Origin of the sequence: Mucilaginibacter sp. (assembly GCF_041088075.1) — a bacterium.
In the GTDB taxonomy this organism is placed as follows: domain Bacteria; phylum Bacteroidota; class Bacteroidia; order Sphingobacteriales; family Sphingobacteriaceae; genus Mucilaginibacter_A.
On record NZ_JBGCVY010000058.1, the window covers coordinates 1 to 57,671 of the forward strand.

The window sequence follows — 57,671 nt, forward strand, 5'->3', positions numbered from 1 at the left end:
ATTGGTTTGGTAATTTGTTATATAAACCAAGCCAATCTTCCATTTTCTTTGTATCAGAATACATTAAGGCTTCATATTCATGTAACTGGATATATGGAATGAATTTGTAAAAATTCAAATCATCTTTTAATTGATTCTCCATTTCAATAATCCTGTTATAAGGTTGAAGCGTTTTTGTAGCGATGTAACCAGGGAAATCATTTTTCAGACCATATAAATCTATTAAGGTAGTATGATAAACGTCAGGACATTCATGAAACCATTGGATTATATCATTGAAGTTGTTTAAACTTTTTTTCTGGCCCTCTTTTTTGGGCCATGCTTCTTTTACCCTATAAAAATTGGTGTCTGTACCAGCCTGGACAAATCAAAAACCAGGCAATGCCAATTTTTAGGCGGTAAAAGAAGCATGGTGCAAAGCATAAAAGAATAAGTTTAAACAAGTTCATTTTTAAACTTAGCATATCCAACAATTCCACCTCTTTTTTTCAGCTTTCGGTTGGTTAAAACTTTTCTTGTTTCAACATACACATTAAAATTAAGCAAGTGTGGGCGCAATATATCTGTAACAAATCTTTCTTCAGAAAAACCTTCCGAAGTTATGTTTAATCGTATCAAGGCTTTCCTCCAATTATGTTTTTGTCCCATAGTTCGCCTAAAGAATATTCATCCAGCCATTGTTCAAGTTTTTCTGGTTCTAATCTTCTAAATACTGTCTCGGCTTCTTTTTTTTCTACGATGATAATATCTTCAGCATCAAACTCATTTACTAAACTTACCGATTGTGTGGAAACAATAATTTGAGATCTTTTGGAAGCTTTCTTTAAAAGCCCGGCCAAAATTGTTATAGCCGAAGGATGCAGCCCTAATTCAGGTTCATCCAGTAAAATAACTTTTGGTAAATCTTTTTGAAGTAACAGCGTAGCCATACAAATAAACCTAACCGATCCATCAGATAATTCATTAGCCGTAAAGGTTTTATCCGAATAATTATCAACCCATTCTAAACGAATTGTTTCCTTATTTAAAGGATTTACTTCTAAAACAAAATCGTTAAAAAAAGGAATGACTAATTGGATCGTTTTAACGATTCTTTCATGATATTTTTCTTGTGTTTTTTTTAATATATATAGAAAAGGTGCCAGGTTAGAAGCATCTTCAAATAAAAACTTACTGTCAGAAATCGAACTGTATTTCTTAACCCCGGCTGATTCACTTGTATCGTGAAAATGGTAAACTCTCCATTCTTTTAAAACATCATAAACATGATCGGCTATTTTGTCTTTTTTTGCTTCTATTGATAAATTACTTTCTTTTTCGTCAATTGTAATGGAAGTTGTATAGGGAGTGCTATAGCCATAACCCATAAAGCCACAATGTTCGAGCGCAATAAACAAACTATCGTCGTTTGTAGGTTGCAGCTTTATATCATAAAAGTTTGGGTCAAAGTTTAAATCTATAATAATTTCTTTTGTTGATTTACTTCCATAATAAAGTAAGTTTTCTGCACCTGTTTTTAAAGAAGCAATTCTTACTCTTCTTTCAATAACATTTCTTAAAAATCTATAAAGAGAAATAAAATTAGTTTTTCCTGCCCCATTCTGGCCAATTAGTACATTCATACTTGTAAGATGTACAGCTTGATCTAAAATTGATTTATAGCCTTTTATATGTATATTTTTTAACTGATGGCTCATGCTTCAAATTAACTCTAAAATTTTCTATCTGTATTCAACAAAAGCATTTTTATGATCATATTGAATAAAGTTAATGATTATTATGGTTTATGGTTTTCATTAAGCACTTGTATTTTTACTTAAACAATAGAACAAAAAAACCCTAATACTTCGTATCAAGTTTTTTCGTTCTGTCAGGAGATAAAAATTTATTATTGTTGAGCAGTCGAACAAAATACTACCAATAGCTTCAAAAAACCACCATGCTTCTTTTAGCACTAAAAAATTTGTGTTTGCAACTCACCAACTTTTAGGTGGTAAAAGAAGCATCAAAAACAAAGAAAACAAACTTTAAAAAAGTACCTATCAACCTGTAATTTTTTTTCGCCGTAAACCCTAATCTCACAATTATACCAACTAATCCTTGTATTCCAATTGCTTTTTTAACAGGATATGATCAGCATAGCGGGCAATCATTACATCGAAAGTTCCCGGTTCGGTTACTAATTTCATACTGGCATTCCAAATGGCTATATCAGATGGATTAATGCTGAAATTAACCGTTTTTACTTCGCCGGGCTTTAAGGTGATTTTGCTGAACCCTTTTAAAGCCATCACCGGCGTGCTTACCGAATTTACTTTATTTCCTAAGTATAACTGAACTACTTCTTTACCTTCAACAGGTCCGGTATTTCTCACGTTAACGGATATATTGACCTGGTCGTTTTTTCCAAATTCAGTTTTAGAAACTTTCAGCCCGTTGTATTCAAATGTGGTATAACTCAGCCCGTAACCGAAAGAAAACAACGGATCGGTAGATGAAAAAACATAATCCAAGCCTGGTTTTTCAATTGTTCCGTGGCGGCGGTTGATGCCTTTTGCCGAATTTACATAATTATAAAAAACCGGGATATGGCCGGTTGATTGCGGAACAGACATATTCAACCGGCCGGAAGGATTGACCTTTCCAAATAAAACATTGGCAATTGCCGTACCGCCTTTTTCTCCGGGATACCAGGCTTCCAAAATAGCAGGAACGTTTTCCTTTTCCCAACTAATGCTCCATGGACGCCCGTGTACCAGGACTAAAATTACAGGTTTCCCGGTTTTATAAATGGCCTGCAACAATTCCCGCTGTACGCCTTGCGGGCTAATATCGGTAACGTCATAACCTTCGCCGCAGGTAAAAGGGTCTTTAGGTTCGTTTTCCGGCGCATGGCCATTCCAGCCCACGCCCGAAAATACCACGCTGCTGGTTCCAAGCACCACCACAACCGCATCGCTGTTTTGCGCAGTTTTTACGGCCTGTTCAAACCCGCTTTGGTTTAAACCGGTCAGTTCGCATCCTTTTGCATAATTGATTTTAATGCGGTTGCCTGCAAATTGCCTGATGCCGTCTAAAACGGTAACACCAGAACGGTTGTCGCGCGTAAAACTGTAATCGCCATACTGAACCTGGTCTGCATTCGGGCCAATCACTGCCAAAGATTTAATTTGGTTGATGTTTAAAGGCAACAGGTTTTTATCGTTCTTTAATAAAATAATAGATTCTTCTGCTATTTGCTGTGAAAGTTGAACATGTGCGGGTGTGTGCAAGCGCTTTTGGAGTTGGGTTGTATCCGGCAGAGGCTTTTCAAACAAACCAGCTTTAAATTTAGCCGTCAAAATCCGGGCTACCGAACTGTCTATCTGCGCTTCTTTTACTTTGCCGGACTTTACCAGTTCAATCAAATGCGAGTACACATCCGGGCGTGAAGCTTCCAAATCAACACCCGAATTTATGCCGATAAAAGCAGCATCAGTTGCCGTTTTTGCCACTTTATGAAAATTGTACAATTGGCTCAAACCGCCGTAATCAGAAAAAACGTAGCCTTTAAAACCCCATTCTTTTCTTAAAATCTGGTTGAGCAAAAACTGGTTTCCGTGGGCGGGGATTCCGTCAATTTCATTATAAGAAGGCATAACAGCATAAATATTTGCCTTTTGAACAGCTTCTTTAAAAGGCGCCAAAAACATCGAACGCAACTCCCTTTCGCCAATTTCGGCAGGTGCCAGGTTGATACCGGCCAAAGGTTTGCTGTAAGCGGCAAAATGTTTTGCGGTGCACATCACTTTATTGGCGGCAATACCAGTGCGGCTTTGTGCTGGACTGCCTTGCATCCCTCTTACAAAAGCCGATCCCATTTGGCCTACGAGGTACGGGTCTTCGGCAAAACACTCTTCCACACGGCCGTAGCGCGCGTCTCGTATCAGGTCAAACAACGGCGACAAGGCTTGGTCAACACCGGAAGAAGTTGCTTCATAAGCGATAACCGATCCCATTTGTTCGATTAAAGCCGGGTTCCAGGTACTGCCTTGGGCAATAGATTGCGGAAATACAGTTGCCCCTGCGGCTAATTGTCCGTGCAAACATTCGCCGATTTGGATTGGGGGAATGCCTAATCTTGTTTTTTCACGCGCATATTTTTTTGCGTTGATGGCTTGTTTGGCCACTTCTTTAACGCTTACAAACGGGCTTTCTAAAACGCCGTAAGCAATTGGGCTGTTTACAGATTCTGCCAATGAAGACATTGTCATCTGGCCTACTTTTTCTTCAAGCGTCATCCTTTTCAGCAAATCTGCAACCCTTTTTGGCACCGGTGCATTTGCATTTTTATACAATTGTGCATTGGCCGAGGCAATAAACAGTAACGCTAAAAATGCAGACAGGGCTTTTTTACTGAACATGGTTTGGGTTGAGGTTGATGACGGTTAATGAAAAAGGCCGCTCTTTTTTGGGCAGCCCTCGTTGTATTTGTTTTTCAAAGCTTCATAACACTTCCGAAGTTACAGGTTTCCAACTTCTTTTTAAAACCGATTGAAACTTCAGCAGGTTTGATTACCTAAACTCAGGGCTTGTTTAAAATCTGCTCACTTATTTCCGATGCTTCTTTTACCACATAAAAATCATTGGCCTGATGTGTTTTTTCTAAACAGAATTTATAGGCATAAAAGAAGCATCACCGGTTTTTACTGTAGAAATTTAAACAAGAGATTTAATTTGTAAGATATAAAACTTAACTAAAAGTAGGATGTTGAATACTTAAAGTTTATAACAAACAAAGTAAACTATTAACAACAAACCAAATTAAGACATCAAAAAAAATTAGAACATGGAAAAGCAGAATTTGAAAGAGCTGATTAAACAAGGCTTTGCGGCAATGAAAGCAGGAAGTAAAGTAGCAGCAGAAGCTACAAGCGAAATACAAAACGATGTAAAAAACGAGCAGTTAAAAAGTGCACTTCAGCAAGGCAACGAACAGTCAAAAGTTTGGGCCCAACGGATAGACCGCGGTTTGGAGGAAGCAGGTGGCAACGCAGACCAGGACAACGAAATATTGAAAGCCCATTATCAGGTGAGCAAAAAAATCAGGCAGCAGGCAGCGGATGACAATACCCGTGATTTGGGTATCATCGCCAGCGGCCAAATGTCATTGCATTACTGGATAGCAGCGTTTGGCACACAGGCAAGCTATGCTGCCGCAGCCGGCCTAAACCAGGCACAGCAGGAAATGCAGGCATGTTTGGATGAGGCAAAGCAAGCCGATGAAAAGCATACCCAAATTGCGAAAAGCATTTTATCAGCATAAGATAACTGCTAAAATAAAGCCCGGCTTTTCAATAAATTGAGGGCTGGGCTTTATTATTGTATTCTCCTTTGTAGAATATAACCTAATTGGTTTAGCTTTTGAGGTTAAAACAATACTGAAAAAAGTATTTATAAATAATATGGATCCAACAAAAAAGCGACTAAGAGTTTAATCTTCTAACCACTTCGCTTACAAGTACTCGGGGCGGGAATCGAACCCGCACTCCTTTAACAGGAATCCCGACCTAAATCGGGACGTGCCTACCAGTTCACCGCCTAAATATTTTTGACTTCAATAAAAAAGCCTCCTATAAAAGAGGCTTTTGTACTCGGGGCGGGAATCGAACCCGCACTCCTTTAACGGGAACCCCGATCTAAATCGGGGCGTGTCCACCAGTTCACATTTTCGCAATCAACCTTTCGATAAAAATCCTGCTTTTCATTGATTTGATATAAAGTTCCCTTGAATTTGCTGCTGCTTTAGTTTCATAAGTTTCAAAAAACACCACTTTCCAAGGGCCTTTATTTTTTGTTGTGGTTACCTTGCCTCCATTGTGTCGTCCTAACCTTTCTTCCAAGTTTGAGGCATGGCCAATGTAATAACGTCCGCTTTTTTCAGATTGTAAAATGTAAGTGTAAAACATACGGGTAAAACAACAAAGCCCGACACTTTAAGTATCAGGCTTTGTACTCGGGGCGGGAATCGAACCCGCACTCCTTTAACGGGAACAGGATTTTAAGTCCTGCGTGTCTACCAGTTCCACCACCCGAGCAGGTGATTAATTTCAATCGGAGCGTATTCAGTCCCGCACTCCTTCAACGGAAATCCCAACCTTAATCGGGACGTATCTACCAATTCCACCACCCAGGCAGGCGGTTAACCTTTTAAAATTAAATCCCCGCCCGATAAGGGAAGGGATTTAGAGCGAAAGACGAGGTTCGAACTCGCGACCTCAACCTTGGCAAGGTTGCGCTCTACCAACTGAGCTACTTTCGCATTGTGGTTGCAAATATATACAGATTCAAAAAAAACACAAGCCTTTGGCCAGCTTTTTTTTAATTTTTTTATAAGTCGTTGGCTTTCAAAACTTCAGCTACCAAATCACCTTCGTAGCCTTTGCCATACGCGTACTGTTTTAACTGATAGCTTCTTTTATAGGCATCTTTTTCTTTGGACAAACCGGCTTTTTTCTCCAAAATACCTTTTAATTTCAACAGATAATCGTCCAGGTCAATTTGCTGCAATGCTTTTTTGATCAACCCGTCCGGCACCCTTTTCAGTTTTAAAGCTTGTTTGATTTTGATTTTGCCCCAGCCTTTTTGTCTGAATTTGCCCAAAGCATAAGCATTGGCAAAGCGTTCTTCATTCAAAAAATTTTGGCTGATGAGTTCCGAAACGATATTTTCCACATCGCGCTGGTGCAAACCAAAAGTGTACAGCTTGTCGCGCACTTCCTGTTGGGCGCGTTCCTGGTACACACAATATTTCTCGGCTTTCAGCAAAGCTGTTTTCGGGTCGAGAATTTTCGGTTTGCTTTCTTCAAAATCCATCCACCCAAAAATCGTTAAAATTCTTCTATTGGCAGAAATATCTTCAACTTCGCGCTATGCCCGGCCAATATTCCATTCAAAAAATAAGTGAAATTTTAGGTGCTAAAAACAGCATCAGCCAAGATGTTGAAATTGAACATTTGTTAACCGACAGCCGCCGCATCAATAACCCCGCAAGCTCTTTGTTTTTTGCGTTGGATGGAAAGCGCGACGGCCATTCGTTCATTCCCGAATTGTATGCTGCCGGCGTTTTTAGTTTTGTGGTGAAAGAAAATTATCAAATCCCTCAGGAACTAAGCAACGCCAATTTTATAGTGGTAAAAGAAGTATTGCCCGCCTTACAGCAATTAGCGGCTTTTCATCGCAATCAGTTTGATTTGGAAGTGATTGCGATAACCGGCAGCAACGGCAAAACCGTGGTTAAAGAATGGCTGTACCAATTGCTTTCTCCGGATAAAAATGTAGTGCGAAGCCCGAAAAGTTACAACTCGCAAACCGGCGTTCCGCTTTCGCTTTGGCAAATTGATGCGCAAAATGAATTGGGGATCTTCGAAGCCGGAATTTCTCTGTCGGGAGAAATGGATCGGTTGGAAGTGATGATTAAACCAACGATTGGAATTTTAACGCATTTTGCTGCGGCGCACGATGAAGGTTTTGCCAGCCGAAACGAGAAGCTGAAAGAGAAATTAAAACTGTTTAAAAACGTGCAATTGCTGGTTTACAATCAAGACCAGGTGCCAGAAGAAATTACGCAGGAATTGAACGGTCTGAAAACTTTTACCATCAGCAAAAAATCAAAACAAGCCGATTTGTTTGTTTCAAAACAGGAAACCCTTTCCGGCAAAACCAAAATCAATGCTGTTTTTACTGGCATAAAATTGGTGTGCAGCATTCCTTTTACCGATGAAGCTTCCATAGAAAACGCTTTGCTTTGCTGGGCAACCGCGCTTGCTTTAGGCACAAATCCCGAAGTTTTAAGCCGAAGGATGGAAACACTGAATGCCGTAAGTATGCGGCTGGAACTGAAAAACGGCGCGCACAATTGTTCGGTGATTGATGATTCTTATAACTCGGATATTAACTCGCTGGAGATTGCTTTGAACTTTTTAGAGCGGCAAAAACAGCATCCCAAGAAAACGTTAATTCTGTCGGATATTTACCAGTCGGGTTTAAAAAGCGATGAATTGTACAAACAGGTTTCTACTTTAATCCAACAGAAAAAAATTGACCGGTTAATTGGCGTAGGGAAGGAGATTTCCGAAAATCAACAGGCATTTCAAATCGAGGAAAAATACTTTTTCCAGAATACAGAATCGTTGCTGAAAGAATTGCCTTCGTTACAATTTTGCGATGAAACCATTTTGTTAAAAGGTTCCAGGAGTTTTGAGTTTGAACGGATCAGCCGGATTTTATCTCAAAAAACACACGAAACAGTTTTAGAAATCAACCTCAACGCGCTTCAAAATAACCTCAACCATTACAAATCCATTTTAAAACCAGGCGTAAAACTGATGGCGATGGTAAAAGCATTTTCGTACGGCAGCGGAAGTTTTGAAATTGCGGGAATTTTGCAGTTTAACAAAGTGGATTACTTGGCCGTTGCTTATGTTGACGAAGGCGTTGCGCTGCGAAATGCAGGAATTACATTGCCAATCATGGTTTTAAATCCTGAAGTTACGGCTTTTGAAGAATTGGTTCAGTATCAGTTAGAACCAGAGATTTACAGTTTTAATTTGCTGGAACGATATGCTTCTTTTATCGGCCCAAAATCAGTGGTTTCTTCTCCCGTCCATCTAAAAATTGATACCGGAATGCACCGTTTGGGTTTTGAAACCTACGAAGCGGAACAGTTGTGCCAGGTGCTTCAAGACAATCCGCAATTACAGGTCAAATCCGTTTTTTCACATTTGGCGGCCAGTGGTTCTGCAAAACACGATGTGTTTACAAAGCAACAATTTGCTGCTTTTCAACAAGTTTGCCGGCAGATAGAAACAGCGTTGGGTTATCCTTTTATCAAACACATCGCCAATACTTCGGCCATTTCCCGTTTCCCGGAAATGCAGTTGGATATGGTTCGTTTGGGCATCGGTTTGTATGGAATTGATGCTTCGGATGATTTGCAAAGTAATCTGTTGCAACCTGTTGCTGCTTTAAAAACCAGTATTTCCCAGTTAAAGAAAGTAAAAGCCGGGGAAACAGTTGGTTACAGCAGAAACGATGCAATGGAAAAAGACGGCCAAATTGCAACCGTTCGCATTGGTTATGCCGATGGTTATTTGCGCGTTTTTGGAAATGGAAACGGCAAAATGCTCATCAACGGAAAACTGGCGCCAACCATCGGCCACGTTTCGATGGATATGTGTATGTTGGATGTAAGCGAAATTGAGGTGGAAGAAGACGACGAAGTGGTTGTTTTTAACGAAGAACTTCGGATAGAAACGCTGGCCGAACAAGCCGGAACTATTCCATACGAAATTCTGACCAACATTTCCCAACGGGTAAAACGAATTTATTTTTACGAGTAAAAACAGCAACATGAACCGTATTTTCCGAGCGTTAATCAATTATTTTATCAAAGGTGTTTTGGTGGTTGTGCCAATTGGCGCGGCTATCTTTTTAATCGTTTGGATTTTTTCTTCTATTGATAAATCATTAAACCTCAGTGATTTAATTATTACCGATCCAAAAACCGGAAAACCTATTTACATTCCGGGCCTGGGCATTTTAACCATAATTGTGGTGATTATGATTGCCGGTGTTGTTGTAACTTATTTGATTACCGAGCCGATCTACAATTGGTTTTCACGCCTGTTCCACCGTTTGCCTTTGTTCAACTTTGTGTATTCTTCGGTAAAAGATTTGACGGAAGCTTTTGTGGGCGATGAAAAAAAGTTTAACGAACCTGTTTTGGTAACGATGGACGAGTTTGGTTTAAAACGCATTGGTTTTGTAACGCACAAAGATTTGAACGTTTTGGGCTTGCCAAACGATGTGGCCGTTTACTTTCCGTTTTCCTATTCGTTCACCGGGCAATTGGTGATTTTGCCGGCCACAAGGGTAAAACCGATTAATAAAAGCGCTTCGGAGATGATGAAGTTTGTGGTTTCGGGCGGGGTGAGCCATCTGGTATAAATTTTTATCGGTAAAAGAAGCATTATTTTCTTTTTTAAATTCTAAAATGCTTATATTTCCTAAAAAATTAGTTGTTATGAAAAAACTGAAACTTATGCTTGCATTTTCAGGAATCCTGGCCATGCAAAACCTGTTTGCACAAACCGGTGCACACTTAAACCTTTCGGATGCTTATCCAAAAGCCGGGGAAAAGATAACGGTAACTTACAATCCTGTCGGTACGCCGCTGGATGGGAAAACGAATTTAAACGCTGCCGTCTATTTTCTCGATAACAAAGATAACCCGGCGACAGATCTCAACTTAAAACCTGTAGGAAAGTTGTTGAAAGGCGATTTTGCAGTCCCTGCTTCGGCAAAAGCTTTTTTTGTAAAAGTAAGTAAGGACGAAACGATAGACGATAATGCCGAAAAAGGCTATTTGTACATGGTTTATCAGGATAAAAAACCGGTCTCAGGTGCTTATGCTTCAAAAGCATATGTATTATCAACCATTATAGGACCTGCATTGGCTAAAATAAAAATGAACCCAAAAGAAGCATTGAGTCTGTATAAACAAGAGTTTGCTGTTTATCCTCAGAATGAAAAAGAATTTCAAGCTAAATATTATACGTTATTAGCTTCGATTAAAGATCCTGAAGTTAAACCTGTTTTCAATCAAAAGCTTAGTTCCTTAATCAAAAGTAATGACGAAAAAGATTTATTGCTAGCCGTCAACTTAATGAGAAATGCAAAGAAGCCGACACAGGCAGACTCTTTAATGACCGTTATAAAATCCAAATTTCCTAATGGAGAACTTGTCAAAGACGAGTTGGTAGGAACATTTAGTAAAGAAAAGGACTTGACAAAAAAGGAAGCTTTGTATAACGAATTTATCAAGAAATACCCTGAGAGCACAACCGAAAAGAAAACGACTCAGGACTTCCTAAGATTTCACTTGGCAGGCACTTATTTGCGGGAAGGCAAAATGGATGATTATTACCGATGGGAAAAACAGGTAAAGGATAAATCAAACTTAGCCTACTGGTTAAACAATGTCGCATTTGACTGGGCAAAGAAAGGGGAACACCTGGACGAAGCCGCAAACATCTCAAAACAATCTTTAGACTTGACAAAAGAGAAGGTCAACAATCCCGGCTCTCAGCCTTATGCCTCTCTAAAAATGCTGAAAGAAAGGTATGAATCAGCGTATGATATGTACGCTGATACTTATGCTTTTATCCTGCTCAAGCAAAACAAACCTAAAGAAGCATTGAGTTATGAAATGCCTGTTTACGAAAGGTCAAAAGGGGTTAGTGTAGAAATTAACGAGAATTATGCTTCAATTTTAAAAGCTGTCGGCGATACACAAAAAGCCAGACAGGTGATAGAAACAGCTATCAAAAGCGGCAAAAGTTCGGAAAGTATGAATGCCGATTTAAAAGCCATGTATTTAAAAGCAAAAGGTTCTGATACTGGTTACGATCTCTATTTTGCTTCGTTAAAAAATGCTGCCGCAATTGCTGCAAGAACTGCTTTGGCCAAAGAAATGATCAATAAACCTGCGCCACTTTTCACCTTAAAAGATACCAGCGGAAAAGCAGTTTCGCTGGCCGATTTAAAAGGCAAAGTTGTGGTAATAGATTTTTGGGCAACCTGGTGCGGCCCTTGCAAAGCTTCTTTTCCGGGGATGCAACTGGCTGTGAACAAATACAAAGACAACCCAAACGTAAAGTTTTTATTTATTGATACTTGGGAAAACGGCGATGATTACTTGCCAGGCGTTAAAAAGTTTATTGCCGATAACCATTATACTTTCCAGGTTTTGATGGACGAAAAAGGAAGCGATAACCGGCAATCCAAAGTCATCAGCACGTTTGGGGTAGAAGGCATCCCAACTAAATTTATTTTGGATAAGGACGGTAACATCCGCTTTAAAAAAGTAGGTTTTGATGGAAATGCAGAAAGTATCCGCGATGAAGTTTCTGCGATGATTGAAATGGCAACAAACCCGGAAACGGCAAAAGGCGAAAAAGTAACAATGCTGAAATAGGACACTGATTTTTAGGTGATAAAAGAAGCATTGCAGTTTTAATTGCCATGCTTCTTTTATAGGGCAAATTTTATTTACTGATAAAAACCAATCCGGCAATGCCCAAAAAATAAACGATTAGAACGAGCAGAGAATCAATCCCCATGCGTAAGATTTGTTTTTTAGGCCGAAAAATTAAACCATAAATATAAATGGTGGTCAACAGCATTCCCAACCCGGTTAAATAAATATCTGATTTTTGTGCCAATGGCAACACTGCTTTTCCGGAAATTAAACTTGCTAACAGAAAAAGTACCGGTAGAAAAGCATTTCCTCCAAAAATATCACTAATGGCCAGGTCGTAATCCTTCATTTTAACAGAAGTTAAGCCAGTTGCAACTTCCGGCAAAGAAGTTGCCGCAGCCAAAACCGTAGCACCAAAAAGTAGGCCCTGCATCCCAATTTGTTTGGCCATGGCATCACTGCTGATTTCCAGGGCCACACCGGCAATCAAAGTAATAACAGCACTTATTAAAAAAACGGTGATGGTTTTGCCAATTGCCGGAGGGTTTTTTTGTTGATCTTTATCCTGGCTTGCCTTGTCCGAGGCTTCTTGCTGGTCGTCTGCGTCTGCTTTTTTTACAACCCAGGGCAAGTTGTTTTTGGCCTTGCTGATTATCTTGACACCGGCAATCCAAACGATAAAAATAAGCAAGTCAACCGGTGTAATATGAAAAAATATGACTTCCGTAGGCAATTGATGGCCCATGACCACCAAAGACAGTATGGCCAAAACCAATACGGCCTCCAGTACCAGCACCAGCGAGATAGCGCGGTAAGTAAGTGGGCCTTTTTTCCCCAGCCCAAACACATCCAGCACAACCAGCACAACGGTTTGCAGGGCAATGCCACCGAGGATATTGCCTATGGCCAGGCCAAGATTGTTTTTTAAAGCAGCGGTAATTACAATCACCAATTCCGGCAAATTCGTTACAATAGCCAGGATAATCAATCCGCCTAAAGCTTCCCCTAACCCAAAATGTTTCGAAAGAACATCAGTAGTATCGGATATTTTGATCCCTGAAAACCAAATTGCAACTGCAGCAATGATAAAAATACCTGCCAAAAGCGGAAAAGAAAGGGAAGAAATATCCATGAAAACGGAAAGTTTATTGATTGGAAACTGCTGTTGAATTAGAAATTCGGCTTAAGCACGTATTTGTTATAGAAACGGAAAATATGTTCTACAGCTTCTTCCGGTGTATCTACCAATCGGTATAAATTCAAATCATCCGGACTGATATTTTTTTCTTGGCCAAGCATTTTTTCTTCGATCCAGTCGAACAAACCTTTCCAATAATCAACGCCAACAAAAACGATTGGAAAGCGGGCAATTTTACCGGTTTGGATTAAAGTGATCGCTTCAAAAGATTCGTCCATCGTGCCAAAACCGCCGGGCAAAATGATAAAGCCCTGTGAATATTTCATAAACATCACTTTGCGGATGAAGAAGTAATCAAACTCCAGCAGTTTGTCCCGGTCGATGTATTTGTTGTGGAATTGTTCAAAAGGCAGTTCGATATTTAACCCTACGGATTTCCCCCCGGCTTCGTAAGCGCCTTTGTTAGCGGCTTCCATTACGCCTGGCCCGCCGCCCGAAATTACACCGTAACCGGCCTCACTCAGTAAGCGCGCACATTCTTCTGCCAATAAATAATACGGGTTTTCGTGGTGCGTTCGGGCCGAGCCAAAAATGGAAACACAAGGGCCGATCTTGGCCAGTTTTTCAAAGCCATCTACAAACTCGGCCATAATTTTAAAGATCTGCCACGAATCGGTAACCTTGATCTCGTGCCAGTTGCGGTTTTCAAAAGCGTGTCTTATTTTCTCGTCGCTTGTCATAATTTCACTCAAAATACAAAAATTAAATTAAACGGTGGTTTGCAAACTTTTACGGTGCGAAGTCAATAACAGCCCAAAAAAAGTAATTAACCCATTCACAATAATCAGTTCATTATCAAAAACGTAGCCACCAAGGAGTTTTTTAGAAGAAGTGCTTAAAAAATAACAAACCAGCGGACTGACCAAACAAATAAACGGAACCAACTTATCCTGAACTTGCCGGTTTTTTACGAACAAGCCGAAACTGTACAAACCCAAAAGCGGCCCGTAAGTATAACTGGCTACTTTGAAAATGGCGCTTACCACGGCCTCATTGTTAATGCTGTTGAAAATAATAATGGTTAAAAACAGCAATACCGAAAAACCGATATGCACCCAATGCCGCAAACCTACCATTGCGGCGCTGTTGGTGTTTTCCTTTTTGTTGAAGTTTAGAAAATCAATGCAAAACGATGTGGTTAAGGCAGTTAAGGCCGAATCCGTGGTTGCAAAAGTGGCGGCCGTTAAGCCCAGCATAAACACAATGGCCGGCAAAACGCCGAGGTAATTTAAGGCGATGGTTGGATATAAATAATCGGTTTTAGCTACGCTGATACTGTTTTTAGCGGCATAAATATAGAGTAGTGCGCCAACGCTGAGGAAGAAAATATTGATCAGCACGAAAACAGCCGTAAAGCTAAACATGTTTTTTTGCGCTTCGCCAATGTTTTTGCAGCTTAGGTTTTTCTGCATCAAATCCTGGTCCAAGCCGACCATGGCAATGGTAATAAATAAGCCGCCCAAAAACTGTTTGGTGAAGTGGAGTTTGTTGGACAGGAAATCGTTCCAGAAAAATATCTTGGAATAACTGCTGTTTTTGATCGTTTCTGCAGCTTCAAACACATTCAAATGCAAACTTCGGCAGATGAAAAAGATGGACAGAAAAACTGAACTTACCAGAAAAAGTGTTTGCAAGCTATCGGTAATGATGATGGTTTTAAGCCCGCCTTTAAACGTGTAGCTCCAAATCAAAACCAAACAAATCAAAACCGTTACGGCAAACGGAATATGGTAATTGTCGAAAATGAATTTCTGCAACACAATCACCACCAAATACAAACGAAAGGCAGAACCGATGGTACGGCTAATCAGGAAAATGCCAGCAGCCGTTTTGTAGCTCCAGGTGCCCAAAGCAGTTTCGATATAACTGTAAATGGAAGTGAGTTTAAGCCGGTAATAAAGCGGCAGCAAAACGGTGGCAATCAAAATAAAACCAACGGCATTGCCCAAAACAAACTGAAAATAAGCAAACTGATCGCCGGAAGGAGAGCCAACCCTCCCCGGAACAGAAATAAATGTAACGCCGCTCAACGCCGTGCCAATCATCCCGAAAGCGACCAGATACCATTTGGAATTTCGGTTGGCCACAAAAAAGGTATCGTTATCGGAGGAATTTCTGGAAGTGAGCCAGGAAATCAAAATCAGCACCAAAAAATAACCGATGATAAAAGCGAGCAGGATTGCGGGACTCATGGGTTTAGTTGATGGTTAATAGTTGATGGTTCATAGTAAGAAGTTGATGGTTAATAGTTGAAAGTCAATAGTTAATAGTTCATTGTTGATAGAAAAAGCATAACAATTAATCTAAAGATTTTTTCATATTCGTTATCATTTTGACTAAAACTTCGTGTTCATCGTAAAGTGTTTTAAACTGGATTTCATTGATGTAACTTCTTCTTTTTGCAATAAATAAACAGCTCACCACTTCAATGGCAGAACGCAAGGCATAATTTAGAAATAGTTTGAAGGAAGCCTTTGTCTGGCCGGTTGATCCTTCTGCAATATTTAAAACAACAGAATCTGATGCTCTTTTCATTTGCGAAGAAAGCACAAAGAGTTCATCTTTTGGCAAGGTTTTACTAAACAAAAAAACAGCCTCATTCAAATCCATTGCCTTTTTCCAAATGTTCAATTCTTCAAAACGAAATGCCATAATGGTAATAATTATTTCAAAAAAAATAAATGTAATAATATTCTGGTTATCTGCTTAACCCATGAACTATAAACTAAACTATGAACCATTACTCATGAACTATCAACTATCACCCATGAACTATCAACTTTTTCCTATTTTTGCGCTATGAATTTTTCTTCCAAACTGCTGGAAACTGCAGTGGCCGAATTTGCCAAACTTCCCGGGATCGGACAAAAAACAGCGCTTCGTTTGGTGCTGCATTTGTTGAACGAAGAGAAAGAAGAGGTTGACCGTTTTAGCAATTCGATTAGTAAATTACGCAACGAAGTCCGGTTTTGCGAGGTTTGCCATAACATTTCTGATCAGGCTATTTGCGAAATCTGTGCTTCTCCGCGGCGAAACGAACAACTGATTTGTGTGGTGGAAGATACGCGCGATGTGATGGCGATAGAAAACACCAGTCAGTACAACGGTTTGTACCATGTTTTGGGTGGATTGATTTCGCCGATGGATGGCATTGGTCCGAGCGATTTGCAGATTGATTCTTTGGTGGAACGCATCAAAAATACAGAGGTAAAAGAAGTAATATTTGCGGTTAGCGCCACGATGGAAGGCGACACGACGATCTTTTACTTGCACAAAAAACTAAAGGATTTTGGGTTGAAAATATCTACCATTGCGCGTGGCATTGCTTTTGGCGGCGAGCTGGAATATGTGGACGAGATCACGTTGGGCCGATCTATCGCGACAAGGGTTTTGTATGAAGGATCGGTTGTGAAATAGGGCGATGCTTCTTTTATCGGTGTTTTTTTGATGTCATGCAGAATTTGTTTCGGCATCTCCCGTGAAAGGTTTCATCATGCAAGAGGGATCCTGAAACAAGTTCAGGATGACAAAAGCATACTTCTTTTATCAACATAAAATCAATATAATCAGCAATAGAATACAATGTCTTTTAAAGGAAAAACAGTCATCATTACCGGCGCATCTTCCGGCATTGGAGAAGCATTGGCAAACGAATTGGCTGCACGCGGAGCCAACTTAATTTTAGGCGCAAGGCAATTTGTTACGTTGTGTGAAATTGCCCAAAACCTCGAAAAAAAATATGGCATAAAAGCAGTAGCCGTACAATGCGATGTGAGCAAAGAAGAAGATTGCAAAGTGCTTATCCATCAAGCCGTCCAAACTTTTAAAGGTATTGATGTGCTGATCAACAACGCCGGAATTTCCATGCGGGCTTTGTTTAAAGACCTGGATTTGGTGGTGCTGAAAAACCTGATGGACGTGAACTTTTGGGGCACGGTTTACTGCACCAAATATGCAATGGAAGAAATTTTGAAATCCAAAGGCAGCGTTGTTGGCGTTTCTTCGATTGCGGGTTTTAAAGGTCTGCCGGGCCGCACGGGCTACTCGGCTTCCAAATTTGCGATGAACGGTTTTTTGGATAGTTTGCGCGTGGAGAATTTAAAAACCGGTGTGCATGTGATGACGGCTTGTCCGGGTTTTACCGCTTCCAACATTCGCAGTACGGCTTTATCGAAAGACGGAACCGCGCACGGCGAAACTTCCATGGAAGAAGAAAAAATGATGACAGCCGAAGAAGTGGCCAAAATTATTGCCGACGGCATCCAAAAACGTGAACGGGTTTTGGTAATGACCGGGCAGGGAAAATTAACGGTTTTGCTGAACAAACTGCTTCCGGGCTGGCTGGACAAAAAGGTTTACGAGGTTTTTACGAAAGAGAAGAACCCGTTGCTGCGGTAGCTGAAATGCTGGTTTTTATTTTGCCGATGCTTCTTTTACCGGTATAAAATTGGTGTTGAAAAGATGCTTTTAAGGCATAAAAGTTTGTATCGGTTTTCCTAGCATTGGCCTGATGCTTCTTTTATCGTATAAAAATTGTTGGATAAAAGTTTGGGTTGAAGCACAATTCCAAATTAAGCAATCTGTTTTAAGGCGTTTTTATTTCGGACGATCGTAGTTTTTGAATTAACTTTTATTAGCTTTAATTTCAAATTATAAATTTTTATGGTCGAAACTAAAGTAACACCTCAAAAAACAGATTTTGACATGGCAATATCTTTGCCGGAAGAATATGTGGGCAAAGAAGTCCATGTTGTTTTCTATATGGATGAAGAAGTAAAAAACCACAACGAATGGGAAAGCGATATTCAAAAATTGGAAGCGCCAACGCAAAAAGAAGGTAAAAAAACAATGGCTAATTTTTGGGGAATAATTTCTGATCAAACCGCAGAAATTTTGCATCGCGAAGTTGGGCAAAACCGCAATGGATGGGACAAAAATATTTAATTGATACCAACCCGGTAATTGATTTTTTTAACAGGAGGCTTCCTGTAAAAGGCGAAGTTTTTATGAAAACTATTGAGCCGGAGATTTCTGTAATTACACAAATCGAATTATTAAGCAATAAAAATATTCCTTTAGAAGAATGGGAGCAAATTCAGGGGTTTATCAGCGTGGCTTCAGTTTATGCTTTAGAAAACAATATTGTGCAGCAGACAATTTTACTTCGTCAAAAGTATAAGATAAAAACACCTGATGCTATTATTGCTGCTACAGCTTTGGTCTATAACCTGATTTTAATCTCCCGAAATATTACTGATTTCAAAGACATCAGTCGGTTGAAACTTGTTGATCCGTACAACCTGCAATAAAAATCAAAAGGCTTTAAAATCATAAAGCCACCACAATCAACATCCTTTAGGCACTTTCTACGTTAAAAAGAAAATATGTTTTAATTTAGCCTTGTTTCTCATTAAGCTGACATGATATTAATTGTTGACGATAAGTCTGAAAATATAATTGCCCTAAAACGCATCCTCGAAAAGCACAAGTTTGAAGTGGATACGGCACTCTCCGGCGAAGAAGCGTTAAAAAAAGTACTGAAAAATAACTACGACTTGATTATTTTGGATGTACAAATGCCCGGGCTTGACGGTTTTGAAGTGGCCGAATCCATTTCTGGCTACAGCAAAACCAAAGATATTCCGATCATTTTTCTTTCCGCAGTAAACGTAAACAAACAATTTATCAGCAAAGGTTATGCTTCCGGCGGGCGCGATTATTTGGTGAAGCCTTTTGACCCGGACGTGCTGGTGCTGAAAGTGAAAACCTTTATCAAACTGTACGAACAAACCACGGCTTTGCAAAACATGCAGCAGGTTTTGGTAGAAGAGATCGAGTTTAGGAAGCAGGCCGAAAGAACGAAAGACGAGTTTATCACGATGGCCAGCCACGAACTGAAAACGCCTTTGACATCCATCAAAGGCTACATGCAGATGGTGGAACGCTCGGTTGACCGCGACCTGAAAGACGATGCCAAAAAATACCTGGAACGCACGCGCCAGCAGTTGGAAAAGCTGAATATTTTGATTGATGATTTGCTGGACACTTCAAAAATCGCCAGCGGCAAACTGGAGTTTAAAAACCGGGTTTATGATATTGACCCGATTATTGAGAACTCGGTTGATATCATCCGGCAAACCTATACCAGCCACCAAATTATAAAAACAGGGCAGGCGGGAGTTAAAGTATATGGTGATCAGATCCGTATTGAACAAGTGATTTTGAACTACTTAACAAATGCAATTAAATATTCCCCCAACTCAACTGAAATTTTATTTGACGTTTCTTTGTTGTCGTCTGATGAAGTTTTGATCAACGTTACCGATTCCGGCATCGGCATCCCGAAAGACAAACAGGAGCAGCTTTTTACCAAGTTTTACCGGGTAGAAGAATCTTCCAACCGTTTCCAGGGCTTGGGCATGGGCTTGTACATTTGTGCCGAGATCATCAAAAGGCACCATGGCCGTTACGGTGTGGACAGCGAGCCGGGCAGGGGTTCTTCGTTCTATTTTACGCTGCCGGTGTACGATAGCAAAGATCACGCAGTTAAACCATAAACCCAAAAAGATTTAGGGCTGTTTAAATTTACACAAGAAAAAATGCCCATGCTTCTTTTACCCTATAAAAATTGGTGTTCGCATCAACCTAAATAAATTAAAGATTTAATGCTTAACATTTTTTATGTGATAAAAGAAGCATGTAAAATAAGTTGAACAAAATTTAAACAGGCTTTTAATGAAAAGTAAAATAAAGCGGGATTTACAGATCGGTTTCGGGCTGTCGCTGCTGCTCGTTGTGCTAAGTTCTATCGCATCTTTCATCAGCATCCGCAGCCTTTTGGACAATGCCGAAAAAGTTGACCGCAACAATACGGTTATCTCAAAATTAGAAAGCATTATTTCGACCATGAAAGATGCCGAAACCGGACAAAGAGGTTTTTTGCTTTCGGGCGATGAAATCTTTTTGCAGCCGTATATTGGTTCTGAGCAAAAAGTTTTTGGTGCGATAAAAGAAGTAAGCCAGCTAAGCACTGATGACGGATTTTTGAAGCAGCATGTTGATCAGTTAGAAAACACAATTACGGCAAGGTTTAGCAGCCTGCAACGGTTGATTGATGCCAAACGTTCAGGTAAAGCTATCAGTTTAGGGCAGCTTAAACAGGGCAAGGCCGAAATGGACGCTTTGCGCCAGGTGATAAGCCATATGGAAAACCAGGAAAGAATGGTTTTATCAAAATCTACTGCCACACAACGTTTGCTTACTGCTTTTACACCTTTAATTATTGTTTTTGCCGCGCTTTTAACGATCGGGATTTCTGTTTTATATTATTATCGCTTGCGGAGAAAATACGAAGAAAACATTGCGCTGCGCCAGGATCTGGAGCAAAAGGAAAAAGTGATGGGGATCAGGCTCAACCTCGTCCATAATATTGCGGATAAAATTTCTAACGGTGATTATCAAACCCGTGTTGACGACCATGAGAACGACAATTTGGGCGGCGTTTCTCATTCGCTTAATAAAATGGCCGAATCATTGTCTTATGCTTTTGGAAACCTGGAAGCAAACGAATGGCTGCAAAAGGGCATCAACGGCCTGAACAACAAAATGTTAGGGCAAAAGGACTTGGAAACGCTGGCCGCACAAGTCCTGGAGTTTTTGGTGGATTATACCAAAAGCAGTATCGGCGCCATTTACACGGTGGGGCAAAACCGGCTGCATTTAAAAAGCAGTTATGCCTTATCAGCCAAAGACCGGAAAAAAGAAATTAAAGTAGGCGAAGGAATCAGCGGGCAGGCAGCCATCAGTAAAAAAACAATTCAGCTAAAAAACATTGATAAAAACAGCATTGCGATAACTTATGCCAACGGCGAGATCAGGCCGGTCCATTTGATTGCAACGCCTGTTTTTTACGGGGGCGATGTTATTGGTGTAATAGAGCTGGCTGCATTGCAAAACTATGATGATTTAAGTATCCGGTTTTTAGAGCGTGTGGCGGGAAATATCGGGCTTTCCATTTATACGGCGCAAAATTACCACGAACTGCAGCAGTTGCTTAAACAAACGCAACAGCAAACCGAAGAGCTAAGTGCCCGGCAGCGCGAACTTGAAAACATGAACGCCGAACTGGAAGCCTACACGCAAAAGCTGCAACAGAACGATGAAGAAATGCGCGTGCAGCAGGAAGAACTGGAACAATCAAACCAGATGCTGGAAGAACGCAGCCATTTGCTGGAAGAACGCAACCACATGATCTTAGAGCGCAACCAGGAAATACAGCGAAAAGCCGAAGAACTGGAACTAAGTACGCAATACAAATCGGAGTTTATGGCCAATATGTCGCATGAGTTGCGCACGCCTTTAAATTCTATTTTGTTGTTGTCGAGGCATTTGACTGAAAATAACGAGGAGAATTTAACGGCCGATCAAATCGAATCGGCACAGGTAATTTTGAATTCGGGCAACGGTTTATTGAATTTGATTGACGAAATCCTCGACTTGTCCAAAATCGAGGCCGGCAAAATGGAAGCCGAATACGAACGTGTAACCATTACCGAGATTGTTGCTGAAATGCAGGCTTTGTTTATGCCGGTTGCCCGCGAAAAGAAACTGGACTTCACGGTTGCTGCCAGTCCCGGCCTTGCAAATACGATCGAAACCGACAAGCCCAAACTGGAGCAAATCCTGAAAAACCTGGTTTCAAACGCCTTAAAATTCACAGCAAAAGGCGAAGTGGGTTTGATGGTTGAAGCAGATGAACGCCCTGGTTTTATCCGTTTTACAGTAAAAGACAGCGGCATCGGCATTGCCCAAAAAGACCAGGAAACGATTTTCGAACCTTTCCGCCAGGCCGATGGCTCGACCCGGAGAAACTACGGCGGCACTGGTTTGGGCTTGTCCATCAGCAAAAAACTGGCCGAACTGCTGCAAGGCGAAATCAAACTGAGCAGCGAACAGGGAAAAGGAAGCACGTTTGTTTTATCCGTTCCGAAAGATAAACCGGCAACCGAAATGGTTGAAGAAGCGGAGATTGATCAATCAGAACCCAATCCCAAAAAAGTACTGATAAAAGAAGCATTGGCACCGGCAATAGGCCGTGTAAAACATTTGACAACGCTGATTCCGGCGGAAATTAAAGACGACCGCGAAAACCTGAACGATGACAGCAAAGTAATTTTGATTATCGAAGACGATACTGTTTTTGCCAACGCTTTGTTAAAGTTTACGCGCGAAAAAGGCTACAAAGGCATTGTTGCCGTGCGCGGGGATTTGGGTTTGGAAATGGTGCATCAATACAAACCCGACGCCATTTTGCTGGATATCCAATTGCCGGTAAAAGATGGCTGGGAAGTGATGGAAGAGCTGAAAAACGATCCTTCTACGCGGCATATCCCGGTGCATATTATGTCGTCGTTGGCGGTCAAAAAAGAAAGCTTGCTGAAAGGCGCGGTTGATTTTATCAACAAACCAATGGCCATTGAGCAGATGAAACAACTGTTTGAAAAGCTGGAAGAAGCGATTTTGCGCAGCCCGAAAAAAGTGCTGATTGTGGAAGACAACGAGCAGCACGCCAAAGCGCTTTCTTATTTTTTGGAAACGTTCAACATCAGCACAGAAATTTCGGGCAGCATCAACAAAAGTATCGAAACGCTGCAAAAAAGGGAAGTGGACTGCGTGATTATGGACATGGGCGTTTCGGGAAAAGTGATTTATGATTCGTTGGAAATGATTACCCAACAGCCGGGATTGGACCGCATCCCGATCATTGTTTTCACTGGGAAACACCTTTCGCTGGCCGAAGAAAGCCGCATTTTGCGCTTTGCGGATTCTATCGTGGTAAAAACAGCACAATCGTACCAGCGCGTTTTAGACGAGGTTGCCGTGTTTTTGCATGTGATGGAAGGAAAACAAACCCCGACAACTGCCAGTCCTTCGCTTTCTAAAAATCCCGGTGCATTGGCCGAAGTGCTCAAAAACAAAACTATTTTGATTGCAGACGATGATGTGCGCAACATCTTCTCGCTGACAAAATCCCTGGAAAAATATCAAATGAACGTGCTGACGGCAACTAACGGCCACGAAGCGTTGGAGCAGTTGGAAAAAGAGCGTGTGGATATTGTGCTGATGGACATGATGATGCCGGAGATGGACGGCTACGAAAGTACACGCCGCATCAGGCAGCAACCGGATTTTGCCACGCTGCCCATTATTGCGGTTACGGCCAAAGTGATGCCTGCCGACCGCGAAGCTTGTATCGAAGCCGGTGCATCAGATTATGTTTCAAAACCGGTGGATGTGGATCAGTTGGTTTCACTTTTGCGGGTTTGGCTGTACGGGCAATCGCTGTAAAAAAGATAAAGTTTTAATGCTTCTTTTATCGGTATAAAAATGGTGGGCATACTGAGTGAAGAAGAAATCAACCAATTGTTGACCGATTTGATTGACACTTACGGTTACGATTTTACGGGATATTCGATGCCGATGCTGCAACGGCGGATCAACCAGTTTTATAATTTGCAACAAGTGGGCAGCTTTACGGCATTGCGTTATCTGCTTAAAAATGACCCGCAATATTTTCGTTTGTTCATCTCCAAAATCATGGTCCCGGTTACCGAAATGTTCCGCGACCCTTCTTTTTTTGCGGCTTTGCGAACGGAGATTTTGCCTGCTTTAAGCAATTTTCCGCTTATCAGGATTTGGCACGCAGGCTGTTCAACCGGTGAAGAAGTTTATTCGATGGCCATTTTGCTGAAAGAACTTCGCTTGCTTAATAAATCCATTTTGTATGCTACGGATATCAACCCTGAAGCTTTGGAAACGGCTTCAAAAGGTATTTTTCCGCAAAATTCTTTTCAGCATTACGCCGATAATTATTTGAAATCCGGCGGCGAATTGTCGTTGCAAAACTATTTTGAGCCGTATTTTGGGCAGGTGAAATTTCATGACGGGCTGAAAAAGCGCATCGTTTTCTCCACCCATAACCTCGCTGCCGATACTTCTTTCAACCAGTTCCAATTGATCATTTGCCGCAACGTTTTGATCTATTTTAACCAGGAACTGCAGAACAGCGTGTTCACCTTGTTTGACAGCAGTTTGGAAACGAAAGGTTTTTTGGCTTTGGGAAGTAAAGAAACGCTGCGGTTCAGCCACTTAAACCAGCATTACCAGAAAATAAACCACAAAGAAAAAATCTGGCAAAAATTGTAATTGTTAAGAAAAATATTACAGACATAATGCTTCTTTTATGCCTATAAAAACAGTAGTTTTAAACGGAGAAAAATTAAACTTTATGGAGAAGGATCAGTGTTCTGTGCCGGATGAAAACCTGAATGAAAACGCAGGTTCAGGCCGCCGTGATTTTCTTAAAAAAACAACTTTTTTATCAGCGATTGCGCTTGCTCCGGTAAGTTTGGTATCGGCTGCCGAAAAAGAAATGGACGAAAAACTGGCTGCCGTATTTGAAAAAGTACCGCTAAAGCTGGAAGTGAACGGGGTAAAACATGCTTTGTCCGTTGAGCCGCGGGTTACGCTGCTGGATTTGCTGCGCGAACAATTGCAACTAACCGGAACCAAAAAAGGCTGCGACCACGGACAATGCGGCGCTTGCACCGTCCACGTAAACGGCAAACGGCAAAACTCCTGCCTCACTTTAGCGGTGATGCACGACGGAAAAAAAGTAACCACGATAGAAGGTTTGGCCAACGGCGCCGATTTGCACCCAATGCAGGAAGCTTTTATCAAACATGATGGTTTTCAATGCGGTTATTGCACACCGGGACAAATCATGTCGGCGGTGGCTTGCATTCGTGAAGGGCACGCCAATTCGGAAAACGAGATCCGGGAATACATGAGCGGGAACATTTGCCGTTGCGGCGCCTACCCAAACATTGTAAACGCAATTACAGAAGTGAAAAACGGAGGGCAAAAAGTATGAACCAGTTTCAATACGTGCGGGCAAACACGGCTAAAACGGCCATCGGCGCTTTAGCCAAAGATCCTTCGGCCGCTTTTTTGGCAGGAGGAACGAACCTGATTGATTTAATGAAAAACGGCGTTACAGCTCCGCCAAAACTGGTGGACATTAACCCAATCCCTTTAACCGAGATCAAAAAGCAAAGCAATGGTTTGTACATCGGCGCTTTGGCCACCAACGCTGATGTGGCCGACCACAAATTGGTGCTGCAAAACCAGCCTTTATTGTCGCTGGCTTTAAATGCCGGCGCTTCGGCACAATTAAGAAATGTAGCCACGATTGGGGGCAACATGATGCAGCGGACGCGTTGTTTTTACTTCAACAACCCGGATTTGCCTTGCAACAAACGCCAGCCTGGTTCTGGCTGCGGCGCGTTGGAAGGCTACAACCGGATGCACGCCATTTTTGGTGCAAGTTCGCAATGTGTGGCCGTTAACCCAAGCGATATGTCAGTTGCGCTGGCTGCTTTGGATGCCACCGTTTTAATTTCGGGGCCAAAAGGCGACCGCCGAGTTTTGTTTACCGATTTTCACCGTTTGCCGGGAGAGCATCCGGAAAAAGACAACAATTTGATGAAGGGCGAATTGATTACAGGGATTGAAATCCCGGATAATGCCTTCAGCAAAAACGTTCATTATTTGAAAGTCCGCGACCGCAGTTCGTATGCTTTTGCGTTGGTTTCTGTTGCGGCTGCCCTCAACATCAAAAATAATACGATAAAAGAAGCACAACTGGCGATGGGCGGCGTAGCGCACAAACCGTGGCGGCCGACCGAAGCGGAAAAATATTTAGTTGGAAAACCGGCAAACGAGGCAACCTTTAAACAAGCTGCCGAAATTGCCATGCAAAACGCAAAAGGTTTAAAGTACAATTCGTTTAAGTTGAAGATGTCACCGAACACCATAATTGAGGCCTTAAGAACAGCATCAGGAATAGCATGAGTTTGATGGATACAAAATTTTTTGACAGCAAGGCTGTTGAAGGTTTAGACAGGGTGGACGGCAGGTTGAAAGTAACCGGTGCGGCCCGATATTCTGCAGAGTTTCCGATACCGAAACTCACTTACGGCGTTTTGGTAACCAGCACGGTTGCAGGCGGAAAAATCCAAAGTATGGATGCCAAAAAAGCTGAAAAAGCACCAGGGGTTTTAGCGGTGATCTCGCATTTTAACGCGCCACAAATCCCGGGCTATTCGGAAGGTTCAAATCCTGCAAAAGGACAAACGACGAAAGGCCAGCCTTTGCGCATTTTTTCAGATGATACTATTTATTTTTACGGACAGCCGGTTGCTTTGGTGGTTGCAGATACCTTGGAAAGGGCACAGTTTACAGCCGGATTGGTGCAGGCGCAATATCAAAAAACTTCGTTCCAAACGGGTTTTGATGCCAATGTAAGTTCTGCCGATTTTCCTTCCCAGGCAAAAAACCGTAATTCTAACGGCGATTATTTGCGTGGAGAAGCCGATGCTTATAAAACTGCACCGGTAAAAGTTGAAGCAGAATATGTGATCCCAACGGAAGTGCACAACCCGATGGAGCTGCAATCCATCATTGCTGTTTGGGATGCGCCGGATAAAGTTACGGTTTACGATAAAACACAATCGCTAAAAGGGGTACAGGGTACGATTGCGCAAGCGTTCAAAATCCCGGTAGAAAACGTGCAGGTGGTTGCCACTTATGTTGGCGGCGCGTTTGGAAATGCGTTGCGTACTTGGCCGCATGAAATTGCAGCGGTAATGGCGGCGCAAAAAGTTGGCCGGCCGGTAAAATTAGTGATCAGCAGGGACCAAATGTTTACGATGGTTGGCTACCGGCCGTACACCTGGCAAAAAGTTGGCCTGGGCGCAACGGCAGACGGAAAATTGGTTGGCATCAGCCACGAAGCCATCAGCCAAACTTCTACTTATGAAGAATTTACGGAAGGAACGGTGAACGTTTCCAAGTTTTTATACGCTTGCCCGAATGTAAATACGCGTTATAAAATTTTGCCCTTAAACGTCAGCACGCCAACTTGGATGCGCGGGCCGGGAGAAGCTTCCGGTGCTTTTGCTTTGGATTGTGCGATGGACGAACTGGCCTATCAGCTTAACCTCGACCCGATTGAACTGCGTTTGCGCAACCATGCAGATACGGATCCGGAAAGAAATTTGCCCTGGTCAAGCAAGTATTTAAAAGAATGTTACCAGGAAGCCGCCGACAGGATTGGCTGGTTTAAACGCAATCCCAAACCGCGTTCGATGAAAACGGAAGACGGTATGCTGATTGGTTACGGCATGGGCACGGGTAGTTTTTCGGCCGGAAGAAGTGCGGCTACGGCGAGCATACAGATGTTGGCCGACGGAACTTACACTATCCAATGTGCCACCACCGATATCGGGCCGGGAACGGCAACGGCGATGGTGCAAATTGCTTCGGATGTTTTGCAGGTTCCGGTCGAAAAAATCAAGTTTCAATTGGGCAATTCTTCTTTTCCGAAAGCGCCAAGCCAAGGCGGTTCTTCCACCGTTTCTACGGTTGGTTCGGCGGTTACGGCGGTTTGCGTTTCCCTGAAAAATAAATTGGGCGAACTGGCCATCGGACAAGGAGAAGCAGCTTCGGTAAAACCTGCCGACCTGACTTTTGCAAACGGGCAGATCACTTCCAAAGACCAGTCCATCAAAATAGCTTATGCGGATGTTTTGAAGAAGCACAGCTTGCCAACTTTGGATGTTACCGAAGAATCCAAATCAGGCGATGAACGCCGCAAATATTCTTTTTACTCGTTCTCGGTGCACTTTGTGGAAGTAAATGTGCATCCGGCAACCGGACAAGTCAAGGTAAAACGGGTAGTTAGCTGTGCGGATGCCGGCAAGATCATCAACCATAAAACTGCGGGAAGCCAAGTGATAGGCGGTGCAATTGGCGGGATTGGGATGGCTTTGATGGAAGAAGCCGTGATAGACGACCGGTTTGGCCGCTATGTCAACAACAACCTGGCCGATTACCATGTTCCGGTCCATGCGGATATTCCGGCGATTGATGCTGTTTTTATAGATAAAAAAGACCCTTACATCAACCCGATGGGATCAAAAGGCGTGGGCGAAATTTCTTTGATCGGGATGGCAGCTGCTGTTGCAAATGCTGTATTTCATGCAACCGGAAAACGGGTTCGGGATTTGCCAATTACGACGGACAAACTGGTTTAAAAGATCAAACGAACAAAATTGCTTACTGATTTTTATGCCATAAAAGAAGCATTCCGTTTCTGCTTCCTAAAAACTTCTCAAACCAATCTGCTTAAACTTTTTAGGCAGATCGGTTTAAACAATCCTGTAATAATCAAATTTCCGTTAAAGGCAGAAATACGTAATTTCTTTTTTTGGTTATTTGGTTTTAGTTGATGCCGATGCTGTTTTTATCACTATAAAATCCTTAATTGCGTTAAATTTCCGGTTAATTAATTTTCTAAGAATTTAAAAATGAAGAAACTGTTTGTTGTGCTGCTGGCTTGGTTTTCGTTTGTTGCCCCAATTAAAACACAGGCGCAAAATTTTATAACCGATAGTTTGGACAATTACGTGCGGCAAGGCATGAAAGACTGGAATTTGCCCGGCTTGGCCATTGCCATTGTTAAAGACGGCAAAATTATGGCGATGAAAGGTTACGGCGTGCGCGATATTAAAACCAAAGAACCGGTGGATGAGAATACGTTGTTTTTGATCGCCAGCAACAGCAAACTGTTTACGGCCACGGCTTTGGCACAATTGGATTATGATAAAAAACTGTCGCTGAACGACAAAATCACCAAATACTTCCCCGATTACAAGTTGTACGATGCCAACACCACAGCTTTGGTTACGATAAAAGACATGCTTTCGCACCATCTCGGCACCGGAACTTTTCAGGGCGATTTTACTTTTTGGAACGGTAACCTCTCGCGCCAGCAAATTATGGGCAAAATGAAACTGCTGAAACCGGCGCAGCAGTTTCGCCAAAGCTTTGGCTACTGCAACAGTTGTTTTTTGACAGCAGGAGAGGTGATACCAAAAGTTACCGGCAAAGCCTGGGAAACTTATATCCAGGACAGTTTGCTTACCCCGTTGGGCATGGTCAACACCTACACTTTGGGAAAAGGCGCAGCGCAACGAAAAGACGTGGCCAAACCGTACAGTACTGTTTTTACCGGCAAATTATCCGAGTTGCCGTATGATTTGGTAGACAATTTGGCGCCGGCCGGAAGTTTGGTAAGCAACGTAAAAGACTTGTCGAAATGGTTGATGCTGCAGTTGGACAGCGGCCGGTATATGGGCAAACGGATTTTGCCTTGGAGCGTGCTGCAAAAAACAAGGGAGATGAACACGGTTATTTCGAGCACTAAATCCAGTGTTTACCCAAGCCATTATACGGGTTATGGTTTGGGTGTTTTTCAGCGGGATTACAACGGCCGACAAATTTTTTACCATACTGGCGGTGCCGATGGTTTTGTTACCAATACTTGTTTTGTGCCCGAAGAAAAGCTGGGCATTGTGATCCTGACCAACAACGACAACCAGGAATTTTTTGAAGCCTTGCGCTACCAAATTTTGGATGCTTACTTGGATGTGCCTTATGTCAACCGCAGCAAACAAGCATTACAAGCTTTTACGCCACAATTTAACGCAAGTGTAGCCAAAGTAAAAGCCATGCAGGCACGTGTAAAAGGGAACACGCCAACATTGCCCATATCAAAATATACAGGAACTTATATAAACGAACTTTATGGCCCGATCAGCATTACGCAAGCCGGAAAAGATTTACAAGTGAACTTTAACGGACATGCAACTTTGAAAGCCAAATTGCAATATATGGACAACGGCGAGTGGCTACTTACTTACAACAATCCTGCTTTTGGTATTTTCCCTTTAGAATTTAAAACCAATCAAAACAAAGTTGTTTCCACTTTTATCAAAGTGAACGATTTTATTGACTATGACCCTTATTTGTTTATCAAGGTTGATGATAAAAAGGCTGGGGTTTGAAAGATTGTTAGTTGAATTTATCAATTAAGTTTGACTTGTATATTTTACAGAAATGCCTGTTCATCAGTTTAAAATAATCCGACTATGTTGTGGTTCGCCACAGATTCTTCTTGGATAATTTTCTCATTAAAAACAGCTTTGTAAAATTCAAGTTCATGTTTTGGTTTGGAAGATTGTATTTCAAAATGTTCAATTTTGTTCATGATTTTTAGGGTTTTGATGTTGCAATTTTCCATACTTCCATTGTATTTTTTGTTGTTTTTATCTGATTTGTTTTGTTTGCAATTTGGCCAACAAAATTCAAAAAGCATTCCCCGCCAAATGCTTCTTTTATCGCCCTAAATTTGGCAATATCAATTTGTAAAAAATTTCAGCTTAGAACAAATTTCATCAAAAGGTTTAACCCAAAAAACTATATATTTTTAAGTTAAACTACCACTGTTGCAAGTACTCTATTCATCATAAGTCTTTTAAAAACTAAAAATATGAAAACGCTCAAAGTTACTTCGCTGGTTGTTTTTTCTGCTTTGATTTTCAATTTTGCCAATACTGCAAACGCACAAGATTGGCGTAACCGCCAGCAACAAAACGGAACTTATACGCAAGGAGGAAACCGTGGCTCCGGATCTCAGCAAGGTGGCTATGGCAATCAAAATGGCCAAGCCCAAAACAATGGCGGCCGGGGCAACTACCAAAATTACCAAAACCAAGGCGGCCAAAACTATCAGGGCCAAAATATGCCGAACCGCGGCGGACAGTATTATCAAAACCAAGGCGGACAAGACCGAAATTATGCCGACCGGGATTACCGCGGCCGGGACTACGGCTACAACCGCGGCTGGGACAGGAGAGGTCGCGACTACCACGACCGTGATTTCCGTAGTTATGGCCGTTGGGACTATGGCTACCGCGGCTGGTAATTGCGGATCCATTCATACAAAAACCTCATCAATTTGGTGGGGGTTTTTTTTGCTGAAACTAAAGCCGAAGCGGTTTAAACTGCTTTTATAATTCTGCTATCTTTGCTGCATATGGAAGCCATTCAAGTTCGGGGTATTTTTAAAGATGCGATTTGCCGCGCCATTCCGATAGAAAATAACTTGTACCGCATTACCAGGGATACTGTTTTTATCGGCACAATTATGAAAGAAAACGGCGGCTGGAATCTGGAGGAAGTTGCAGGCGAAGATTTAACTGCCGAAAATGTACAATTGATTGGCGCGTACTTGGACAAAAAAGGTTATGGTTGATGGTCATGGGTTATTGTTCATAGTTCATCGAAAATATAGGGGTAAAAGAAGCATTTAATTATTGTACCTTTTTTCGAAGAAAATAAGACGGGTTTTCGTCGCGAAATTGATAACGGGTAACCACTTCCCATCCTTGCAGCGACAGATAATTCAGAACATCTATTTCGTTGTTAAGTCGGCTAAGCTCGCCTGTTAACTTTCTAAACTCGTTTTCAGATAGATAAATATTACTGCTGATACGCCCAAAATCCCATTTGACCGTAATTTTAGAACTAAAAGTCACCGGCTCGATAAAAATCCGGCCATAAATATAATGGGGATTTATTTTTGTAGAATCTGTTTGCGCCAGGCAAACGGCAGGCAGCAGCCAAAGTAGAAAGAGTAGCTTTTTCATCAGCGATAGCAATTGTTTTTAAAGCCTAAACTTAAAAAAGCTGAACTACTTTTTCAAAATTATAAACACTAAAATTTGATTTTACTTGTGGAATTAGTAGCGGAGGTACTGCAAACTGAAAACCCAAACAATGAATAATTGGGTTTGGCCCGATGCTTCTTTTATCAACTTAAAAATCCAATCTTTCCACAAATCCTAAAAATCCTGATCCAGACTTTAACTATTTCCAAATACTTCTTTTACCAACCAAAAATCCGTCCTTTCCACAAATCCTAAAAATCCCGATCCAAGTTTTAACTACTTCCAAATACTTCTTTTACCAACCAAAAATCCGTCCTTTCCCTAACTCCTAAAAATCCCGATCCAAATCAAAATCCCGATCCAAATCTTAACTATCCCAACAAATTTTATCCTTATAAAAACAGCATCTGTCTTTTTGCCGTATCTATAGCAGGCAACAAATTGTTTTTGATATGGAAATCAGCAGTCAGTTTTATAATGTTAACGGGATTGTTTTGCACGCCGCAATTGCTGGCCCGCAGCAAGGAAAAGTGATGCTGTTTTTGCATGGTTTCCCCGAGTTTTCGTTGGGCTGGAAAAAGCAGTTGACGTTTTTTGCGGCAAAAGGTTTCCGTGTCATCGCGCCCGATCAGCGCGGCTATAACCTCAGCAGCAAACCAAAAGGCGTAAAAGCTTACCGGATAGAAAATTTGGTAGAAGATATGGTCGCTTTGATCAAGCAATTATCAACCGAAAAAGTAATTTTGGTTGGGCATGATTGGGGCGGAGGCGTAGCCTGGGAACTGGCCGGGCAACATCCCGAATTGATCGAAAAACTCATCATCCTGAACATGCCGCATTTAAAAGTATTTCGCGAAACTTTAAAAAACAATGCCAGGCAAATGCTGCGCAGTTGGTACACCGGTTTTTTCCAAATCCCGTTTTTGCCCGAATGGGTCAGCAGTTGGTTCAATTATAAGCTGATGGAAAGGAGCATGATTGGCACGGCACTTCAACATACGTTTACGCGTTTAGAAATCGGCCAATACAAAGCTGCCTGGCGGCAACCGGGAGCGGTGCGGGCGATGATCAATTGGTACCGCGCTTACAAATACAGTCGGCCCGCCTACAAACGCATCCAAATTCCAACGTTAATTTTGTGGGGAACGCAGGACAAATTCCTGCTTCCGCAAATGGCCGCCAAAAGCAACATGCTTTGTGCCAAAGGGAAATTGATTTACATTGACGATGCCACGCACTGGCTGCACCACGAAAAAGCGGCCAAGGTAAACCAATTGATCTTGAATTTTTTGTAGTCAACAGGAACAATAGTTATTTGTCTGGTTCACATGTTTCTTATCTACCGATTGCAAAACTTTACAGCTTCGTTGCGTACATTTGGCAAGCAACAGTTTCAATCCTATTTATGTTGATGCTGTTTTTATCGCATAAATTTTAGCAACGCTCATCCATCCCAAATGAAACAAATAACCCAAAGCCTTTATCAGATCAGTTTAGGTACAGTTAATGCTTTTGTAATTGAAAACAACGGCCTGACTTTGATTGATACCGGCTTGAAAGGCAGCACGGAAAAAATATTTTCGGCGATAAAAAAAGCAGGTAAAAAACCGGAGGATATCAAACAAATTATTTTGACCCATTGCCATCCAGACCATGCCGGAAATGCGGCCGAACTGAAAAAACTTTTTAATGTTCCGGTTTTTGCACACGAAACTGATGCGCCGCTGATAGAACAAGGGATAGGAGGAAGGCAAATGCACCTGACGCCAGGCGTAGTTCACTGGCTGATTTATAATTTGTTTATCAAAAAAGCAGGAAACACGATTGCGCCGGTAACCGTTGACGAAAAATTGAAAGACAACGACGTGCTGCCAATTGCAGGCGGAATCCAGGTAATCCATACGCCTGGGCATAGTGCAGGGCATATCGCATTGTTGTTGAAGGACGAAGGTGTTTTGATTGCGGCCGATATTTGCGCAAATGCAGTCGGTGTTGATTACAGCACTTTGTACGAAGACATTAATTTAGGCCGGAAAAGCATTTTAAAAGCAGCGGGTTTTTCTTTTGATAAAGCTGTTTTTGGCCACGGCAATTTGCTGAAAGATGGGGCGAATGAAAAGATGAAAGCAAAATTTAACAAAGCGTTGTAGTATCAAAACTTCACACCAAATTTATGCCGATAAAAGAAGCATCAACCCGAATTTCCCCTTACCACCAACAAAATCAAACTATCATGTGCAATGCCCAAAGTTTTGCCGGGTGTAATGGTTAAATACAATTTCAGGTAGCCGTCCATAATGCCTTTCATTACTTTGATGGTGCTTTCCTGTTCATCGGGCAGCATGTTTTCCATCGGTTCTACAAAATGCAATTGCCCCTTCGCATCAACCCGAACGGCAAAAGTGTGGTAAAAATCAGCATAAGCTTTGTTGATGGTTACTTCATATTCCGGGTAAAACAAGGTTTCGGGCACGTAATAATTGTCCAAATCTTTGGCTTTGAGCCTGGCATTGGTAACCACAACATTCGGGTTTTTGCTTTTTAACACAACCGGTTCTTGTGCGGCAAATATTTTTTTTGGGTCGAGGCTGGCTTGTCTGGCCAATTCCCGAATGTAAGCTGTGTCTTTTCGGGTTGTTTCACGAAGCTTTTCTATTTGGAGATGCTGTTTTTTCAGATAAGCATCAGCATAAAAAGTAACATAAACGTTGGAATTTTTCCAGTTGATGATTTTGTTGTTCACGTCCAAAACCTGGAACTTCAAACTGTCTTTCGTTACTTTTTTGGCTTTGAACCAGGCACCCGAAAAGTTAAAGATCGAATCGTGGTCTAAGTTTAAAGGCAAATCGTAAAAACGCAATTTTATCGGGCTAAAAACAGCAACCAAAGTATCTGCTTTAATATTGATTTTCCAGGAAGGTTTAAGCTGATAACCTTGCGCGTTAAAAGAAACGCCGTTGGCAAACCGGCGGTAAACTTCGGTAAAGGGAATGCCGATAACGGATTTAAAAGAAGTTTTCGTCCGGGCGATCAAAGCCGAATCACTTTCGGGTTTTGCAGGAGATGCGGAAGACTGGCTTTCATGCTGTTTTTGCTGGCAGGAAAAGCAGCACACAGAAAACAAAACCAACATAAACAAACGAAAACGAAGCATATAAAAACAGCATTGGTATTGGCTGTTAAGGTAAAAGATTTGGTTGGATTTATAAATGGGCGGGGTTGAAATGTTTGTTGGATATTTAGCCTAAAAAATACTTGTATGATGGAAAACACACCCCTAACCCCTCTCGAGAGGGGAAGCATAGTTTGCTACCTTGCGATCTTATACTTTTCTACCTTAAAACTTTTATGTTTTCACCTTCATGCCTTTTAGTATTTTATTGAGAAAGGTAGGCGCCATATTTCCCCTCTTGAGAGGGGTTAGGGGTGTGTTTCTTTAAAACAAAAAACCATCAACCACACCAATTTTTATCTTGTAAAAGAAGTATTACCACGATAACTTCCCCTGATAATAATCCAATATTTTCAACCTTAAAATGTAATCGTACCGCGCAGAAATGAGGTTGATATTGGCGGCATCCAGCTTGTTTTTCGCAACGGTATAATCCACACTTGTGCCAACGCCGGCGTTAAACTTCACTTCTGTTGCTTTAAAAGATTCGGTATAAGCTACAACCTGATGCTGCAAAGTTTGGTAGCGGTTGTAAGAAGCAGTAGTGTTAAAAAAAGCTTGTTCTACCGATTGTTTCAGTTGGATGCGCGTGGTTTGTTCCACCAGTTCGGCATTTTTTAAATCTAATTTTGCCAACGAAATCCGGTTGCGTGCAACCAAATTGGTGAAAATAGGAATCTGCAATCCAACCGAAAACGAAGAACTATAATTGTTTTTAAACTGGTTGCCGTAACTGATTTTTTCCTGCCGGTAATCGCTTTGGTTGGTGATAACATAAGATTTGGAGCCGTTCTGCAAATTCACATAATCGCTGGTTGGCTGGCGCACACTGTCCACAAAAATACTACGACTGGCCGCGCTAGAATAATTGGTGTTGGCACTGGCATTAAAAGAAAGCGTTGGGTACAGATAGCCGCGCGCCGCACTTACGCCTTTGGCCGCACTTTTCGTTCGCAGCACAGATGCTTTGACCAGGCCCAACTGCTCTAAAGCCGCCTGATAAATACTTTCCGGATTGTTGTTGCCATAAGAAGCCAATTGTTCGGCCGTCAATGGCGCATAAGTTTGGCTAACTTGATAAGGCACGTTCATGTACTGCGCCAGCGTTACTTTGGCACTTTCCAAATTGTTTTGGTTGTTGATGATGGACAAGCTGTCGTTGGCCAATTGCCCTTTTAAATCCGCCAATTGGTAAGGCGCGATGGCGCCATCTTTGTTCAAAATTTCCGAACGTTTGATTTGTGCCTGCGATACCAAAGCCTGGTTGCGCGCTTGGTTTACCAATTCCTGGTTGTTTAAAATTTGCAGGTAAGCGAGGATCACGTTCAGCGTAAGGTTGTCTTTTTGCTGCTGCAGTTCCAGTTTACTGGCCTCAAAAGCAAGCAGGTTTTGTTTGATGGTGTTCCACAACAAAAAACCGTTGAATAAAACCACGTTTCCGCCAAGCGAATAATTGGTGTAATTGATTTGCTGGTTTAAATAAGCATTGGTAAACGGGTCAATACTGCGGCCCTGGTTCAGCCCCTGCGAAACATTGCCGGAAATGGCGGGCAACAAATTGCTTTTGGCCTGCCTCAAATTGATGTTAGCGCGTTGTGCTGCCAAATCGCTTTGCTGCACCTGCAGGTTTTGCCGGCTTGCAATTTCGATGCATTGCTGCAACGTCAAACGACTGCTGTCTGTACTTTGCGCACTGATTTTTATGGCATAAAAGAAGCATAGGCAGAGGAGGATTTTTTTCAAGGAAATCATAAGTGTATTTGCTTTCAGCAATCGGCTTTCAGCTTTTGCATGGTTTTATACTTTTATAGTTTGATAGGTTGTGCGTTTGCAAGAGGCTGATAGCTGATGGCTGACTGCTAATAGCCTGCAGCTTTATTCAATCCTTCCATCCAGCAAATTAATGATCCTCGAGCCGTAAGCGGCGTTTTTTTCGGAATGTGTTACCTGCACAATCGTTACGCCTTGCTGGTTTAAGGTTTTAAACAGTTCCATAATTTCTTCGGCTTGTTTGGAGTTGAGGTTTCCGGTTGGTTCATCAGCCAAAATTACTTTTGGGTTTGCGGCCAAAGCGCGCGCAATGCCCACCAATTGCTGTTGCCCGCCCGAAAGCTGGTTGGGGAACAGATCTTTTTTCCCAACAATCTGAAAACGGTCTAAAATATCGGCCACAATAGATTTTCGTTCCGAAGATTTCATGTCCTGGTAAATCAGCGGCGTTTCGATGTTTTCGTAAACCGTCAGCTCGTCAATCAAATGGTAAGCCTGAAACACGAAACCGATGTGCTGTTTGTACAGGTTAGAACGCTGCTTTTCCTTCAGCTTAAAAACCGATTGCTCCATAAAGAGGTATTCGCCTTCGGATGGCTCGTCAATCATCCCCAAAATATGCAGTAAGGTTGATTTGCCGGAACCGGACGGGCCCATGATCGAGACAAATTCGCCTTCATTGATGTTGAGGTTAATATCTTTTAATAAAAAAGTACGGTTTCCACCTGAGGAAATCCATTTGTAAATATGTTTCAGTTCGATCATTTTTTTGGGTTTACAGCTTTTAAATATTTAAGGAAAACTCATTTCCGACAAATGTACAGACAATGCAATACCAGAAACAGGAAAACCTGGTTTACAATAAGTTATAAAAAATCATAAGGTCAAAGTGTTCGGTAACGATACACGTGCTGTTTCGTTTTGATACAGATTTTAGGGTGGTAAAAGAAGCATGGCCTTGGCGGAAACCATTTTAATTGGATGAAGGCAATACATTCCTGTAAGAAATATTTACCTTGCTTTAAAATTTAAAAAACCATGAAGAGATTCCTCACCTTGCTGACCGTGGCCTTAATGGCCTTTACCCTCAGTTTTGCACAAACAAAAAAAGATGGCACGCCCGATAAAAGGTTTAAAGGCAATAGATCGGTTAAACAGAAACCGGTACCCATGACGAAAGCCGGCAAGCCAGACATGCGTTACAAAATGAACAAAAACCCGAAACAGTAATTAAGGAATTTAGGATTTGCATCAGTAAAAAGCGGCCGTGTTGCCGCTTTTTTTATGGGCAAAAGTTTTTTGTCTCTGAAAATATCTAAACCAACAGCAGCAGCATAAACAGGTTATAAAGACCGGGAAACGTAAGAAGCTGTTTAAATTTTGTTCAAATTATTGGCAATGCTTCTTTTATCGCCTAAAAATCATCAAGCCAGTTGGCTTTTTTGTACCGGTAACAAGATACGGACACAATTTTTTAGTGCTAAAAGAAGCATCAGGATTTTTCTTAGAAGGGAATTAAACATCTTTTAAGTATCTGGATTAAATTTACATAATTAAAAATTTGATAAAAATTACTTGCATGTATATTTCAATTTGACAAAGTTTAGCATAAAAACCTTTAACAAAAGTTAAAAATTTCCTTAAAAATTATTACTTTCTTAAAAAAGGTATTGTATTCTCTTAAGTAAAAAAAACAAATTTCACTGATATTTCTTTAAAGCATTGTGAATGAGGAAATATACTTTTTCTGGTTCTAACTATAAAGACCATACAATGAACAGCATTACCCAGTTTGACGATCAGGCCAACCAGCAAAAGGCGGAAGGGCAGGAATTGACTACTTCAAAAATCCAGGTTTTAGAGGAACGTTTGCAAATTGGCGTCAAACAGGTTGAAACCGGCAAGGTGCAATTGCATAAAAGGGTTGTTTCCCAGGATGTAAGCCAGGACATTGCCGTTACGCATGACGAAGTTGAGATCGAGCGTATACCTGTTAACCAATATGTAGAAGCTGCGCCAGCCATCAGGTACGAAGGAGATACCACTATAATTTCGGTAGTAAAAGAAGTATTGGTAGTTGAAAAACGGCTGATGGTGGTTGAAGAACTCCGCCTGACTAAAAAACAAGTTGTTTCTACCACTACAATAAATGAAACACTTCGGAAAGAAGAAGTTGAAGTAAACCGGACAAATTTAAACAGCACTTTACCAAATCAATAATAATTAATTAAACTAAAAATCAGTAATCATGTCACAAACAGTAATTGGAATTTTCGATTATACAAGTGAAGCTCAGGAAGCAGTTAATCACCTTGTAAACAATGGTTTTAGCAGAGAGAATGTTGATATTTCTTCCCGCGCACAAACCGAAAACACTTCATCAACAACTTCAACCGGCTATTCAGACCAGGATGACGATTCGCATAGCGGTGTAAGTGGCTTTTTCAGCAACTTATTTGGAACAGGCGATGATGCCAGCAAATACACTGAAGTGGGCAGCAAAGGTTCTATCGTTACGGTACATGCTAAATCTGCAGACGAAGCAGAATCAGCAGCCCGTATTTTAGATAATTTTGGTGCAATTGACGTTGACGACCGTGCAGAACAATATAGAAGCGGCAACACTGCTGCTACCGGCACAACCAGAAATACCAACGATGCAGATTCTATCAAAATTATTGAAGAAAGAATGCAAGTTGGCAAACGCGAAGTAGAAACAGGCGGTGTGCGTTTGCGCAGCCGGATTGTTGAACAGGCAGTACAAGAAAACGTACGTTTACGTTCTGAGCGTGTACATGTGGCACGTACAAATGTTAGCCGCCCGGCAACAGAAGCTGACCTGGCCAACTTTAAAGATGCAACCATTGAAATGACCGAACATGCAGAAGTACCGGTTGTGGGCAAAGAAGCTTATGTAACCGGCGAAGTTTCATTGGAAAAAGAAGTACAGGAAAACAACGAAACCGTACAAGGCACCGTACGCAAAACTGAAGTTGATACAGAAAATGTAACCGGCAAAGATGCTACGATAACCAATCAAAGCAGTAATGTTTCTTCCGGCTTAAATAGCGGAAGCACTTCAACCGGAACAGATAAAGACGGTTTTTATAAATAAACTTAATAAAAGCGAAAGCTTGTTTAAAGCGCCGGCCAGTAATCATGCTGGCGCTTTATTTTTTAAATTTTTAACCTAAACAATTATTAATCATGGCAGAATTAAACGTACAACCCAAAAAAAACAACTCCTGGTGGATCTGGGTCTTGTTGTTATTGATCTTACTTGGCTTATTGTTCTTCTTCTTAAAAGGCTGTAACAACAAAACCGGTACAGGCACCAATCAAGATTCTACTGCAAGCAACAGTACAGATGCTACCAAAGCTGTCGCAACCACAACGCCGGCAGATTCAAGTCAAATTGATTTCAACTCGCCAAAAGCAAATTATCAGGAAATCACGGACACCAGCATCAGCGTGCGTGGCAACAACAACTACAGCATTTATGGTTTGGGCGAAGATATTTTGTTTGATAAAGACAAAGCCACACTTAAAGGTAGTGCACAAACCCAGTTGAAAATGATTTCAGCGTCTCTGGCCAAACGTTTTAAAGGCGCCAACATTACTGTTTACGGACATACAGATTCTACCGGAACTGCAAGCCATAACAAACAATTGGGCGCAGAACGTGCAGAGGCAGTGCGTAACTGGTTTGTTAAAAATGGGGCAATTGCAGATCAAAGTATTGCGGTAAAATCTTTTGGCGCAAGCAACCCGGTAGCTTCAAACGCAACACCGGAAGGCAGACAGCAAAACCGCAGTGTAGCCATCGTGGCAGCACCGGCTAAACCTGCCGGAACTAAATAAACCATTTTTTAAATTTTAAATTGAATTACCATGGCAACTAACGAATATGGCTCAAATGCACAATTACTGGCATTAAGCGGAAGTGATTTTGAAATTGCAGACGGACAACCAAACATCAAAGGTTGGGACGTAAAAGATGCACAAGGAAAACAAATTGGCGATGTTGACGATTTGATTTTCAACCCAAACAACGATAAAGTTGTTTATCTTGTGGTAGACCAGGACGACAACGAACTGGATTTGGACGAAGACAAAAAAGTATTGATCCCGATCGGCTTGGCCGAACTGCACGAAAGCGATGACGATGTATTGTTGCCATCCATAACTGTAGCACAGTTAAACCAGCTTCCTGCTTATGAAAAAGGAAACATCACTTCTGAAACAGAAAGTACGATAAGAAACATTTTGGGCGGAGGCGCAGTGGCAGCCGGTGCATCGGCATTGACCGGAAATGAAGATTTTTATCAGCACGAACATTTTAACGATGCTAAACTCTACGGCCGCCGTCAGAAAGATAGGGATGACTTAACTTCTGCCGATCAAACAACCACTTCAATCCCGGTGATTGAAGAAAAAATGGAAGTTGGCAAACGCGAAGTGGAAACAGGCGGTGTGCGCTTAAAAAGCCGCGTAGTGCAAGAAAACGTACAGGAAAACGTAAACCTGCGTTCTGAGCATGTACGCGTAGAAGAAACCCCTGTAAACCGCCCTGCAACGGCAGCCGATTTAGAAACTTTTAAAGAAGGCACCATCGAGATGAAAGAATATGCCGAAGTACCTGTGGTAAGCAAAGAAGCATTTGTTACAGGAGAAGTTTCTTTGGAAAAAGAAGTGGAAGAAAGGGACGAGACCGTACAAGGAACCGTTCGGAAAACCGAAGTTGAAACCGAAAACTTTACAGACGATTCGGCTAAACTAACCAATAAATCAACTAAGCTTTCTAACGAAGAAAGCGGAGATACATTTTTATAAGAGGTTTTTTATAACGATCAACAAAATCGCCAGCTATTACAGTTGGCGATTTTTGTATGATAAAAGAAGCATCAGTATAAAACAACAGCACAATTCAATTTATTCTAAAAATTAAAATAATGTTCGATCAGATCTTAAATTTAGTTAAAGACCATATGGGCAGCAACCCACAACTTTCATCTGCCATACCAGCAGGGCAGGAAGATGCCGTACACCAGGAAATTGCAAACCACGTAGCTAACGGACTGCAAAACCAGGCAGCAAGTGCAGGCGGTGCAGGTGGCCTGATGTCAATGTTATCAGGCGGAATGGGTTCCGGCAGCCCACTTACAAGTGCCATTGAAGGCGGTTTGGTAGGAAGCTTAGGCACAAAATTTGGTTTGCCACCCATGGCAACCGGTGCTATTGCAGCAGCATTACCAGGCTTGTTGCAAAAATTTGCCAACAAAGCCAACGACCCGAATGATTCCAGCATTACCCCTGACAGCATGACCAGCGCTTTTTCTGGTGGCAGTGGCGGCCTTGGCGGAATGTTGGGCGGTATGTTTAAATAGTTTTAAAGCTATTAGCCGTCAGCTATCAGCCATCAGCATCAAACAATCTCAAACTGTTTGTTGCTGATGGCTTTTTTATTATCCGGTAATTTCCTGCAAATGGTGATACTGTTTTTACCAAGGTATTTTTATAATCAGTATTTAAGTATCAAATTTGCAAAAGCTCATACCTCTCACCTCAAACCTATTCACTTCGCAAACTCTTTACCGGGTTGGCCAATGCTGCTTTTACCGTTTGCAGCGCAATTAAAAGCGCAGTTACCAACGTAAGCAAAGCCATGGCAATCAAAAACGGATTTGTGGTAATCGTAATGCGGTAAACATAATCGCTTAACCATTTTTGCATGATAAAAAAAGCAACCGGGCAAGCTACCAATCCAGCCAGCAGTATGGTTCCTAAAAAATCTTTTAAAAATAATAAGATGATACCGGCAACTGAAGAACCCAATACTTTTCTGATCCCGATTTCTTTTGTCCGTTTTTGGATGCTTTGTGCAATCAACCCTAAAATCCCCAGCAAAACAATGATGATTGCCAAAGCGGTTGCCAGGTAAGAAGCCTTTTGCAATTGGATTTCTGTTTGATACAATTTTCGCAGTGCATCATCTACAAACTTGTATTCGAAAGGCGCATCAGGCAACAAGGTTGCCCATTTCTTTTGCACAGCTTCCAAGTTTTGCTGCATATTTCCCGGCTTTAGCTTAATGGAAAAATAACGGTAGAAATTGGAAAAATTAACGTTGATAAAAGTTGCCGGTTGGATTTGCTGCTGCATGGAACCAAAGTGAAAGTCGGCAGTAACACCGCAAACGGTAAACACATTTTTAATTCCGGTGATGTGGATTTGCTGGCCGATTGCCATTTTCGGATCTTGCCAACCCAAAGCTTTCGATTGCGTTTCGTTGATCACCACTTTTGTAGAATCGCCGGGCGCATAAAAACCGGTAAAAAACGTTCCGGCTTTTAACGGAATTCCATAAGTTGCAGCAAATTGATTATCGGTGCCCAGAGCTTGTGTAATTACGGCCTGTGTAGAATCATTGCTTAACTTATAAACTTGCATTGCGCTGCCGTTCATGCCGTCAGGTATTTCCCAAGACAACGAAATGTTGCTGATCTCGGGCATTTGCGCTAACTGTTCGCGGACTTGCTCCATTTTCTGCACGCCTTTGCGCGACCAATCCCTCGGAACAGAAGCATAAATCACATAATCTTTATCGTAGCCTAAGTTTTTACTAAAGAAAAGTTTGACCTGTTGCGAGATGATGATCGCGCCCACAAAAACGATAACCGCAATGCCGAACTGAAAAGCAACCAACAATTTCCGCATTAAAACACTTTCTTTAACCGAATTGACTTTTCCTTTTAGCGAATCAACCGATTTTAAAGAAGCCAAAACAAAGGCCGGATAAACGCCTGCCATTAGGCCAATAAAAAGTGCCAGGAAAAGAGGTATCAGGAAAAAATAAGCCGGAAAAGCAAAAAGGCCAAGAATTTCTTTTGCCAAAACATCATTAAAAATTGGCCTCGCAATGGTGTAAATTAGCAGTGCAAAAACAGTAGCCAGCAAAACCAACAGGGTAGATTCGATCAGAAACTGCCAAACCAATTGCTTTTTCATTCCGCCTAAAACTTTGCGGATGCCCATTTCTTTCATCCGGCTGGCCGATTGGCTAACACACATATTGATAAAGTTGATCACGGCCATCAGCAAAATAAAAAGCGCAATGGACGAAAGTGTGTAAAGCATTTTTTTGACCACGCCGTTGTTTGCCGTTAAATAATAAGATTTTAACGGAACCAGATAAGGCGTTAAATTTTGCTGGATTTGAATTACCGTATTCTTTTTTAACAAATTACGAATTGGTATTTCCAGATCTTTTGGTGTGATGCCAGGCTGTAGTTCAATATTTCCAACTAAACTTGGATTATTCCAACCATCAACCTTTCTTCCCATAAATTTGGCTGCACTTATCGGAAGAAACATATTGTCGTGATCGTTTAAATTGAGGATAGAGTTTTCCGGCGATTTTTTTAAAACTCCGGATATTGTAAAACCATGTTTGGAGCCTAAAAAACTTTCAATGGTTATCATTTCGCCCACAACATTAGTTTTTCCAAAATATTTGATTGCCTTTTCTTCGGTGATCAGTACTGAAAAAGGATGGGTAAAAACAGTATGTATATTTCCATGCAGCAAAGCAAAACCATACATATTAAGCAAAGTGCTGTCGCCAACTTGGATGCTTTCGCGGAAACGTTTATCTCCTTTGGAAACGTTGGAAGAGATGCCGTCCCAGTGATAGTAGTTGGCGACTAAATTTGGATATTCTGTTTTTAAAGCTTTGGGTAATTCTGCAAGTGTAGTAATTTCATACCCCATTTTTGGGTCTTTCCATTTGCTTTGGATAATGTACTGCCGGTCGGCATTCTTCAACTGGCGGTTTACTTGTAACTCGCCCCAAACATAAGCGCCAATCAACAGCGTAAATGCAATACCGGTTGATAAACCGATGATATTAACCAGCGAGAAAAGACGGTTTTTAACGATGTTTCGCCAGGCAATTTTAAAATAGTTTTTGATCATTTTGTTAATGCTTCTTTTATCGTGTATAATTTTGTGCGCGGTGTGGGAACTTTTAAAATTGCTTGTATCGCTGCTAACTTTTTAGCTGATGCTTCTTTTATCGGTGTTTTTTTGGTGAGAGGTACGAGGGCTTTGCCAAGTCTGATACCTCAAACCTATTCACTCCTTAAACTCTTCACCGGATTGGCCAATGCTGCTTTTACTGCCTTAAAACTGACGGTGATTAAAGCGATGGCAAACGTAATCAGCGCGGCCAAAGCAAAAACCCACCAATGCAAAGTGGTTCTGTAAGCAAAGTTTTGTAGCCATTTTTCCATACTGAAATAAGCGATGGGAACGGCGATGACGGCAGAAAGTAATACTGGCTTCAGTAAATCTTTTGCTAACAAGAAAACAATATTTTGTACTGAAGAACCCAACACTTTTCGCACACCAATTTCTTTAGTGCGCTTTGTTGCGGTGAACGATGCCAGGCCAAACAGGCCCAGGCAGGCAACAAAAATGGCCAAACCTGCAAACACCGATAAAATGGTTTGCTGCCGAATGTCTTTTTGATACAACTCATCAAACTGCTGGTCTAAAAATTTATATTCTAAAGGATAAGCTGGAGCTGCTTTGTTGTAAGCATTTTTTACCATTGCAATACCCGCCTGTAGGTTGCCTGGTTTTAATTTTACCAATATTTGCCTTCTGTCCGTTGCTGGCGAAATCACCAGTGCATCAATATCTTCTTTTAATGATTTAAAATTAAAATCATCAATCACGCCAACAACTCTTCTTTTTTTACTGTCGCGAACGGTATTAAATATCCATTTGCCAATTGCTTGTTGTGGCGTCCATCCTAATTTGGCTGCAGCCGTTTTGTTAATTAATACTGCATCGGTTGTATCGGTTTGAAATGCCGAAGAAAAATTTCTGCCTGCAATAATTTTCAAGCCCAATGTTTTTACATATTCAAAGTCTGCGAACTCGGTGCTTGCATACCATTTTTCCGGATGCCCTTCCACATCAAACATATGTCCGTCAAAAAAACCACCAGGCTCGCCGCTCATTGCCGAAACCGATTGCACAGCGGTTTCATTTTGCAATTGTGTTTTAAAAGAATTTAGATTTTTATCGATGTCGCCGTTATCAATCGGAATAATTAATGTTTGCTTTTTATTATATCCAAGCTGTTTGTTCTTTACATAACTCATTTGTTTTGTAATAATGATGGTACCAACAATCAAAAAAATGGATATGCCAAATTGAACCACTACTAAAACCTGCCTGAACGATGCACCGCCTTTGCCCAATTTTAATTTGCCCTTTAATGCCTGTATAGGTGAGAATGCAGATAAAAAAAATGCTGGATAACTGCCTGCTAAAAACCCAACGATAATGATAATGCCGGCAAGAAATAAATAGATGGGCGATGCATTCCATGATACATTTAATGTATATCCCAGCAATTGATTACACCATGGTATTACCAGCAATAACAAACCAACAGAAAGTATGCACGAGATCGTTGTTAGTAAAACGGATTCGCCGATGAATTGCCAAACAAGATTATTACGCAACGCACCCAGCACTTTGCGCAAACCAACTTCTTTTGAGCGTTCTGCTGCACGAATGGTGGAAAGGTTCATGAAGTTAATGCAAGCAATAAGCAGTATTAAAATTGCGATTGAGAGAAAAATGTAAACAACTGTTTTATCTCCATGCTTTATGTTGTCAACGGCTTTGCTATCAAAGTAAACATCTTTTAATGGTGTTAAAGATAAAGACCATTTAAAGCCATATTTACGCAGTTCTGTACCAAGATATTTTTCAACAAAAGCCGGCATTTGTTTTTCGATCTGCGCTGGGGAAACATTTGGAGCGAGTTGTACATATAAGTACACACCATTGTTTATCCATGAAGTCATCCAGCCAGCATCTTTGCGTCTTTCAAGAGGCAAAATAATGTCAAAATCCAAATGTGAATTGGAAGGAACATCTTTCGCAATACCTGTAACTTTCAACGGCGTCCCTTTATTTAGCGTTATAATTTTCCCCATCGCATTATTAACGCTCCCGAAATATTTTTTTGCAGTGGTTTCTGTTAGCACCGCACTATTCACATCTTTTAAAACTGTTGTTGGATTACCTCTTATTAACGGAAATGAAAAGAGGCTGAAAAAATTGGAATCAACCTCTATCTGTTTTTTTTCATGAAAAGATTTTGAGCCAACTGTAAAAAGATTATCATTTTGATTTACCCGGACAGCGTTTACAATTTGTCCTTTAAAATCATTGAGTAAAGCCGGCGCATACAGCCCGGACAAATAAGCCACCTCGTTTGTCTTACCGAAGTGTTCCGTTCCTCGCATCACGCGGTAAATGTTTTTTCCTTTTTGGTGAAAGTTGTCCACACTAAACTCATTCAGGATAAACAGGAAAATCATCAGGCAAACGGTAATGCCGATGGTTAAACCAAAGATGTTAATAGCCGAGAAACTTTTATGTTTCCACAAATTGCGCCAAGAAATTTTTAAATAGTTTTTGATCATTTTGTTTTAGTTTATAGCTGATGCTTCTTTTATCGGTGTTTTTTTAGCCCCATCTAACCTCCCCAAAGGGGAGGAACCAAAGCGTGTTACCTTTATGGTTTTCTATATATCCGCCCTGCAAAGCCCTCTCCTTTGGAGAGGGTTGGGTGAGGCTCTATTCACTCCTCAAACTCTTCACCGGATTGGCCAATGCTGCTTTTACTGCTTGAAAACTGACGGTGGCTACGGCGATAACCAAAGCAATGCCTGCCGCAACAGCAAAAAGCCACCAGCTTAATTCTGTTCGGTACGCAAAACTTTGCAGCCATTTGCTCATCAATAGCAAACTTACAGGCGTTGCAATCATGGCGGCAACGGCAACCAGCAAGATGAAATTCCCGGAAAGTAACTGCACAATATCAACCGTGCTGGCACCTAATACTTTACGGATACCGATTTCTTTTACCCGTTGCCTTGCAAAAAGCGCAATCAAACCAAACATGCCCATGGCAGCAATAAAAAGGGTTATGGTGGCCACATAATTGGTTACTTTCAAAATACCGTTTAGCAAAGCATATTGTTGGTCGGCCAGATCGCTCATGTATTTATAAGAAAAAGAACGCCGCGGGTTCATCGCATCAAATTCTTTTTGAAGTTTTGTAAGGATGTTTGCTGCATGTTTCGGGTCAACCCTCAAACTTAAATAACTGTAGTTTACGCTTTGCTTGCCTGCATAACTATGGATAATTGGCTCGATACTTTCGCTCAACCTGCGGTAGTGGAAATCTTCCATCACACCAATTACATTGTCAACTTCGTTGCCGCCGCCTTTTGGTTTTAACTGTTTTCCGATGGCTGTTGTCCAGCCCAAAGCTTTCATGGCCGAACGGTTGATGATGACGTTGCTTTTTTCGTTGGTATCGGCAACGTTTTTAAAATTTCGTCCTTCCACCAACGGAATTTGGTAAGTATCAATCAAACCAGCATCGGTCGCAGCTTGTCGTAAACTCACTTCTTTGCCAGTGGCCGGATCAACGTATGTGTTATAATTTTGCTGATAAGTGGTTGGAATGGTGTAGCTGGTAGAAATATTTTTGACGTAAGGATTGTTCCGAAGATCATTCAAAACGGCATCAAAATGGGCAGTTGCTGCGGCAGGGTTTTTAAAAGCCAAATCAAGCGGAACAACCAAAACGTTTTCCTGGTTATAGCCGGGAGAAGCCTTTTTCATGAAGGACATTTGCCGGTTCAAAATCAGCGTAACACCAATAAAAATAATGGCGAGCGTAAATTGAAGTGTGATCAAAGCATTTCGGGTAATAAAGTTGCCGTTGTTGCCAGTCAGTTTTCCTTTTACCGTATCCGTTATTTTGATGGAAGTTAGATGTAAGGCCGGATAACTTCCCGCAATAATTACCACTAAAATCCCTGTAAACAAAATGATTAATGTCAGCGGGAAATCTTTAACCAGGTCAAAAGACAATTCCGAGAAATTGCTTTTTACCATCTGGTTGATTTGAGCCAGCAAAACAAAGCGGAACAACAGAAAAGCCAATAGCAGCGAGGTGAAAACAAGGATGGCATTTTCTACACAAAATTGCCACACAATCTGCATTTTGCTGCTGCCCACCATTTGTTTTACCGCTACTTCTTTTGCCCGGTTAAACATGGTGGCCATATTTAAATTGATGAGGTTGGCCACAATAATCAGCAGGATAAAAACAGCACTGCCGGTAGCGCCTTTGATGATTACACTAACGGTATCGCCAGATTCTGTTTTTACCAGGTCTTCAAAAGGCGCCAATTTAATGCGTTGGTTTTTATTTTCGGCAGTATAATTGGTTTTTACAATTTGATTGATTTGATACGTAAGGCGCTTTTTGTTGGCACCGGGTTTCAACAACAAATAGTTTTCGGCAAAAGTGTTGTACCAGTTGGCCATGCTTGTAAAACCGGGGTTGGTTTTTAATAAATTGATGCTGAGGATAACTGTTGGGCGAAGCGTTGCGTTAGCCGGAATAGGTTTTAAAACGCCGGTAACGGTTAGCTGCGTAGTATCATCAGCGGAAATGGTTTTTCCTACGGGATTGACTTTTCCAAACAGTTTTTCGGCAGTTTCGTGGCTCAAAACCACATCATATTTTCCGTTCAAAGCCGTTGCCGCGTTTCCTGATTCAAACGGAAAAGAAAAGACTTTAAAAAAGCCGGTTTCGCCATAAATGGTGTTGTCCTGAAATTCTTTGTCCTGATATTTTAGCCACGGCGAGTTGAAACTTTGCACGTGTGTTGCCGCTTCCACGTCGGGACAAACTTTTACAATTTCATCCAATAGTGGAAAAGGGGTTTGGATAATGCCATCACCCGATTTTGAATAGGTTTTTAAGTAAACCAATCGGTCCTGGTTTTTGAAAATACTGTTTGCCGTTAGGTATTCGTAAACCAACAGCGAAAGTACCATCACGCTGGCCAAGCCCAAGGTTAGGCCAACCAGGTTAATCAATGTAAAACTTGTGTTTTTTAACAAGTTCCGGTAGCCGGTTTTGAAATAGATTTTGATCATGATATTTAGTTTTTAGCTGATACTTCTTTTATCGATACTTTTTTGGTATGAGGTACGAGGCTTTGCGAATTGCTGATACTTCGTACCTTTCACCTCAAACCTACTCACTCCTCAAACTTTTAACCGGATTGGCTAATGCTGCTTTTATGCCGTTATAACTGATGGCAACTATGGCAATTACAGTTGCTGCCAAGGCTGCTATGGCAAACATCCACCAGGATAACTGGATGTGATAATCTATATATCCCAATACTTTCTGCATGGCTAAACCGGTAAGCGGGGCGGCAATGATAAAAGCAAGAAACACAGGTTTTAAAAAGTCTTTTGATAAAGTTAGCCACAGGCTGCCTGCACTCGCGCCAAGTACTTTGCGGATACTGATCTCTTTACTGCGGCGTTCGGCCAAAAAAGCCGACAAACCAAACAAACCAAGGCAGGAAATAAAAATAGCCATACCGCTGAAGAGGTTCGACATTTGCCTCAATGAATCGAATTCTTTAAAATTCTTTTGGTATTCTTCTTTGGTGAATTCAAATTCAAAAGGAAAATCAGGACTTGTCTTTTTTACCACTTTTTCAATTTGGGCTATACCTTCCCGCCATTTTTCATCATTGTTCAGGCGTACAAAAAAATGGTTCATATTACTTTTGCCTAAGTAAACAACCATTGGTTCGGGAGAGGCAAAAGGATGGTTAAAAACGAAATCTTTTATCACGCCAATAACTTTAGTGCTGCCTAATTTGGTTCCCACAACAGGTTCTTTAAGCCCCATTCTTTGTGCGGCGGCCTGATTTATTAAACAGGCAGCAGTATCTGTACCATAGGCAGGGTTAAAATCCCGTCCTGCTGCTAATTGAAAGCCTGCTGTTTTTACCCAATCGTACCCAACTTTGGTAGTGGTAATATAAAAATCCTGATCGGGCGTTTTTCCCGGCCAGTCCAGCCCGTTAAAAGCTCCGCCCATCCGTACCAGGTTGTCTGTGCCTGCCGATACGTTTTTTACCCCCGGAATTTGTAACAGTTCATTTTTTACGATGCTGAATTTTTTGGTGAGATCAGTGCTTGCATGGATGTCCATCAGGTTATCTGCATCGTAACCCACCGGCCTTTGCTGCAAATAATCAATTTGTTTAGAAATAACAATGGTAGCAATGATGAGGAAAATAGAAATGACAAACTGAAAGGTTACCAAACTTTTTCTGAACAAACTGCCGCCTTTGTCTCTGTTCATCATTTTTTTCAAAACCTGAATCGGTTTAAAACTACTCAGGTAAAATGCTGGGTAACTTCCTGCTACCAAACCCGTCGTAATCCCCAGTACAATGAGCAATAACCAAAGTTGCCAGTTGGCAAAATCGGGTGTAAAGTTTTTTCCGGAAAGTTGTAAAAACGCTGGCAATGCTAAAACAGCAAGTAAAATGCCCAGTAGCAAGGCAAGAAATGAAAGTACCAAGGCTTCGCCAAGAAATTGAATAATAATACGTTTACGGGAAGCTCCAAGTACCTTCCGTACGCCTACTTCGCGTGCACGTTGCTCCGATCGTGCTGTTGCCAGGTTCATAAAGTTGATGCAGGCAATCAGCAAAACAAAACCAGCTATGGTACTTAAAAGCATGATAATGTCTATTACGCCGCCGCTGGGTTTGCCGTTTTTAAATTGGTCATGCAGCCTCAAGGCAGAAAACGGATACGCAAATAAATCAATGTTTTTTTCAAGCTGTTTCCGAAGAAACAAGTCTTTTAGCTTCTTATTTAAATTGGTAAGTTTTACGTTGGGTTTAACTTGTATCCAGGTTTGAATCCGGCTATCGTCCCATTTTTTTAACCACTCGTTTTTACTTTCAAAAAGCATAAACGGAATGGCCATATCAAACTGGTTGGTACTGTTTTGCGGCACATCACGAATAACAGCCGCAATGTTTACGGCATCTGTATTATTAAGCATCAAAAGTTTGCCGATAACATCGGTTGTGCCGAATATTTTTTTGGCAGTAGTTTCTGTTAACACTACCGTATTTGGCTGTTTTAAAGCATTTACCGCGTTTCCTTTTAAGGCAGGAAAGGTCATTATTTTAAAAAAATCAGCATCGGTGTAAATAGAATTGGTGTAAATGGTTTTATCGCCATTCCGTATCAAATCACTTTGCTGGCAGGTACGGGCAGCATATTTTATTTCCGGTATTTCACTCAGTACACTTGTAGCTAACAGGCCCGGTGTTGTGTTACCGGTTTTAATATCCCCGTTCATGTTCTGGTTGCTCATCAGCAGATAAGTATCGGCCAGGTTAATATTAAATTTATCGTAACTGACTTCATTTACGATTTCCAACATAATGATGATGCCCGTAGCCAGCCCAACGGCCAAACCGCCAATGTTGATAATGGAAGAAACTTTGTTTTTTAACAAGTTCCGGAACGTTAACCTGAAATAATTTTTGATCATGATATTTAGTTTTTAGCTAATGCTTCTTTTATCGGTATATTTTTAGTACGAGGTATCAGGTTTCAGGCTTATGCAAATCGCTGGCACCTCTCACCCCAAACCTATTCACTCCTCAAACTTTTCACCGGATTGGCCAATGCTGCTTTTACCGCCTGAAAACTGACGGTTGCCACGGCAATCACCAAAGCAATCAGCGTAGCCAGGCCAAAAATCCACCAACTGATTTCAATGCGGTAAGCAAAACTTTGTAGCCAGTTGTGCATCACCCAATACGCCACTGGGAAGGCCAACACGCTGGCCAGCAAAACCAATTTGACGAAATCTTTGGAAAGCAGAATGACAATGCCGCTAATGCTGGAGCCTAAAACTTTGCGGATGCCAACTTCTTTGGTGCGTTGTACCATCGTCATCATGGCCATGGCCAGCAAACCGATGCAGGAAATGAGGATGGCAATAATGGCCGAACCGATAAAAATATTGGATAGCCGTTTTTCGCTTTGGTACTGGCGTTCGGTGTTTTCGTTCAGCCAGGAACCGTTGAATTCGGTGTTTGGAAAAATCTGGTGCCATTGCGATTTTAGGTGGCTAAAAGAAGCATTGAGGCTTACCGGTTTTAGCCGCACAAAAGCATATTCCAACCGGTTTCTTTCGTTTATGGCGATGGATAAAGGTTCCACTTCTTCGCGCAGCGAGTGGAAATTGTAATCTTTCACCACACCAACTACCTGCATCGGCGGTTTGTTGTCCTGATATGGCAGGTAAGTGCCGACCGGATTTTTACTGCCGATTTGCGCCGCCATTTTCTCATTAATAATAACTGCATTGCTATCTGTTGCAAAATCCCGCGAAAAATCCCGGCCGGCCAATAATTGGATACCAAGCGTTTTCAAATAATCATAATCAACTTGCAGTATATGGCTTTGCACTTCGTGCCCTTTATAATTAAATCCGGTAATGGAAGTCATGGTTGAGCCGTCATTTCCTAAACCTAAATTAATACGCGAGCCGGTAATGCTTTCAACTTCCGGCGAACCTTGTAATTTCTGCCTCAAAATATCCAGAGCATTGGTGCCAGCAAGGTTGCCCAACGGAATGCTAATCACTTCTGTGCGGTTATAGCCCAGCGGCCGGTTTTGCATGTACTGCATTTGCTGCCAGGTTACCAGCGTACAAATGATGAGCAAAGTAGAAAGCGCAAATTGGGTAATCAGCAAAACGTTGCGTACTTGGCCGGGCTTAGTCGTGTTTACCGTTCCTTTTAAAACCAAAACCGTTTTGTACCGAAGCATCAGCCAGGCCGGATAAAAGCCAGCGATTAGGGTGATCAAAAAGAAGGTGCTAAAAGAAGCAAGCAGCAAACCCGGCTGCAACAGCATGTTGAGGTGGATGTGGCTTTTAAAGTTCTGCGCAAACAGCGGCAAAATAAGCGACGAGATGAGCAAGCCAAAGCCAAAAGCAATCAAACAAACCAGGGCGGTTTCCGTCCAAAACTGGACAAGCAATTGCCATTTTCCGGCGCCCAAAGTTTTGCGCACGCCAACTTCGCGGGCACGGTTAAAAGCGCGGGCAATATTGAGGTTGATAAAATTGATGCAGGCAATCAGCAAAATAAAAATACCGATGGCCAGCAAAGCAATCACATAAACACGGGAAATCGGGCTGCCTTCCAATCCGCTCAGTTCATTATTAAAATGATTTTTTGCGAAAGGCGAAATATTTACCGTAAAAACGTTTCCGTTGGCATCCGGCTTTGCGCCGTCACGTTTGATATTGCTGATGTCTTCCTTAAAATGGTTTTTTGCGAAAGGGATTAAGCGTTTTTCAAAAGCAGTGGGATCTGTTCCCGCATTCAATTTTACATAAGTAGAATGGTTGCCTACGTCCCATTTATCCAAGTTTTGTTGATAGTTTCGGTAGTTTTCAAAGCGTATCAACACGTCAAAACCAATGCTGGAATTATCGGGGAAATCTTTGGCAACGCCACCAACTACAAAGCTTTGCGGCTGATTATAAAGTTTAAATTGCAGCGTTTTGCCGATTGGGTTTTCTTTTCCGAAAATCGCTTTGGCAACATATTCAGTTATTACAATATTGTGCAAATCGTGCAATGCTGTTTTTACCGACCCTTTTTCAAGCGGAAAAGTAAATATGTTAAGAAAATCTTCATCTACAAACCCAATAGACTCCATGATCTTTTTGCTTTTGTAACTGATCTCCGCACCTCCCTGGCCTAACCTCGAAATAAATTGCACATCCGGATATTCTGCCTTTAAAGCTGGCGTTAACGGTTCGGGCATTGCCGTGCCGCGTTCTATCCCTTTTGCCCGGTTTTGGGTGAGGTAAACCTGGTAAATATCCGGCAGGTTTTTGTGGAATTTATCGTACGAAAACTCGTAAACCACGGTTAAAAAAAGCAAAACGCAGCAGGCAACGGCTACGCTTAAACCGGCGATGTTGATCAGGTTGAATGTTTTGCCTTTTAACAGGTTGCGCCAGGCAATTTTAAGGTTGTTTTTGAACATAGGTTTGAGGGTTGGAGGTAAGAGGTTTGAGGTAAGAGGGACGGGCAGCAGCAATTGAATCACCTCAAACCCCGTACCTCATACCTAAATTTAATGATGTGCCGGTGGCGCTGGTGGCATTGACGGTACATGTGGGGCTGGCGGAGCAGTTGGTGGATGAACACCCAACGAATCGTTCACTCTTTTAAGCAAAGCATCTTTTTGCTGTTGGCTCATCTCGCTGACCAAAAAAGTATGGTCATATTTAACATCTTTTCCGGCTTTGCTGCTTTTGATCATGATGTGCAGCGTTTTGCCGTTATCGCTAACGGATTGTTTGGTATCGTCTGTTTTGTAAGTACTGGTTTTGGTTCGCGTTTGTGCCGATGCGCACAAAGAAAAGGTGGATAAAAGAAGTATCGCTAAGTTTTTCATAAAGATGGTTTTTACAGATGGTGTATCAAATTTGTGCCGTAAAGGCAGTTGGTTGATTGTTAAGGATTTACAATCTTTTACAAGGTTAAAGCCGTTCGGAAACGATACACTCGCTGTACTGTTGTGATACAAACTTTTAGGTGGTAAAAACAGTATGGCTGTTTTGTTTATTCAATAAAATCTTTTTAAGGTTTTCTGCTGATTTGATTATAACTATGCTGAAATTATCAGGGTTTTATTTTTGTAAATTTGAATTTATAATCTTTAAACATGGAACGGATTGTTATTGAAGTGGAAGACGCGACGGCGAAAAAATGGAAAGAAGTACCTTTCAAAGTTAAAAATGAGCTGGAGAAGAATTTCGAAAAACAAATCAACCTATTAACTGAAAACATCAAAAAAGCAGAATTCAAATCTTTGCTGGACAAAATAGGTGATGAAGCAGTAAAAAACGGGCTTACAGAAGAAATTTTGCAGCAATTGCTGAATGAAGAATAATTTTTTTGTGTTTGATACAAACATTCTAATCAGCAGTGTTGGTAGTTGCAAATTACTCAAACCTCAAACCTCTCACTCGCTCCTCAAGCTCTTCACCGGATTGGCCAATGCTGCTTTTACCGACTGAAAACTGATGGTGAGCAATGCAATTATGATGGCTAAGCTTCCGGCCAAAGCAAAAATCCACCAACTGATGGTAATGCGGTAGGCAAAATCCTGCAGCCATTTTTGCATGGCAAAATAAGCAAGCGGCGAAGCGATAATTAGTGCCAGCAAAACTAATTTTAAAAAATCTCTGGATAGCAGCGAGGTAATTTGGGTAACCGAAGCACCTAAAACTTTGCGAATTCCAATTTCTTTAGTGCGCTTTACAGTCATTAAAGAGATTAAACCTAACAGTCCCAGACAACTAATCAGGATTGCAGCCAAAGTGCCGGCAGTAATCAGTTTGCCGATCATTTCTTCTTTCTGATAAAACCCGGCCAATTGCTCATCCAAAAAATGATACTCAAAAACGTTTTGCGGATAAGTTTTTTGCCATTTCTGCTGAATGATATTGAGGGTTTCTGTTGGATGGTTTCCTGTAATTTTTACCGCAGCATACTCATACAAATCTGGCTTTGCTGAAATTAAGGCCGGTTCAATTCCGGTATATAAAGAGTGGACATTAAAATCTTTTACAACACCAATAATGATTCCGTTTTTTTCGCTAAAATCTTCAGCTGCCAACAAATGTCCTATCGCTTGTTCAGGGTTTTTAATGCCTAATTTTTGAAGCACTTGCTGGTTAACGATATAGGTATTTGTGGAATCTGCAGAAGTTAGATTACGGCCTGCAAGAATTTTTAAGCCAAACGTTTTTATATAATTTTCATCTCCAATTATACTGCGAACGGCAAATTTTGTCGAGGGCATATTATCATAACGGATCATTCCTCCTTTACCTGATGTAGATGCTGGTGCGCGATAACAAAAACTTACACTTTTTATGCCCGGATTATTAACAAGTTGATTGCGGAAATAAGAAAGTTTTGATGCGGAATGATCTGGGACGGGCATCATAATTATGGCATCTTTGTTAAAACCCAGATCAGTATCTTTCAGGAACTTCACTTGTAAAACAATAATTGTGGTACAAACAATCAAACTTTGAGCGATCACATTTTGAAAGATAACCAGCGCATTTCGTAATAACTTGGATGAATTATTGCTGTTGCCGATCCTGTTCTTCAGCGCATCAACCGGTTTAAAACTGCTTATTATTAATGCAGGATAAAAACCAGCTGCAAACACAATGATAATTAGCAGTCCGATCAAAAATAAAACAACTTGAAAGTTCACCGTTAACGACAATTGCAACCACTGATTTATGGTCGGTAAAAACAGTATGGTTAAAATTACTGCTGCAACGCCCGCAGTTAAAGTTACAAAAGCAGTTTCAATGATAAACTGCCAGAAAATTGCTTTCCGGCTGCTGCCTAAAACTTTCCGGGTGCCAATTTCTTTTGCCCTGGTTAGGCTTTGTGCCGTAGCCATGTTTACAAAATTAACACAGGCAATCAAGATCAGCGCAAACCCTATAATGGCCAAGATCAGCAATAATGGTTTAGAGATTTTTCCACCATAACGGCTGTTAAAATGAATATCTTCTAAAGGTTGTAAGCGGAAATGATAAGCATCACCAGCACTACCATAAATTTTCAATGCTTTTTTAATGATGACTTTAATGCTATTATTTACTGCTTTTTGATCGGACGCATTACGCAATTGTATAAAAACATTGTTTTTTGAAGAGATAAAACCGATGTCAGTCCAAAAGCTATCAGGTTCCGGGAACATGGTATGAACAGAAGAAATAGACAAGAACATGTTGGCTTGCACATCTGTGTTGGTTGGATTGTCCTGCAACACGCCGGTGATGGTAAAATTGTACTTGTTTTCTAACCTGATAATTTT

47 protein-coding genes, 3 tRNA genes and 1 pseudogene (1 of these 51 running past the window's edge) are annotated in these 57,671 nt (G+C 41.4%); 26 read left to right on the plus strand and 25 right to left on the minus strand.

The window, feature by feature from the left end; all coding sequences use genetic code 11:
• The 4 genes and pseudogenes from V5804_RS13845 to V5804_RS13860 form a co-directional block, all read right to left on the minus strand.
• Positions 1–280, minus strand: a pseudogene (locus V5804_RS13845) (DUF4276 family protein); the annotation flags it as partial.
• Positions 281–435: 155 nt separating this feature from the next.
• On the minus strand, positions 436–648 hold the full coding sequence (locus tag V5804_RS13850) for a hypothetical protein (RefSeq protein ID WP_369591991.1): 213 nt from the start codon (positions 646–648) through the stop codon (positions 436–438).
• The gene (locus tag V5804_RS13855) at positions 615–1,697 is read right to left on the minus strand and encodes an AAA family ATPase (RefSeq protein WP_369591992.1); all 1,083 of its coding nucleotides are present in this window, start codon (positions 1,695–1,697) and stop codon (positions 615–617) included. The genes V5804_RS13850 and V5804_RS13855 overlap by 34 nt, the downstream gene beginning before the upstream one ends.
• A gap of 396 nt (positions 1,698–2,093) precedes the next feature.
• Positions 2,094–4,403 (minus strand): glycoside hydrolase family 3 N-terminal domain-containing protein, encoded by a 2,310-nt coding sequence (locus V5804_RS13860; protein ID WP_369591993.1) that lies wholly within the window; start codon positions 4,401–4,403, stop codon positions 2,094–2,096.
• A gap of 425 nt (positions 4,404–4,828) precedes the next feature.
• Here V5804_RS13860 and V5804_RS13865 point away from each other — a divergent pair, with 425 nt between their 5' ends.
• Positions 4,829–5,305 carry a DUF892 family protein gene (locus V5804_RS13865; RefSeq protein ID WP_369591994.1) on the plus strand — a complete coding sequence of 159 codons (477 nt, stop codon included), beginning with the start codon at positions 4,829–4,831 and terminating at the stop codon, positions 5,303–5,305.
• Between the two features lie 328 nt (positions 5,306–5,633).
• Here V5804_RS13865 and V5804_RS13870 read toward each other — a convergent pair.
• From V5804_RS13870 to V5804_RS13890, 5 genes are all read right to left on the minus strand, one after another.
• A tRNA-OTHER gene (locus V5804_RS13870) sits at positions 5,634–5,707 on the minus strand.
• The gene (locus tag V5804_RS13875) at positions 5,703–5,948 is read right to left on the minus strand and encodes a GIY-YIG nuclease family protein (protein WP_369591995.1); all 246 of its coding nucleotides are present in this window, start codon (positions 5,946–5,948) and stop codon (positions 5,703–5,705) included. Before V5804_RS13875 ends, V5804_RS13870 begins: the two co-directional genes overlap by 5 nt.
• Positions 5,949–5,992: 44 nt before the next feature.
• Positions 5,993–6,077, minus strand: a tRNA-Leu gene (locus tag V5804_RS13880).
• A 151-nt stretch (positions 6,078–6,228) separates the two neighbouring features.
• A tRNA-Gly gene (locus tag V5804_RS13885) sits at positions 6,229–6,301 on the minus strand.
• A 68-nt stretch (positions 6,302–6,369) separates the two neighbouring features.
• Positions 6,370–6,855, minus strand: a complete 486-nt coding sequence (locus V5804_RS13890; protein ID WP_369591996.1) for a regulatory protein RecX — start codon at positions 6,853–6,855, stop codon at positions 6,370–6,372.
• Positions 6,856–6,911: 56 nt separating this feature from the next.
• Here V5804_RS13890 and V5804_RS13895 point away from each other — a divergent pair, with 56 nt between their 5' ends.
• From V5804_RS13895 to V5804_RS13905, 3 genes are all read left to right on the plus strand, one after another.
• Positions 6,912–9,380 (plus strand): bifunctional UDP-N-acetylmuramoyl-tripeptide:D-alanyl-D-alanine ligase/alanine racemase, encoded by a 2,469-nt coding sequence (locus V5804_RS13895; RefSeq protein ID WP_369591997.1) that lies wholly within the window; start codon positions 6,912–6,914, stop codon positions 9,378–9,380.
• Positions 9,381–9,390: 10 nt separating this feature from the next.
• Complete coding sequence (locus tag V5804_RS13900) at positions 9,391–9,987, plus strand: DUF502 domain-containing protein (protein WP_369591998.1); 597 nt, start codon at positions 9,391–9,393, stop codon at positions 9,985–9,987.
• 94 nt (positions 9,988–10,081) lie between these two features.
• The gene (locus V5804_RS13905; RefSeq protein WP_369591999.1) at positions 10,082–12,016 is read left to right on the plus strand and encodes a redoxin domain-containing protein; all 1,935 of its coding nucleotides are present in this window, start codon (positions 10,082–10,084) and stop codon (positions 12,014–12,016) included.
• A 70-nt stretch (positions 12,017–12,086) separates the two neighbouring features.
• Here the strand turns inward: V5804_RS13905 and V5804_RS13910 are convergent, their stop codons facing one another.
• From V5804_RS13910 to V5804_RS13925, 4 genes are all read right to left on the minus strand, one after another.
• Positions 12,087–13,151 carry a sodium:calcium antiporter gene (locus V5804_RS13910; protein ID WP_369592000.1) on the minus strand — a complete coding sequence of 355 codons (1,065 nt, stop codon included), beginning with the start codon at positions 13,149–13,151 and terminating at the stop codon, positions 12,087–12,089.
• Positions 13,152–13,189: 38 nt separating this feature from the next.
• The gene (locus tag V5804_RS13915; RefSeq protein WP_369592001.1) at positions 13,190–13,897 is read right to left on the minus strand and encodes a TIGR00730 family Rossman fold protein; all 708 of its coding nucleotides are present in this window, start codon (positions 13,895–13,897) and stop codon (positions 13,190–13,192) included.
• A 27-nt stretch (positions 13,898–13,924) separates the two neighbouring features.
• Entirely contained in the window at positions 13,925–15,409 is a 1,485-nt protein-coding gene (locus V5804_RS13920; protein ID WP_369592002.1) for a sodium:solute symporter, read from the minus strand.
• A gap of 106 nt (positions 15,410–15,515) precedes the next feature.
• Positions 15,516–15,869 (minus strand): four helix bundle protein, encoded by a 354-nt coding sequence (locus V5804_RS13925; RefSeq protein WP_369592003.1) that lies wholly within the window; start codon positions 15,867–15,869, stop codon positions 15,516–15,518.
• 147 nt (positions 15,870–16,016) lie between these two features.
• Here V5804_RS13925 and recR point away from each other — a divergent pair, with 147 nt between their 5' ends.
• From recR to V5804_RS13980, 11 genes are all read left to right on the plus strand, one after another.
• A complete protein-coding gene (gene recR / locus V5804_RS13930; protein WP_369592004.1) occupies positions 16,017–16,634 on the plus strand; it encodes a recombination mediator RecR in 618 nt (205 codons plus the stop codon).
• Between the two features lie 165 nt (positions 16,635–16,799).
• On the plus strand, positions 16,800–17,615 hold the full coding sequence (locus tag V5804_RS13935) for an SDR family oxidoreductase (protein ID WP_369592005.1): 816 nt from the start codon (positions 16,800–16,802) through the stop codon (positions 17,613–17,615).
• 264 nt (positions 17,616–17,879) lie between these two features.
• Complete coding sequence (locus tag V5804_RS13940; protein WP_369592006.1) at positions 17,880–18,161, plus strand: hypothetical protein; 282 nt, start codon at positions 17,880–17,882, stop codon at positions 18,159–18,161.
• Positions 18,143–18,526, plus strand: coding sequence for a type II toxin-antitoxin system VapC family toxin (locus tag V5804_RS13945; protein WP_369592007.1), 384 nt, complete (start codon positions 18,143–18,145; stop codon positions 18,524–18,526). Before V5804_RS13940 ends, V5804_RS13945 begins: the two co-directional genes overlap by 19 nt.
• A gap of 111 nt (positions 18,527–18,637) precedes the next feature.
• The gene (locus tag V5804_RS13950; RefSeq protein ID WP_369592008.1) at positions 18,638–19,774 is read left to right on the plus strand and encodes an ATP-binding protein; all 1,137 of its coding nucleotides are present in this window, start codon (positions 18,638–18,640) and stop codon (positions 19,772–19,774) included.
• Between the two features lie 178 nt (positions 19,775–19,952).
• On the plus strand, positions 19,953–23,564 hold the full coding sequence (locus V5804_RS13955) for a response regulator (protein ID WP_369592009.1): 3,612 nt from the start codon (positions 19,953–19,955) through the stop codon (positions 23,562–23,564).
• A gap of 39 nt (positions 23,565–23,603) precedes the next feature.
• Positions 23,604–24,422: a protein-glutamate O-methyltransferase CheR gene (locus V5804_RS13960; RefSeq protein ID WP_369592010.1), complete on the plus strand. Its 819-nt coding sequence runs from the start codon at positions 23,604–23,606 to the stop codon at positions 24,420–24,422.
• 82 nt (positions 24,423–24,504) lie between these two features.
• Positions 24,505–25,149, plus strand: coding sequence for a (2Fe-2S)-binding protein (locus tag V5804_RS13965; protein ID WP_369592011.1), 645 nt, complete (start codon positions 24,505–24,507; stop codon positions 25,147–25,149).
• A complete protein-coding gene (locus tag V5804_RS13970; RefSeq protein WP_369592012.1) occupies positions 25,146–26,129 on the plus strand; it encodes a xanthine dehydrogenase family protein subunit M in 984 nt (327 codons plus the stop codon). Before V5804_RS13965 ends, V5804_RS13970 begins: the two co-directional genes overlap by 4 nt.
• Positions 26,130–26,134: 5 nt before the next feature.
• The gene (locus tag V5804_RS13975) at positions 26,135–28,372 is read left to right on the plus strand and encodes a xanthine dehydrogenase family protein molybdopterin-binding subunit (protein WP_369592013.1); all 2,238 of its coding nucleotides are present in this window, start codon (positions 26,135–26,137) and stop codon (positions 28,370–28,372) included.
• Positions 28,373–28,645: 273 nt separating this feature from the next.
• Complete coding sequence (locus tag V5804_RS13980) at positions 28,646–30,184, plus strand: serine hydrolase (protein WP_369592014.1); 1,539 nt, start codon at positions 28,646–28,648, stop codon at positions 30,182–30,184.
• Positions 30,185–30,252: 68 nt separating this feature from the next.
• On the opposite strand, the gene V5804_RS13985 is transcribed toward V5804_RS13980, so the two are convergent.
• Positions 30,253–30,387, minus strand: coding sequence for a hypothetical protein (locus tag V5804_RS13985; RefSeq protein ID WP_369592015.1), 135 nt, complete (start codon positions 30,385–30,387; stop codon positions 30,253–30,255).
• A gap of 282 nt (positions 30,388–30,669) precedes the next feature.
• Between V5804_RS13985 and V5804_RS13990 the strand changes: the two genes are divergently transcribed.
• Together V5804_RS13990 and V5804_RS13995 are read left to right on the plus strand one after the other, a co-directional pair.
• Positions 30,670–31,104 (plus strand): hypothetical protein, encoded by a 435-nt coding sequence (locus tag V5804_RS13990; protein WP_369592016.1) that lies wholly within the window; start codon positions 30,670–30,672, stop codon positions 31,102–31,104.
• Between the two features lie 111 nt (positions 31,105–31,215).
• On the plus strand, positions 31,216–31,434 hold the full coding sequence (locus tag V5804_RS13995; RefSeq protein ID WP_369592017.1) for a hypothetical protein: 219 nt from the start codon (positions 31,216–31,218) through the stop codon (positions 31,432–31,434).
• 58 nt (positions 31,435–31,492) lie between these two features.
• On the opposite strand, the gene V5804_RS14000 is transcribed toward V5804_RS13995, so the two are convergent.
• Complete coding sequence (locus V5804_RS14000; RefSeq protein ID WP_369592018.1) at positions 31,493–31,828, minus strand: hypothetical protein; 336 nt, start codon at positions 31,826–31,828, stop codon at positions 31,493–31,495.
• 473 nt (positions 31,829–32,301) lie between these two features.
• Here V5804_RS14000 and V5804_RS14005 point away from each other — a divergent pair, with 473 nt between their 5' ends.
• Positions 32,302–33,144: an alpha/beta fold hydrolase gene (locus V5804_RS14005; RefSeq protein ID WP_369592019.1), complete on the plus strand. Its 843-nt coding sequence runs from the start codon at positions 32,302–32,304 to the stop codon at positions 33,142–33,144.
• A 162-nt stretch (positions 33,145–33,306) separates the two neighbouring features.
• Positions 33,307–33,999 (plus strand): MBL fold metallo-hydrolase, encoded by a 693-nt coding sequence (locus V5804_RS14010; RefSeq protein ID WP_369592020.1) that lies wholly within the window; start codon positions 33,307–33,309, stop codon positions 33,997–33,999.
• Positions 34,000–34,040: 41 nt separating this feature from the next.
• Here V5804_RS14010 and V5804_RS14015 read toward each other — a convergent pair whose 3' ends face one another.
• The 3 genes from V5804_RS14015 to V5804_RS14025 all read right to left on the minus strand — a co-directional run bounded on the left by V5804_RS14015 (position 34,041) and on the right by V5804_RS14025 (position 37,556).
• Entirely contained in the window at positions 34,041–35,003 is a 963-nt protein-coding gene (locus tag V5804_RS14015; protein ID WP_369592021.1) for a hypothetical protein, read from the minus strand.
• Positions 35,004–35,336: 333 nt separating this feature from the next.
• Entirely contained in the window at positions 35,337–36,764 is a 1,428-nt protein-coding gene (locus V5804_RS14020; protein ID WP_369592022.1) for a TolC family protein, read from the minus strand.
• Positions 36,765–36,896: 132 nt separating this feature from the next.
• Positions 36,897–37,556, minus strand: a complete 660-nt coding sequence (locus tag V5804_RS14025; RefSeq protein WP_369592023.1) for an ABC transporter ATP-binding protein — start codon at positions 37,554–37,556, stop codon at positions 36,897–36,899.
• Positions 37,557–37,829: 273 nt separating this feature from the next.
• On the opposite strand from V5804_RS14025, the gene V5804_RS14030 reads away from it, so the two are divergent.
• The 6 genes from V5804_RS14030 (at position 37,830) to V5804_RS14055 (ending at position 42,178) form a co-directional block, all read left to right on the plus strand.
• Entirely contained in the window at positions 37,830–38,021 is a 192-nt protein-coding gene (locus V5804_RS14030) for a hypothetical protein (protein WP_369592024.1), read from the plus strand.
• A gap of 498 nt (positions 38,022–38,519) precedes the next feature.
• Entirely contained in the window at positions 38,520–39,011 is a 492-nt protein-coding gene (locus tag V5804_RS14035; protein WP_369592025.1) for a YsnF/AvaK domain-containing protein, read from the plus strand.
• A 28-nt stretch (positions 39,012–39,039) separates the two neighbouring features.
• Entirely contained in the window at positions 39,040–39,906 is an 867-nt protein-coding gene (locus V5804_RS14040) for a DUF2382 domain-containing protein (protein WP_369592026.1), read from the plus strand.
• A 92-nt stretch (positions 39,907–39,998) separates the two neighbouring features.
• Entirely contained in the window at positions 39,999–40,652 is a 654-nt protein-coding gene (locus V5804_RS14045; RefSeq protein WP_369592027.1) for an OmpA family protein, read from the plus strand.
• A 30-nt stretch (positions 40,653–40,682) separates the two neighbouring features.
• The gene (locus V5804_RS14050; protein ID WP_369592028.1) at positions 40,683–41,624 is read left to right on the plus strand and encodes a DUF2382 domain-containing protein; all 942 of its coding nucleotides are present in this window, start codon (positions 40,683–40,685) and stop codon (positions 41,622–41,624) included.
• 119 nt (positions 41,625–41,743) lie between these two features.
• Positions 41,744–42,178: a DUF937 domain-containing protein gene (locus V5804_RS14055; RefSeq protein ID WP_369592029.1), complete on the plus strand. Its 435-nt coding sequence runs from the start codon at positions 41,744–41,746 to the stop codon at positions 42,176–42,178.
• A 184-nt stretch (positions 42,179–42,362) separates the two neighbouring features.
• Here the strand turns inward: V5804_RS14055 and V5804_RS14060 are convergent, their stop codons facing one another.
• The 6 genes from V5804_RS14060 to V5804_RS14085 all read right to left on the minus strand — a co-directional run bounded on the left by V5804_RS14060 (position 42,363) and on the right by V5804_RS14085 (position 55,217).
• On the minus strand, positions 42,363–44,765 hold the full coding sequence (locus V5804_RS14060) for an ABC transporter permease (RefSeq protein ID WP_369592030.1): 2,403 nt from the start codon (positions 44,763–44,765) through the stop codon (positions 42,363–42,365).
• Positions 44,766–44,920: 155 nt separating this feature from the next.
• The gene (locus V5804_RS14065) at positions 44,921–47,299 is read right to left on the minus strand and encodes an ABC transporter permease (RefSeq protein ID WP_369592031.1); all 2,379 of its coding nucleotides are present in this window, start codon (positions 47,297–47,299) and stop codon (positions 44,921–44,923) included.
• 154 nt (positions 47,300–47,453) lie between these two features.
• Positions 47,454–49,838, minus strand: a complete 2,385-nt coding sequence (locus V5804_RS14070) for an ABC transporter permease (RefSeq protein WP_369592032.1) — start codon at positions 49,836–49,838, stop codon at positions 47,454–47,456.
• 100 nt (positions 49,839–49,938) lie between these two features.
• Entirely contained in the window at positions 49,939–52,281 is a 2,343-nt protein-coding gene (locus V5804_RS14075; RefSeq protein WP_369592033.1) for an FtsX-like permease family protein, read from the minus strand.
• Between the two features lie 101 nt (positions 52,282–52,382).
• The gene (locus tag V5804_RS14080; protein ID WP_369592034.1) at positions 52,383–54,803 is read right to left on the minus strand and encodes an ABC transporter permease; all 2,421 of its coding nucleotides are present in this window, start codon (positions 54,801–54,803) and stop codon (positions 52,383–52,385) included.
• Positions 54,804–54,893: 90 nt separating this feature from the next.
• Complete coding sequence (locus tag V5804_RS14085; RefSeq protein ID WP_369592035.1) at positions 54,894–55,217, minus strand: hypothetical protein; 324 nt, start codon at positions 55,215–55,217, stop codon at positions 54,894–54,896.
• Between the two features lie 270 nt (positions 55,218–55,487).
• On the opposite strand from V5804_RS14085, the gene V5804_RS14090 reads away from it, so the two are divergent.
• Positions 55,488–55,715: a hypothetical protein gene (locus V5804_RS14090; RefSeq protein ID WP_369592036.1), complete on the plus strand. Its 228-nt coding sequence runs from the start codon at positions 55,488–55,490 to the stop codon at positions 55,713–55,715.
• 72 nt (positions 55,716–55,787) lie between these two features.
• Here V5804_RS14090 and V5804_RS14095 read toward each other — a convergent pair whose 3' ends face one another.
• Positions 55,788–57,671, minus strand: the 3' portion of a protein-coding gene (locus tag V5804_RS14095; RefSeq protein ID WP_369592037.1) for an ABC transporter permease. Its footprint extends 516 nt past the window's final position; only the last 1,884 of its 2,400 coding nucleotides appear in the window; its start codon lies beyond the right edge, outside the window — the gene reads right to left on this strand; its stop codon occupies positions 55,788–55,790.

What these genes read in the sequence shown, in the direction of transcription:
- V5804_RS14060 (WP_369592030.1), bottom strand. Translation starts at nt 44,765, where the DNA reads ATGATCAAAAACTATTTTAAAATTGCCTGGCGAAACATCGTTAAAAAC.
- V5804_RS13900 (WP_369591998.1), top strand. Translation starts at nt 9,391, where the DNA reads ATGAACCGTATTTTCCGAGCGTTAATCAATTATTTTATCAAAGGTGTT.
- V5804_RS14035 (WP_369592025.1), top strand. Translation starts at nt 38,520, where the DNA reads ATGAGGAAATATACTTTTTCTGGTTCTAACTATAAAGACCATACAATG.
- V5804_RS14055 (WP_369592029.1), top strand. Translation starts at nt 41,744, where the DNA reads ATGTTCGATCAGATCTTAAATTTAGTTAAAGACCATATGGGCAGCAAC.
- V5804_RS13860 (WP_369591993.1), bottom strand. Translation starts at nt 4,403, where the DNA reads ATGTTCAGTAAAAAAGCCCTGTCTGCATTTTTAGCGTTACTGTTTATT.
- V5804_RS13965 (WP_369592011.1), top strand. Translation starts at nt 24,505, where the DNA reads ATGGAGAAGGATCAGTGTTCTGTGCCGGATGAAAACCTGAATGAAAAC.
- V5804_RS13875 (WP_369591995.1), bottom strand. Translation starts at nt 5,948, where the DNA reads ATGTTTTACACTTACATTTTACAATCTGAAAAAAGCGGACGTTATTAC.
- V5804_RS13975 (WP_369592013.1), top strand. Translation starts at nt 26,135, where the DNA reads ATGGATACAAAATTTTTTGACAGCAAGGCTGTTGAAGGTTTAGACAGG.
- V5804_RS13855 (WP_369591992.1), bottom strand. Translation starts at nt 1,697, where the DNA reads ATGAGCCATCAGTTAAAAAATATACATATAAAAGGCTATAAATCAATT.
- V5804_RS14025 (WP_369592023.1), bottom strand. Translation starts at nt 37,556, where the DNA reads ATGATCGAACTGAAACATATTTACAAATGGATTTCCTCAGGTGGAAAC.
- V5804_RS13950 (WP_369592008.1), top strand. Translation starts at nt 18,638, where the DNA reads ATGATATTAATTGTTGACGATAAGTCTGAAAATATAATTGCCCTAAAA.
- V5804_RS14015 (WP_369592021.1), bottom strand. Translation starts at nt 35,003, where the DNA reads ATGCTTCGTTTTCGTTTGTTTATGTTGGTTTTGTTTTCTGTGTGCTGC.
- V5804_RS13905 (WP_369591999.1), top strand. Translation starts at nt 10,082, where the DNA reads ATGCTTGCATTTTCAGGAATCCTGGCCATGCAAAACCTGTTTGCACAA.
- V5804_RS14075 (WP_369592033.1), bottom strand. Translation starts at nt 52,281, where the DNA reads ATGATCAAAAATTATTTCAGGTTAACGTTCCGGAACTTGTTAAAAAAC.
- V5804_RS14010 (WP_369592020.1), top strand. Translation starts at nt 33,307, where the DNA reads ATGAAACAAATAACCCAAAGCCTTTATCAGATCAGTTTAGGTACAGTT.
- V5804_RS14080 (WP_369592034.1), bottom strand. Translation starts at nt 54,803, where the DNA reads ATGTTCAAAAACAACCTTAAAATTGCCTGGCGCAACCTGTTAAAAGGC.
- V5804_RS13945 (WP_369592007.1), top strand. Translation starts at nt 18,143, where the DNA reads ATGGGACAAAAATATTTAATTGATACCAACCCGGTAATTGATTTTTTT.
- V5804_RS14065 (WP_369592031.1), bottom strand. Translation starts at nt 47,299, where the DNA reads ATGATCAAAAACTATTTAAAAATTTCTTGGCGCAATTTGTGGAAACAT.
- V5804_RS14005 (WP_369592019.1), top strand. Translation starts at nt 32,302, where the DNA reads ATGGAAATCAGCAGTCAGTTTTATAATGTTAACGGGATTGTTTTGCAC.
- V5804_RS13925 (WP_369592003.1), bottom strand. Translation starts at nt 15,869, where the DNA reads ATGGCATTTCGTTTTGAAGAATTGAACATTTGGAAAAAGGCAATGGAT.
- V5804_RS13850 (WP_369591991.1), bottom strand. Translation starts at nt 648, where the DNA reads ATGGGACAAAAACATAATTGGAGGAAAGCCTTGATACGATTAAACATA.
- V5804_RS14000 (WP_369592018.1), bottom strand. Translation starts at nt 31,828, where the DNA reads ATGAAAAAGCTACTCTTTCTACTTTGGCTGCTGCCTGCCGTTTGCCTG.
- V5804_RS13890 (WP_369591996.1), bottom strand. Translation starts at nt 6,855, where the DNA reads ATGGATTTTGAAGAAAGCAAACCGAAAATTCTCGACCCGAAAACAGCT.
- V5804_RS13990 (WP_369592016.1), top strand. Translation starts at nt 30,670, where the DNA reads ATGAAAACGCTCAAAGTTACTTCGCTGGTTGTTTTTTCTGCTTTGATT.
- V5804_RS13915 (WP_369592001.1), bottom strand. Translation starts at nt 13,897, where the DNA reads ATGACAAGCGACGAGAAAATAAGACACGCTTTTGAAAACCGCAACTGG.
- V5804_RS13920 (WP_369592002.1), bottom strand. Translation starts at nt 15,409, where the DNA reads ATGAGTCCCGCAATCCTGCTCGCTTTTATCATCGGTTATTTTTTGGTG.
- recR (WP_369592004.1), top strand. Translation starts at nt 16,017, where the DNA reads ATGAATTTTTCTTCCAAACTGCTGGAAACTGCAGTGGCCGAATTTGCC.
- V5804_RS13995 (WP_369592017.1), top strand. Translation starts at nt 31,216, where the DNA reads ATGGAAGCCATTCAAGTTCGGGGTATTTTTAAAGATGCGATTTGCCGC.
- V5804_RS13940 (WP_369592006.1), top strand. Translation starts at nt 17,880, where the DNA reads ATGGTCGAAACTAAAGTAACACCTCAAAAAACAGATTTTGACATGGCA.
- V5804_RS13895 (WP_369591997.1), top strand. Translation starts at nt 6,912, where the DNA reads ATGCCCGGCCAATATTCCATTCAAAAAATAAGTGAAATTTTAGGTGCT.
- V5804_RS13935 (WP_369592005.1), top strand. Translation starts at nt 16,800, where the DNA reads ATGTCTTTTAAAGGAAAAACAGTCATCATTACCGGCGCATCTTCCGGC.
- V5804_RS13960 (WP_369592010.1), top strand. Translation starts at nt 23,604, where the DNA reads ATGGTGGGCATACTGAGTGAAGAAGAAATCAACCAATTGTTGACCGAT.
- V5804_RS13955 (WP_369592009.1), top strand. Translation starts at nt 19,953, where the DNA reads ATGAAAAGTAAAATAAAGCGGGATTTACAGATCGGTTTCGGGCTGTCG.
- V5804_RS14070 (WP_369592032.1), bottom strand. Translation starts at nt 49,838, where the DNA reads ATGATCAAAATCTATTTCAAAACCGGCTACCGGAACTTGTTAAAAAAC.
- V5804_RS13910 (WP_369592000.1), bottom strand. Translation starts at nt 13,151, where the DNA reads ATGGATATTTCTTCCCTTTCTTTTCCGCTTTTGGCAGGTATTTTTATC.
- V5804_RS13985 (WP_369592015.1), bottom strand. Translation starts at nt 30,387, where the DNA reads ATGAACAAAATTGAACATTTTGAAATACAATCTTCCAAACCAAAACAT.
- V5804_RS13865 (WP_369591994.1), top strand. Translation starts at nt 4,829, where the DNA reads ATGGAAAAGCAGAATTTGAAAGAGCTGATTAAACAAGGCTTTGCGGCA.
- V5804_RS14050 (WP_369592028.1), top strand. Translation starts at nt 40,683, where the DNA reads ATGGCAACTAACGAATATGGCTCAAATGCACAATTACTGGCATTAAGC.
- V5804_RS14090 (WP_369592036.1), top strand. Translation starts at nt 55,488, where the DNA reads ATGGAACGGATTGTTATTGAAGTGGAAGACGCGACGGCGAAAAAATGG.
- V5804_RS13980 (WP_369592014.1), top strand. Translation starts at nt 28,646, where the DNA reads ATGAAGAAACTGTTTGTTGTGCTGCTGGCTTGGTTTTCGTTTGTTGCC.
- V5804_RS14040 (WP_369592026.1), top strand. Translation starts at nt 39,040, where the DNA reads ATGTCACAAACAGTAATTGGAATTTTCGATTATACAAGTGAAGCTCAG.
- V5804_RS14030 (WP_369592024.1), top strand. Translation starts at nt 37,830, where the DNA reads ATGAAGAGATTCCTCACCTTGCTGACCGTGGCCTTAATGGCCTTTACC.
- V5804_RS13970 (WP_369592012.1), top strand. Translation starts at nt 25,146, where the DNA reads ATGAACCAGTTTCAATACGTGCGGGCAAACACGGCTAAAACGGCCATC.
- V5804_RS14045 (WP_369592027.1), top strand. Translation starts at nt 39,999, where the DNA reads ATGGCAGAATTAAACGTACAACCCAAAAAAAACAACTCCTGGTGGATC.
- V5804_RS14085 (WP_369592035.1), bottom strand. Translation starts at nt 55,217, where the DNA reads ATGAAAAACTTAGCGATACTTCTTTTATCCACCTTTTCTTTGTGCGCA.